Below are 57,671 nucleotides of genomic sequence, written 5' to 3' on the forward strand. Positions count from 1 at the left end.
TCCGGCACCAGCGTGCCCAAGGACCCGGTGGCGTTCGCGTTCCTGATCGCGCGCTTGGAGGCTCGCGCGCGCCCGCGATCTCCCGGGTTCAGGTTCCGCACCGGACGGCAATGGGAGTCCCTGCGCCTGGAGGCTCGTGCGGAGCGGCGTGGCGGCGGATCACGCGGTGGGGTCACGGGTGCGTCGACCGCGACATCCCCGTCAGCGCGGTTGTCGGCGCCGTCCGACCACGAGGTCGCGGAGGCGGTGACGCGGTACGCGCGCCGGGTCGTTGAGGAGTTCGGGGGGTTGGACCTGGAGGTGCTCACGCCCTTCGGTGACGAGCATCCCGCGGTTCGATTGCCGGAGGTGTTCGTTGCTCCGACGGTGCGGGCGGACCCGCCGCCGGTGGAACTGCCGCGGGAGTTGTCGAGGAGGTTGACGGAGTCCGGGGGCCTGCTCGCCGACGAGTTCCTGCCGCCGGGATTCGACGCCGGCGCTTCCGAGCGCATGTGGACCTCCTACGCGCAGCGGCCGCAGGAGTGTGTTCTGGAAGTGTTGGTTGGTGCGGCCGGCAGGCGCGTGGTGCTGCTGGGTGATCCCGGAGCGGGCAAGTCGACGTTGGTGCGCTATCTGGCCCTGTCTCTCACCTGTGGCGAACCGGATCGTGCCCTGAGCGGGTTGGCGGGTGTGGTCCCCATGGTCGTGGAACTGCGACGTTTCGTCGACGAGCGCGCGCGATACGGGGGCTATGAGGAGTTCCTCGACCGGCAGCACCACGACTTCGGGCTCTGCGTGCCTGCCGCCGTGCGGGAGCGGTTGCTGGTCGAGGGACGTGCGGTCGTGGCCTTCGACGGCTTGGACGAGGTGTTCGACCCCAGGGCGCGGGTGGAGGCCTGCCGGCGCGTCGCCGCGTTCGCCGCCCGCTGGCCGGCCGCGCGGATCCTGGTCACGTCGCGGTCCGTCGGCTACCAGTCCGCGCTGTTGGCCGGGGCGGGCTTCGCGCACTTCAAGGTGCAGGACCTGGACGAGGAGCGGATCAAGGAGTTCACGCGGTCGTGGTACCGCAGCACCTGCCCCAACGACCCGGGGTTGGTCGCGGAACTCGTCGACCGGCTCGATTCCGCGTTGGAGGGCTCGCGACCGCTGCAGGAGATGGCGGGCAATCCGCTCCTGTTGACGATCCTGGCGATCATCGGCCGTCGTCAACCTCTTCCGCGGAACCGGCGGGGCGTCTACGAGCACGCGGTCACCGTCCTGGTCGCGCGCTGGGACCAAGCCGCCAAAATGCTCAAGGCACCGCTGCCTGCGGCGGTCGCCGAAGCGCTGGATGTGCTGGGAGCGGAAGAACGGCTCGAGTTGCTGCGCGGATTGGCACGCACCATGCAGGAGGGCCTCGGCGGCATCGTCGGCAACCACATCCACGCGTCGGACCTCGAACGCGTCTTCTGTGAATACCTGCAGCAGTACGAACTGCCACCCGTGCATGCCAAGGCTGCGGCCCGGGCCATGATCGCGCAACTACACGAACGCAACTTCATCCTTTCCCGCTATGGCGGCGACGTCTACGGATTCGTCCACCGCGCGTTCCTCGAATACCTTGCCGCCGCCGACATCGTCCACCGGTTCAAGGAGGAACGGGAATGGACCCCCGAGGAGTTGATCGAACAGGTCGTCGTCCGCAGGGTCCCGGATCCCGCGTGGCACGAAATCCTGCTGCTGTTGATCGGACAGTTGAACGCACGTGACACGACTGCCGTCGTCGACCGCCTCATGGGCCTCCACGCCCGGCGTGTCGACTCGGACGACGCGGGCCACGCCGTGCTGGCGTTGCGCGCGCTGGCCGAGGTGGGGAAATCGGGCACGGTATCCATGCGAGGCGCGGGTGTCGTCGACGCCGTGACCACGATTTTGAACACCCGTGGTTCCAAAGGGGAATGGCTGTTGTCCGAAGCGTCGTCCGCGCTGGCCTCCTTCGACCGGCGTTGGGCAGGTCGCAAGCGCTATCTGCGCTGGTACCGCCTGAGCGGTCAATTCTCCTCGAGCGAGGAACCTTCCGCGGTGGTGGCCTGGTGCCTGCGGCCGGACGACGACGAATTGGCCGCCCTCGCCCAGGGAAGTTGTTTCGGCTCCGACCGACTTCTGTTTCTCGCCGAGTGGGGGGAGCGAAGGCCCGACGACGACAAGGTGCGCGAACTCGTCCTGCGGGAGACACGTCACGGCTCCCCTGGCGGAACGCATGCGCTGGCGTTGCACATCCTTGGGGAGGTCTGGGCCGGGTGCGCGGATGTTCGTGCGTTGCTGGTCACTCGCGCCGCATACGATTCGGGTTCCGGACCCGTCGATCTCGACGATTCCGACCGTGGCGTCCGTACGGCCGCGCTGGAGTCCCTGGTCACGGGGTGGCCGCACGACGACGACGTGCGGGACTTGGTCGCGCGCGCCGCAAGCGACGACGTCCATCCGTTCGTCCGCGACGACGCGCTGAGGCTTCTCGCTCGGGGATGGTCCGACGACGAGGACGTCCGCGCGTTTCTCATCCGACGCGCTCGAGAGGACGAGGACGACGACGTCCGTGGCAGGGCGCTTCGCACGCTCGCGCTCCACGGATCCGACCACGAGGACACCCTCGCCTTTCTCGCCGGCGCCGTCGCCGACGACACCGATCCGGTCCTGTGCACGGCCGCCATCGCGGACCTCCGAGAGTCGGCGTGGGGCGGAGACGACATCCGGGACCTCTTGGTCCGGCGTGCCGCTGGATCGGCGCACGAGGAGGTGCGCCAGACCGCCCTGCAGTTGTTGGGGGCGCGATGGCCAAGGCATGCCGGCGTCCGAGAGGCACTGGTCCATGGCGCAACCGGCAACGGCTCAGCGGCAGTTCGCTCGGAGGCCCTTCGAACGTTGGCAACCCACTGGCCTCGGCAGGACGGCGTCCGAGACGTCATCGTCCGGCGTGTGGAGGAAGACGCGGAGGACACGGTCCGCCGCACCGCCGTCGACATGATCGCGGCGTGCTGTCCCGGTCACGACGACGTCCGCGACGTGTTGATCCGCGCGGCTGACGACGAGTCGTACCGATCCGCCCGGGACAGGGCCCGGGAGGCATTGGCCGAGCACTGGGCCGACCAACCGGAAGTCCGTGATCTCCTCATATCGGCCTGCGGCGATCAGTCCGACGGATACGCCCGCGCCGCGGTGCTGCGGCATCTGCTCAAGCACTGGCCCGATCACCACGATATCCACGAGTTGCTCGTGGCCTCCCTCGACCACCCCGGCCGCTACACGGGTTCGACCACACTCGACGGACTCCAGAACCACTGGCCCGACAGCGACACCTTTCGCGCCGTACTCATGCGAGCGGCCGCAGACGACTCCCGATACGCCGGCGACACCGCGGTCAAAGTGCTGGCAAGACGGTGGGCGGATCGCGACGATGTCGGAAGGCTCGTCATGGGCATCGCCTCGGATCCCCAGCACCTGCGTCGGGACTCGGCCCTGCGTGCGTTGAGCGAGTACTGGGCGCACCGCGAGGACGTCCGCGACGTGCTCGTGCGCGCGCTCGCCGACCCGGCCGGCGAATACACACGCATCGAGATCGTGAAAGCGCTGGGCCTGCGCTGGAACAATCACACCCACGTCCACAAGGCGTTCCGTCGAAGCGCCGTCGGCGACCCGAAACCCGACCTGCGGTTCTCGACGTTGCGCTGGTGGGTGCTCGCAGCCGGAGACGACGAGGGACGGGTACTGGTCTGTGACCGGGCCTTGCAAGAGCCCGACCCGGACACCCGCCGCAAGGTGCTCCACATGCTGGCACTGGGCTGGCCGTCACACCCGCGAACGGCTGTTGTCCTGCGGGACCGTGCCCGGCGCGACGAAGACGGGCACGTGAAAGCCACCGCCGAAGAACTCCTCGGCATGGTGACCACGTATTCCGGCCGATGGTGAACCCCTCGCGCCGGCGCCGCACGAGCGTAAGGCGAAGCGGAATTCGCGGTCGGGATCACCCAGGAGATCGTCAGATCACACCGGAGGGTTCGGCGCCGGGAACGGCCCCATTCCATTCCGTTTCCGCGATTTGATCAACCGGGGTACCCGATCGCGCGGAAACGGACCGACTCTCGTTGACGAGGGGCCGCTGTGGCCGTCGCCTGCGAGGGGCCAGCGCCGGGTTCCCCCGTCGGCGGGCGGCAACGGCTCCGGGACGCGCGTGCTGGAGCCGCCCCTCTCCCCGGGTTCGTCGCGTGCCGGCCGGGAAATGGGTCAACAACCAACGCACCAGACGCTTTGGTCCGGAGTCCACGAGCCGCGGGGCAGGATCCGCAAGGTCGCCCTGCGGTGCCTGAACCGCCCCCAGGGCAGGTGCCGCCGTGTCCTGGAGATCCCGATAGTGGACATCCCCGAACGACGTGCGTCCTCGACCGACGGTCCCGAGCTGACGGCGGAGACCTTGGCGATCGTCTCGACGTTGGCGGGCCTGCCCCTGCAGGAGGGGATCGCCCTGGCCCTGAAGACGGACGGGTTCACCTCGGCCGAGACGGGAGCGATCCTTGGCGTGGGCAACCAACGGGCCAGGGACCTGCGCAAGCAGGCTCGAAGACGCCTGCGCTGGCTCCGTAGCCAGGTGACTTGCGTGGCCACGAGGCCCGGTAAAGATGCGCAACAGTCTCACGGACGCGATCGCGATCGGGCGTGAAGCGAACCCGACGACCTTGACTGCGCCCGTCCGGGCGCAGCGGCAGGCCGGGGCGGCCGCGCGAGTCGAACACGCGCCCGTGTGCCACGCGAAACACGTCAAGATCTCGAACTCGGAGGCGGGACGCACCGGATCGGACTCGGCGTCGCGCTCGCCGACACCGGACAAGACACGCCACCTGCCCACCCGAACGGCTCGGCGCCCGCACCGACATCACCAAAGACGGGTTGCGCGATGACTCAGTCGGTGGTGTCCCAGGTCTTGAGGACCGCCGCGACGCTCGCCGCGGTGGAGGAGGCGCGGGTCAACTCGTCGGCGAACGCGGTGACACCGGCCTGGGTGAGCTTGACCGACACGCCGCACGCCGAGAGATAGCCGTGGGCCACCGCGACGGCCACCCGCCTGGGCAGAACGGCCCGAACGGCGCTGGGAGATGTAGGCCATCCAGGCGGGCGAACCACGACAGTGACAGGGGGACCGCCGCTGCGCAGCGGCGAGTGGACACTGCGTTCGCGTGGGCGCGGGTCCGTCGTCGAGTTCCCGTTCGCATGCGGTGATCTGTTGGTCGATCCCGCGGTCACTTGCGGCGATCCGGGCCGGCCGGTCTCAACGGCGTTGCCCGACGGTTCCTCCGTGTGCCGTTGCTCCACTCGGCGAAGGCGCTGGAGTTCGTCGGCTGGAGTTCGTCGTACGCAACGGCCATGATGTCGTGACAGAAGGAGGGGGCCAGGGTCCACAGCCGTTCTACGTTCAACCGGGACAGGTCCGACTCTGTCCGGCATGCCCAGCGGGCGGCCGCCCGCACGACGTGGGGGCCCAGCGAGGTCGTGGTCGGGGCCTACCAGGCCGGGCGGGGATCGCGGAGTTCCTCCGGGGTCTGCTCGGGCAGGTCCGCGCCCAGGTCGGTCCGCAGCAGCATTCTTGGGGCGGGCTCGAACCGCTCGTCGGGCGGTGCGGGTCGGTGGAACCGCTCCGTGCGCTCGATGGCGACCTCCACGAGCCTGCCGTCCCGGAACATCCACAACCCGAAACAGTCGTCGTCCTGGTCGCGGAGCAGCACCTGCACCGTTCCCGGATACGGCCACGGCAGCGACTCCAGATGCTCGAGCAGGCCGCGGCGGGCCCGGACCTTGTCGAACTCCAGGGCCCACCCGAAGTCGAAGCCCCACTGGCCCGAGATCGGCACGAAATGGCCACGCCAGGTACGTTCCGTGTCCTGCCGGGTCAGCGGCTCCATGACCTCGTCCGCATGACGGGCCAGGACGATGACCTCGGCGTCTCTACTCATGCAGGAGTATCACCGCATCCGCCCGACCCGCCGCAACCACATTCACCAGCCGGAGAAGACACCGAGGCGGCCCGTGACCGGCGCAGGAATCAATGGGCGGATTGAAGGCGAGCTCCCAGGGGCTCGGCGTGGTTGCGATGGGCGAGGTTGTGGGCGGCTGCGGTGCGGCGGCGAGCGTGGGGGGCGAGGAGGCAGCCGTGGTCGCGTGGGGTCGGGGCGCGTGTGCCGCACCAGCGGCCGTACAAGCGCCGTTCCGATTCCGGGGGCGAGCGTGGTGTCGAGGTCGTCGAGGAGCCTGCGGACGGCGGTGTCCTCACCGTGCCGAGTCACGGGGCGGGACACCGCTGCCCCCACCCGCCACCGATGGAACGTGATCCCCGCGTCCGCCGCCGACACCGCCTCCGGGCGGAACACGTACGCGCGCGATGATGTCGGCATGCTCCCTCCGAGACTGCTGTGGCGTGACCCGCGACCGATCCCCCGCCTGGACCCGCAGGACATCGTGATCGAGGTGGTGCGGGACCCGTCGTTCCATGAGCCGTCCGAGACCGATCCGTGTGTGTCCTTCGGGTACGTGTGCCTCACCCACGACCGCGCCTACTTCAGGGGTGGTTGCGGCGAGGGAGAGCATCTCGTCGCCTTGGAGTGCTCCGTGCACGGCTTGGAGAACATCGGAGCCCACCCGCTCGTGCACCGATTCCCCACCGGATTCACCCCCGCCCTCACTCCGGATCAATACGCCGAACTCGAGAACGACCTGTACTCCGAGGGCTACACACGCCCGGCCGGACGCCGCGACGGGATCCCGGGCCGATCCGACGAACGGATCACCGCGCGGCGGCGGGCGGATCGAGCGCGGACCCCGTCGGGTCGCGGGGCGATGGTGTGCTCGAACTCGCGTGCCGCGCGGGGTTGTCGCCCCGTGCCCGCAGCCGCCCCGAGGGCAGGCGCGGATCGGCCGCGCGGCCGGGAATCCCCCGCTGCACGAGCATCGCAGGTCTACGTGGGAGCGGGCGTATGAACCACGGTGGAGGAATCACAGTGCCCGACGCCACGAACCCCGCCCGGACGGCCGGCGAGTTGCGGGCCGCGGCGCGGGGCGTGGTCCGGGTGCTGTGGCCTTCCCCGGCTCGTTGCGGCAGCATGTCGGCATGTCGTCCACCGCACCGCCGTTCGAGTTGCGTCTTCGCTGGACCCGGAACAACACGCAGGTGATCGCGTTGGCGATCGGCGTGTCCGCGTGCATGTTCGTGCCCGGCGTTCCGCTCGGTCTGGCGATCCCGGCCTGGGGGTTCCTCGGACTGTTCGGCTTGTTCGCGACGGTTCTACCCCTGATGGGGCCGGTGGTCCTGCGCATGGACGCCGAGGGTGTCGCCCTGCCGCAGGGGCCGCGGCGCAGGCCGCGGGTGGTGGCCTGGGCGGACGTGGAGGCGGTGGTCTCGTGGCGGGTGCGTGGCGGCAGCCACTGGGTCGGCGTCGTCCCCACTGCGGAGTACCGCCGCCGGACCGGCCTGGACACCCGGCGCGGCCTCCGGTGGATGGACAACGCCATCGGCCTGCCGGTCGCCCGGACCACTACGAATTGGGACGGGCCGCCCCACGAACTCAAGGCCATGGTCGCCGCGTTGTGGCGCATCGCCCCCCAGACGCCGTGGATCGACGCCGCACACCACACCCCCACCGCGCGTGACTGAACACCGGCGTCCCCGGCACCTGCGGCTGTCCGTCCCGCCGCTGCGCTCGGATCGATCGAAGGGAACACGACCGGGCGGGCGATCTGCTCGCCCGGGGGCACGGGGTTTCACTCTGTCGGATGCCGGGAGTGGTCTTCGGCACGAGTGGCCGGTGAGGTGACGCGGGATGGTGGAGCGCTCGGAATACAGGAGGGTGCTCGACGCCGTTCGGCGCGGGATGCTCGACGGTTCAAGCCTGGACGAGGTGGTGGAGGAGTTCCGGCGCAATGGATTCCACCAGGTCGAAAGCATTCGCGCTCTCATCGAGCTCGGCCTGTGCGAGCCACACCAAGCGAAGAGGACCGTTCACTTCAGCACGGCATGGAGTTCGACACGGGCGGCGAACGAGGATCTTCACTCGAGACTGGATGCCGCACTGATCGAATCCCCGAAGGAGAACGAACAACACACCACGGTGCCCGCATCGCCCAACGCCACAGCGACCTCGGGCGGTTCACCCACACCGGACTCCCCCACCGCCGGCACGTCCGGGTCGTCGACGACGAGCGGTGTTGAGGCTCACCGGTTTTCCCCATACCTGCTCGATCTTGTTCCCCGGTTGGCCGGTCGTAGGACGACCGGGGCCGCCCGCCTCTTGAGGGTGGGAGCCTGTCCGCTCCGTCAAGGGCGCCTCCGGCGGCGCGAAGCGCTGAGCTGCGCTCACTTTTGACCGACCGGCCATGCTCCTGGCTCGGCGGGTTGTCGGGCGGCCTCTCCCGAGTGGCGACGGGTGGGGAATCGACGCGAGCAGGTCTGGTGCGAAAGGCGAGTACGGGGTGGCCAGATTCAAAGAGTCTCATCAGCGGCGGGTAAGGCCTCGACGGCACCCCGGTGGGGTGGCGCTCTCCGCTGGAGCAGAAAGCCGCGTACCTGCACCCGCTCAACCCGGTCGCGGCGCAGGAGGCCCTGGCCGGCGCCTTGAAGGAGAACGGGTTCGTGGTTCGTCCTCTGTCGGGGGTGCGGCCCGCGTCGATCAAGGCTGTCCCGGAACCACCGGGGTGCAGGACAGGCTCGAGGTGGGGCGGCCGTCGGTGTCCGGGAGACCCGATGCTTCGAGTCGCACACCCCCGGCCGGCTTCGGGAGTAGGAGAACGTGAGGCATCGTCCGCGGCGAAGACGTCGACAGGCCCGCGGGAAACGGGACCCGGGGTCTCAAAAGGGCGGGTCGTCGGCGAACCCCTTGGGGCCTCCCCACGAATCGGGGAACGTAGGGCGTTGGACGGGGTCCAACGTGTGGTTCAGGGTGTGCGCCAGTCCGGCGCCGAAGTAGGGATCGACCTGTTGCAGCCAGGGCACCTGGGCCATCAGGAGGCCGAGTTCGTCCGTGACCAGCTCGTCCAGGACGGCACGCAGGTCCTCGGGTGCCGGGTCCTCGACCAGGCACAGCCATCCCAGCGCGGCGGCGACCCTGACCTCGGGTGGGCGTGCGGGGTCGGACCAGCACGCGCGGGTGAAGCCGGTGGCGAAACGCGCAGGCTCCACGAGTCCCACATCGCCCGTTCCCAGACACCACAGTCGATATGGAACGGATCCATGGCCCGAGCCGGCGCCGCGTCCGGATCGGCGCGCGCCTCCGGCGGCAGGCACACCGTCAAAATCAGGCCTGCCATGCCGAATCTCCTCCCGGGCCCGCGTGAACCGCCAACCTACCGGGCCCGGCAACTGCGCCCACGGGGGCGGGGGATCCGAACCGTGTACCGAGAGCCGCAGCAGAATCGGAGGGAATGTGTGGGCGGGGAACCGGGTGGCGACGGCGTCGCAACCGGCTGACGGATCGCGGCCGGGTCGGACTGCAAACCGCCCGGGCACAGCGTCCGAGCGTCCGTAGGCGAGCACGTGAGTGAGGACCAAGCGGAACGAGGCGAGATCTTCGACCGGTACTTCGATGACGGCCTCGATCCCGCTGTCGCTCAACCGCAGGTCTTCCGGCGCCTCAGGGTCGAGCAGGACACGGAGGGTGTCGACGGAGGATGTTGTCCGCATCCGGAAGCTAGCATTTGCTAGCATTCTCGTATGGCGAAGACACAACTCAACGTGCGCCTGGACGAGGACATCGCGAACGCCGCCCGCCAGGCCGCCGAAACCCGGCACATGACCCTGCAGCAGTACATCGAGCACCTCGTGCGCAGCGACACCGATCCGCTGCGGGCGGCGTTCGTGGGGTCCGCGCGCGAGGTGATCGAGGAGTACGGCGATCTCATCGAGGAGCGCGCGCGTGCACCTCGCGGTTGACCTGACCTGGATCCTGGGGATCGCCCGCCTGGCGGGCGAACAGGACCCCTCCCCCGACGACTTCGGCGTGCCCCTGGCCGCGGTCGAGCGCCACAAGGCGGTGCTGTTCGATCGCGACGTGTACGACGGCGTCCACGCCCGCGCGGCCGCCCTCGCGCACACCCTGGGCCGGCTGAACTGGCTCGAGCGCTCGAACATGACGGTCGCGGTCGCCGTCGCCGTCGCCTACCTCCAGGCGTCCGGCAGGCCGGTCAAACCCGGGGCCGAAGGCATCACCCGGCTCGTCGACGAGCTGCGCCGCGAGGACTGCAGCGCCCACTCCGTGGCCGCCCTCCTGCGCACCTGGCCCACCTGACCACCCCGACGAACGGGGCTTCCGGCCCCACCGACACTCGCGAACGCCCTCGCTCCCGGAGACGAAGATGCGGAACCCCTCCCCCACGTCGACCCCCCGGCGGGCCCGCCACACCGCTCCCACGCTGCGACCCCACCAACGCGACGCCCTCGCCGCGATCGTCCGCGAACCGGAGAACCCGGACCCCACAGCAGTGGGCAGCGCCCGGTACAGCGGACGCCGCGCCACCGCGGTCATGGCCTGCGGCACCGGCAAGACCTGGGTCGCCGACGCAGCGGCGGCCACCCTCGCCGCGCACGACCGCGTCCTGGTCCTGGTACCCACCCTCGACCTCCTCGTCCAGACCGTCCGGGCGTGGCAGCGGGCCGGGCGGGTGGGCGGGACGCAGGTGGCGGTGTGTTCCCTCGGCGGCGACGCGGCGTTGGGCGGCGCCGGGGTGCGAGCGACCACCAGCGCCCCGCAACTCGCCCCGTGGGCAGCCGTCGACGGGCCGTTGACGGTGTACGCCACCTACCAAGTCGCTGGGCACGATCCTGAACGCCCACACGGGCGTATACGGGCTGCGTTTGAAACCGTGGCGGCTCGTGTGTGTCGACGAGGGACACCGCACCGGCCGCGGCTCCTGGACACCCGCGGCCTGCCCGAACTCGCCCACACACATCGGGCCAGCCCTGCGCAACTCGCGGATCAGGCAGCGGTGTTCGGTGAGCGGGACGTTCAGCGGAACGGTGATCCCGAAGCGGGCCTGATCCATGCGTGCTCCTTCACGTACTCCCGAGACGGTCGTGGTGGTCGATCAGGACTAGCGCAGCGCGGCCGTGCGCACGACGCGCCGCTCAGGCTTCGCGCGCGTCGGCGGCCGAGCGGTCGGGCGGGAGGCGGACGAACAGCGTGCCGATGCCCGCGCTCGCGAACAGGGCGGCCAGTACGCCCCATGCGCCGCCGCCCACTGTCTGGAGCAGTGCGGTGATCAGGACCGGGCCGAGGACGTGGCGTCCGACCGAGCGACCCATGCCGAACGCGGCCAGGTATTCGGCCCGGCGGTCGTCCGGCGCGACGGCGTAGGACAACGTCCAGGCGGCCGACACCGCGATCACCTCGCCGCAGGACAGCAGCACCACGCCGATCGGGAACACCACGGCGGCGGGGGCCTGTTCGGCCGACCACAGCAGTACGCACGCCGCCGCGAGCAGCGCGCCGGCCGCCACCTGGCAGCGCCGCGCGGCCCGCACCGACACCGCGAGCCGCGCGGCCGGCATCTGGCACACCACGCCGAAGACGGTGTTGACCGCGTACAGCGCACCGAGCCAGGCCGCGGACAACCCGCCGCGCGTGGTCAGCCACAGCGGGATGCCCAGGTTGAGCACCGGCAGCCAGAGTTGGAGCAGCGTGTCGATCGAGGCCAACCCCCACACCCGCCGATCGCGCAGCGCGCCCCATCCGGACACTCGCGTCGCCGCGCCCCGGGCCGGCGGCACCGGGATCGTCGCGAGCAGCCCGGCCACCAGCACGAACGCCGCGGCGTTGACGAGCACGACCGTGCGGAACGCGGCCGCGTCGTCCAGGCCGACGGCCAGGCCGCCGAGCGGGGCGCCGAGGCTGATCCCCAGGTTGGCCACCGTGCGGTAGGCGGCCAGGGTGCGCACCCGGTCGGCGCCGTCGGCGAGTTCGGCCACGAATGCCTGGGTGAGCGCGGACACGCTCTGGTCGGCCGTGGTGACCGCGGTGACCGCGACGAGGAAGCCCCACCACTCGCCGACGGCCGCGTAGCCGGCGGTGCCGGCCGCGCGGGCCAGGTGCAGGGCGACCAGGGTGTTGCGTACCCCCACGAGGTCGGCAAGCCGGCCGACCGGCACCGCCGTGCCGAGGGCGATCAGTCCGGCCAGCCCGAGACCCAGGCCCACGCCGCCGGTGGACAGGCCGACGATCCGGGTGAAGTAGACGGCGGAGAACGCGACGAACAACCCCACGCCCAGGTAGTCGACCAACCCCACCCCGAGCAACCGCCACACCCGACGCCGCCCCCGGACGTCGGCGTGGCCTCCGCCGATCTCGACCTCGGTCGCGTCCTGCCCGGCTCCCCGCCCGTAACCATTATTCTGTGTCATGGACACAGTATTTTGGACCTTGAGGACATAATCACGCCATGACCGATCCCGCCGAAGCCGTCGGCCACACCCTCGCCGCCAATCTGCGCGCCGCCCGGCAGGCCCGGGGCTGGCGGCTGGACGAACTCGCCGGACGCTCCGGGGTGAGCCGCAACATGCTCCAGCAGATCGAGACCTGCCGAACCAACCCGAGCATCGCCACCCTGGCCCGGATCTCGGCCACTCTCGGCATCCCGATCGGTCGGCTGGTCGAGCCGCCCGAGGAACTGGGCCACGTGGCCCGCCACAACGACGCGCCGACCCGGCCCGGCGGCCGGGAGAGCGTGTTCCGCCTGCTGATCAACGACACCACCGCGCCGTTCACCGAGCTGTGGGAACTGCGCCTCGCAGCCCACGACGAGGTGTCCGCCGGCGCGCACCCAACCGGTACGCGCGAACTTCTGCACGTGCACGAGGGCACGGTCACCGTCGAGGTGGGCGGCGCGACGTTCGCCGTCGGCCCCGGCGACGCGCTGCGGATGCGCGGCGATCGGCCACACGTGTACCGCAACACCCGCGCCGAGCCGGCCCGGCTGACCATGACCGTGGTCTACGCGGGTTTGTCCGACCCCCGCTACCGGGAGATCGGCGCCGCCGCGTCCCAGGGCAGCACCGTGGCCTGGTAGCCCGCGAACAGCGTCGCGCTGCGCGAGGTGCTCAGCGCGCTCGATCCGGCGAACGCACAGCGCACCTGCGCCCCGGTCCTGCCGGTCCCGGGCAGCTAACCCGCGGACGCGCCCGACGCGGCGCCCCGCCGTCCCGGCCGGGACGGCGGGGCGCCGCGTCACATGACGGCGCGCGTCAGGCCCGCACTACCGGGGATCCACCGCCGTCAGCCCCCGCTCGTCGAGGTTCAGCCACCGCGTGATGCCGAGGCCGCGCAGGAACGACACGTCGTGGCTCGCCACGATCAGCGCACCCCGGTACGACTCCAGCGCGGTCGTCAACTGCCGCACGCTCGCCATGTCGAGGTTGTTCGTCGGCTCGTCGAGCATCAGCAACTGCGGCGCGGGCTCGGCCAGCAGCAGCGCCGCCAGCGTGGCCCGGAACCGCTCGCCGCCCGACAACGAGTCCGCCCGCTGGTCGGCCCGGCGTCCCCGGAAGAGGAACCGGGCCAGCCGCGCGCGGATCTCGTTGTCGGTCGCACCCGGCGCGAAACGGCCGACGTTCTCCACCACGGTCAGGTCGTCGAACAACAGGTCCAGGCGCTGCGGCAGGCAGCGCATGGGCACCTCCCGCCGCACCTCGCCGGTGCGCGGCTCGGTCAGCCCGGCGATGGTCCGCAGCAGCGTCGTCTTGCCCGAACCGTTGCGGCCGAGCAGCGCGATGCGCTCGGGCCCGCGTACGTCGAGCTTCACGCGCGGCCCGAACCGAAGCCCGACGCCCGGCAGCGCCACGACCTGGCGGCCCTCCGGCACCTCGGTCAGCGGCAGGTCGACGCGGATCACGTCGTCGTCGCGTACCGCCCGCTCCGCCTCGGTCAGACGCTCGCGCGCGTCGGCCAGGCGCTCGCCGTGCATCGTGCGGTGCTTGCCCGCCGCGACCTGCGCCGAACGCTTGCGCTGGGCCATGACGACCTTCGGCTCGTGCTTGTTGTCCCACATCTTCTGGCCGTAGCGCTTGCGGCGGGCCAGCTTGTCGTGCGCCTCGGTCAGCTCGCGCTTTTGGCGGCGTACGTCGGACTCCGCAACCCGCACCATGCGCTCGGCGGCCTCCTGCTCCGCCTCCAGCGAGTTCCGGTACGCGGTGAACGTGCCGCCGTACCAGCGCACTTCGCCGTCCCGGAGATCGGCCACCCGGTCCACCAGCTCCAGCAGTCCGCGGTCGTGGCTGACCACGACCAGGACGCCTGGCCACGCCTCGACCGCGTCGTACAGGCGTTCGCGCGCCACGAGGTCGAGGTTGTTGGTCGGCTCGTCGAGCAGCAGCACGTCCGGGCGGCGCAGCAACCGGCCCGCGAGAGCCAGCATGACGGACTCCCCGCCGGAGAGTTCGCCCGTGGTGCGGTCCAGGTCGAGGTGCGCGAGGCCCAGGCGGTCGAGCGTCGCGATCGCGCGCTCCTCGACGTCCCAGTCGTCGCCGATCGCCGCGAAGTGCGCCTCGTCGAGCTCACCCGCCTCCACCGCGTGCAGGGCCGCCCGTTGCGCCGCGATGCCGAGCACCGAGTCCACCCGGGCGGTCGTGTCGAGCGTGAGGTCCTGTGGCAGGTAGCCGAGTTCACCGGTGACCCGCACCGAGCCGCGGGTGGGCGCGAGTTCGCCCGCCATCAGGCGCAGCAGCGTGGACTTCCCGGCGCCGTTCAGACCCACGAGGCCGGTACGGCCCGGGCCCACGGCCATCTGGAAGTCGTCGAAGAGGGTGCCGCCGTCCGGCCACGCGAAACCGAGGTCGGTGCAGACGATGGACACGGTGAACGTTGACATGGTTGATGCCTCCAGGGCGCTCGCGGACACGGCGGCGTCTGGAGACCCGCGGGCGCGCGGTGCATCGACCGGTGGAGGGGAGGGCGGCAACGCCTGGGATCAGGCGGTCCCGAGAATCGGGGAGGCGGCTCCGTGCCGAGGTCGAGATCGCGCGCCTGCGCACCACGGTTGCCCGGGTGCGGTGCGGGTCTCCTGCCTCAGACGAGCAACGGCCTTCTCCTTCGGGTCCCGCCGGATCATGTGCGGCCCGAGCGACTCGGGGCACTGCGAACCTAGGCGAGCCTCAGGCGTCCGGCAACGCATTTTCCGCTTCGTACGCCTTCACGAGCCGCTTCGGTGCGGTCAACCGCCGAGCCTCGGCGACGAGTTCGGCCGGTTCGTCGCACGAGAACGCCGGCAACGTCACCCTCGACGCCTCCGGCTCCTTCCCGGCGAAGCTGCGGGGATCGCGCTGGACCCGCGACCCCGACCCCACGGCCAGTCCGATGCGGCTGTACCGCAACGGCGAGCCGCTGTCCGAGGGAGCCACCACCGCGCAGGACACCGGCACCTGGGGCGACCCCCAACTCAGCCTGGGCGCACGCCTGGACGCCGGCAAGCCCACCGAGCTGCTCGCCGGAACCCTGGAGGAGGTGCGGATCTGGCGCACCGTCCGCACCCGGGAGCAGATCTCCGACAACCTGTTCACCCGCCTGCACGGGGGCAAGCAGGACCTGCTCGGCTACTGGCCCTTCGACCGGGACTCCACCACACCCGGCACCACCACGGTGCGCGACGAGGGCCTGCGCGGCAACAACCTGGGCTTCTCCGCCACGCGGCCGCGCATCCTGCTCTCCACCGCGCCGGTGTCCACCGACACCGCCCAGGTGCGCTCGGCCCTCGCCGACGTCCGCATCCCCTTCCACGACACCATCGCCGGCGCACCCGGCGCCACCGAGTACGCGGACCTCCAGTTCGACGCCAAGGGCGAAGCCCTCGGCGTCCTCAAACGCTGCTACGGCGTCGTCCGGGGCGGCCGCCGGCACCTGGTCACCGGCTACAAGGTGGGCGACCTGACCACCGAGTGGGTCGGCCAGGCCCAGTTCGGCCCGCAGCTCATGGGCTACGTCGAGGGCGCCCCGCCGGTGCCCTCGGAGAACCTCACCGACAAGGGGGACGGCTACGCCGGCGCCTCCGCGGTGGAGTTCACCAAGGCCGACCAGGTGGTGCAGAGCCTGTCCTCCAGCAAGACCCGCAGCGTGAACGCCGCATTCAACTTCGCCCTGGGCATCGAGACCGACGGGAGCGAAGGATGAACGGGCACGGCTCCGGCTGCGGCAACGCGCGGCCGGAGCCGGTCCTGTTCGTGGCGCGGACGGCCGGCGGAAGGAAGAACGGGCGCCCGTGGACGAGTCACCCGGTGTCGCCGCGCCGGATCCGGCCTGCGACTGTCTCGATCCACAGTCTGACCGGCACCCCCGAAGAAGCCCACGCCGATGCCCCGGCACTCGGTCCTGCAGGACCACACCGACCAACCACGCCACCGTCCACGGCAGTTGTTCGCCGAGCGTGGCCACAAATTCGACGAGTACCGCCGCCTGCTGTGGAAACACGGGATCAAGCCGGTCACCACCGGCGCTGCGTCCCGCACGGATCAGGGTTCGGCATCGTTCACCGGATGGTCGAGAGCGTACGAATGCCTGGGTCCGGGGCTTTCGGCGCCGGCACATCCGCGGCGGATGGCCTCCACGCACACACACCGAGGGTTGCCGCTCGCCGGAAGGCGACGCAGAGCCGTATCCACTGCTCGCTGTCGGTCGGTCGATCGCAACTTCTTTGACTGATGATCGCGCGCGGCCGCTGTGGTCGGGTTGAGGTCGAGCGAGACAAGAAGGAGGCTGCGATGACACAGCGTTGGACCGTGATCCGGAATGGCCGGATCGTCACCATGGACGACAGTCTCGGTACTCTCGAGGGGGCCGACATCCTCATCGAGGATGGCGTGATCACGGCAATCGGCTTTGGCCTCGACGCGGGCGACGCAGAGGTGATCGACGCGACGGGCAGGATTGTTGCCCCCGGTTTCATCGACACCCACCGTCACACGTGGCAGAGCCAGATACGCGGCATCTGTGCGGACTGGACCCTGGGTGACTATGTCTCCGGTGTTCGATTCATCGTTTCTCCGGCCTACACACCCGATGATGTCTACCTGGGGAACTATGCGGGTGCGCTCGAGGCTCTGGACGCGGGCGTCACGACACTGCTCGACTTCTCGCACTGCAACAACACGCCCGACCACAGCGACGCCGCCCTCCGCGGACTCCGCGACGCGGGCATCAGGGGCGTGTTCGGCTACGGGTTCTTCGATTCCAGCCCGCAGACGCCTCGGCACTTCACCTCTCACCAAGAGCGTATCGCCGACTTCCATCGGATCGCCGACACCGTCGGCGACAACGACCTGATCCGCGTCGGCGCCGCACTCGCCGAAATGGCATCGTTGGCGACGACGCGTGCGGAAATCGAAGCCGCTCGTTCACGAAATGCTCTGATCGTGACGCACACCGGGTGTATCTGGGCCTTCCCCACCGGCGTGGCCGAACTCGAGGAAAGCGGCCTCATCGACGGGAATCAGGTGCACGTTCACTGCAACACGCTGTCCGACGACGATTGGGCCGCACTCGCGCGCCACGGTGCGAAGATCTCCATCTCGCCGGAGACGGAACTCAACATGGGGATGGGGCTACCCGCGTTCGAGCAGGCGAAGCGGCACGGGATGAAGCCGACGTTGTCGGCGGATGTCGTCTCCTTCAACTCCGGTGACCTGTTCCATCAGTTGCGCCTGGGCATCGCCGTCGCGCGCTGGTCCGGCACGAAGGCTCTCAACGCTGCCGGCATCGACCCGGTTCGGCTCACCGTCACCGCTCACGAGGCGCTGACCTGGGTCACGGTGAACGCGGCGGAAGCCATGGGCCTGAGCGAGTCGGTCGGCAGTATCACCGTCGGAAAGCGCGCCGACCTCATCCTCGTGGGGGGTTCCGGGCGCTCGCAACATCCCGCGTCGCACCCCGAATCGACCCTCGTGTTCCAGACGTCGCCCGGCGACGTCGAGACCGTGATGGTCGATGGAAACGTGGTGAAACGGGACGGCCGCCTGGTCGGGATCGATCGCGCATCGCTCGACGAGCGGCTGGAGCGTTCCGCCGAGGAGATCCTCGTCCGCATCTCCCGAGGTGGACGCCGGCTGCCGGGAACGCCACCTGGCGGGTTGTTCCAAGCGGTTCTCGCCGGTTCCATCGAGAGCAACAAGGAGTCTGCACATGTCGCTCGGTGAGCTTCACGAGGTCGCGCACGAAGTGTGGGCATGGATCCAGCCGGACGGCACCTGGTGGCTCAACAACGCCGGACTCGTTGCGACGCCGAACGGCGACGTCCTGATCGACACGTGTGCCAACGAAGAACGAACCAGCGCGTTGCTCGAGGCCGTCTCCCGGGTCAGGCCGAATTCGCGGCTGCGGTGGGCGGTGAACACCCACGCGCACGGGGATCACACCTTCGGCAACAGCTTGCTGCCTCGCGATGTCGCCTTGATAGGTCACGAGAACATGCGACGCGACCTCGAGCGGGACATCCTCCTCGACAACTGTCCCCCGTTCTGGACGCCCACGCCGGACTGGGGGAACGTCACGAAGCGACTGCCCAATCTCATCGTGCACGAGCGCCTGGACATCGTCGGCGACGATTCCAGGGTCGAGGTGCGCTCGCCCGGGTATCCGGCGCACACCACGGGCGATCTGGTGACCTGGGTACCCCACCGCTCGGTCCTTTTCGCCGGGGACCTGATCTTCGCCGGCCTGACCCCGCTCCTGCTCATGGGGTCCGTCGCCGGTGCCCGGCGTTCCCTGGAGTGGATCGAGGGATTCGGCGCCGAGGTCATCGTCCCGGGTCATGGGCCGGTGCTCACGGGTGACGAGATCGCGGTGCACCTCGACGCCCATCGCCGGTACTACGACTTCGTCGAAGCATCCGGCCGCGCGGCGTTGAACGCCGGCGCCACGCCCCTCGAGGCAGCCGAATCGCTCGACCTCGGCGAGTTCGCGAATTGGCCGGATGCCGAGCGCATCGTCCTCAACCTGCACCGATGGTGCGCGGATGCCGAGGATCGCGAGGCCGACTACGGCCAAGCATTCGGCGATGCCATCGCCTACAACGACGGCCCGATGCACACGTCGATCTAGAGGAGACGAAATGAGGTTCGTCACGATCGAGCACGAGAGCGTCGAACGGGTGGGGATTCTCGACGGCGAGACCATTCGGGTACTGGAAGCGGGCGTCTCGCTTCTGGGCCTCCTGGGAGGCGACGGTTCCCGGCTGGGCGATGCCGGCGAGCGTGCGTTGCGGAGCCCGGACCTGGTGGTCCCGATCGCCGATGCGCACCTGCGGGCCCCGGTGCCCCGGCCCCCCAGCGTGCGCGACTACATGACGTTCGAGCAGCACTTCGAGGGCGTTGCCCGCACGGCGGGACCGAAGGCCGCGGTGCCCCCCTTCTGGTACACCGCGCCCTCGTTCTACTTCGCCAACCCGAACTCGATCCACGGCCCGTACGACGACGTGGCCGTCCCACCCGGATGCACGGCGTTCGACTTGGAACTCGAGGTCGCCGTCGTACTCGGTTCAGGAGGCCGTGATCTCACGCCCGCCGAAGCAGAGCGGCGTATCGCCGGATTCATGCTCATGAACGACTGGTCCGCCCGCGACCTGCAGGCCGCCGAGTTCGCGCTGCCGCTGGGCCCGGGCAAGGGCAAGGACAGCGCGATCAGCCTCGGCCCGTGGTTCGTCACACCCGACGAACTCGCGCCGATGCGCCGTGGCGACTCCTACGACATCGCGCTCACCGCCCGAATCAACGATGAGGTCATCGGGGCGGACACGGTGAGCAGCATGTCCTTCAGCTTCGGCCAGATGATTGCGTACGCGTCCCGCGGTACGGATGTCCGTGCCGGCGATGTCTTCGCATCGGGCACGTGCGGCGGCGGTTGCCTCGCCGAACTGTGGGGGAGGCACGGACCGGACATCAGGCGTCCGCTCTCCCCCGGGGACGTGGTCTCGATCGAGGCACAGGGGTTGGGGCGCCAGACCTCGCGTGTCGTCGTCGGTGCCCCCGGCATCGACTTCGAGGCCTTCGCCGCCGGCCGCCGATAAGGGGCTCGTCGGCCGCCGCCGGCAGCTCGGTGCCGTACCGGGAGCCAGGAGATCGGGCCCCTTGACGGCGCTGCGGGGCAACCGTGCAGGGCCACCAAGGTTCTGCACGGTGTCCGCGAGGCGGCAGGAGGCAGGCAGCGGGTGGCGGGTGGCGGACAGCGGGCGGCGGGTTCAATCGCGATTCGCGGCGGCGGCCCGTGCGGCCTTTCGGATCGAGACGACCGGTTGACGTTCGTCACCCGTGCGGGTTGCGAGCACAATGCTGACGGTACCTGTGGTCGGAATGACCGCAACTCCCGGATGGGCGTAGAACCTTCGCGCAAGGATGCTGTGCAACGACAGTCGCCCGGTGGTCGCGACCGCCATCGGTATGGATGCGGGATTCGCAATCCGCGGTGCGGAGAGAATGCGCTCGCCGAGTTGACCGGCCAACGTCTCGTCGTCGCCCAACCCATCCAGTCTCAACAAGTCGTGTTCGGCCACCTCGGCCAGGGACAGAAACTCGCGGCGGGCGAGCCGCGAGCCGGCCGGGACCAGCACGGCGAGCGGGGATTCGAAAAGCAGGTCGTGAGTGACGCCGCGGACGGGTTCCAGCGCGCCGATGATCGCAGCGTCGACGACGCCGTCTTGAAGCATGGAGTGCTGCGTGGTGAAATCGAGTTCGCTGTACTCGATACCCAATTCGGGGTTGTCGGCCGTGAATTGGGACCGCATCGCCTCCCAGAGTCCGGCGGCACCGAACCCGAGCACCCCGAGCCGGAACACCGAGCGTCCCGACGCACGCTCGGCACGGGCGGAAAGGCCGTCGACCGAGGCGAGCAGGCGTCGGGCGTCGGCGATCAGAAGCGCGCCCGCGGGGGTCAGCGCGACGCGTCGGCTGGTGCGGTCGAAGACACGCACCCCTATTTCCTCCTCGAGATGCCGGATACGTCTGCCGAATGGTTGCTCCGAGATGAAGTGACGGCGCGCGGCGCGGCCGAAATGCAACTCTTCCGCGAGTGTCACCGCGTACTGCAGAGAACGGAGATCCAAGTTGCGTCTCCTCGATGCTCCTCACCGCCGGACCGACCGGCCGGCGCATTTCGTCACGGTATGCGCGAGGAGACACACGGTCAAGCACGTCAATCGCAAGCTTTTCGACCGATGTGACTTCCCTTGATGGTCGGTTGTTCGCCTCTGCGAAGTCACCCGGCGACCGAACACGACCAGGGACGGCGGCGGCCCGACCTAGAGGAACCGCCGGCGGAAGAGGCTGCTGCGCGATGACGCGGTCATCCAAAGCGGAACCTGGCGCTAAGGGCTTGCAGATGATTAACACGCCGGTTTGATCTTCATTCGGGTTGGCAGCCCTGCGCGAGTACGCGTGCGTGGAGGTGGGCCAGTTCTGCGGGTGGGGCTGTCGCGGATGGGATGGCGGTCCCGTGTTGGTCGAGCAATCTCCTGATCTTGTGGAAGGTGCGGTGCACGGCAGCCCGACTGCTGCCGAACAGCACGGCGAGGGGTTCCGCGGGAAGGCCGAGCCGCACGTGGAGCACGGCGGCCAGGACCTGGTCGGAGAAGGGGAGTTTGGGCGGGCGGCCCATCCCGGCGCCGGGCTGCATGTCGCGAAGTGCGGCCAGTTCGGCGGTCAAAATGTCCAGTTGACGCCGGGGTATTCCGGTCAGTGCGGGATCAGACAAGGTCTTCCGGTCCCATTCCGCAGCCGGGATTTCATCGCCGGCCGGGGTGGTGGCACCGGACAGTCGGGGGTGGAGGGTGTAGTTCCAGTCCCCGTGGAAGGAGTGTCGGGTCAGGGGCAGTGCGGCCATGTCTGCGTCGCCGATCTTGACGCCGGTCGGATATGTGCCGGTGTCGAGTTCGGCGTGGACGGTGAGGCCACTGCGGCCCGTGGTCGCGGCGATGGTCCGCACGACGACATCGTGGCTGGTCAGCGGCCGGCCGCGCCAGTTCATGGTGATGTGAGAGAACAGCCGGTGCTCGATCTTGTTCCACTTCGAAGTTCCGGGCCAATGCCGTTGCTTGAGTTAGTGAAGTATCGCTGGTTGCAGGGTGACGACCTTGAGTGCGACGCGCCGTGTCGGCTGCCGGTCCTGGGTGTTGATCCGGTAGAAGAGCTTGGAGGAGTACTTTGAGTCCGGCCGCTTGAGGTGTCGGTCTGCCTCGCGCAGGCGCCTGGCGCCGTTGTCGAGTTTCCGGTGCACCTTTGCCGCCAGTACGGCCAGGAATTTCTTGATCTTCTTGGGTGTGTCCGCGCATTGACGCACCACGCTGCGCCGGGCTTGAGGACTTTGACGAACGAGACCCGGTCGGGATCGATACCGTTGTCGTCGGCCGGCGACACGATGACCCTCGTGAGGCAGTGGTGCACGACCAGGTGCGCCCAGATCTCCTGCCGCACCAGTTCCGGGTCTGCCGAGCGCAGGACTTCGGCGGGTCCGCGCTGGAAGGTCTTGATCTGCCGGAATGCCGACTCCGCCTCCCATCCGGCGTGGTACAGCCGGGCCGGCTCCGCCGCCGGATACGCAGTCGGGTCCAGAAGATCGGTCAGCGGCCGGATCACCTCGCCGCCGTCGACGCGGTACTCGATCACCCGCACGGTCACTCCGCCCGGATGCGAGGCCCGTTGGCCGGCCAGGCTCATCCTCGCCAGACAGGTGCCGTCCGGCAGGTGCTCTACCGGACGTGCCGCGACGCTCGAACGGGCCCGGATCAGAAGGTGCGCCCCGGCCCCGGTGTAGGCCTTCCACAGCGCCACCCCGGGAAAGCCGCGGTCCATGGATGACCAGCAGCCGAGTCCGCCGTCTTGATCGCCGGCTCAGGCTCACCGCCGCTGAAGCCGCCCACCGCCGCGTCGATCTGCGCGTGCGTGCCGCACTCGGTCAGTGTCACCACCCTCACCTGAGGGAACCCCGCCGGCAGGCCGTTCCTGGTCGGCCCGCCGAACGCCGCCCGGTTCGCCTTCGTGTCCGGCGCGTCCAGCACGAACCCGTCCACCGCGGCCAGCCGCATCCCGCGATGGAAGGAGCCCTCCAGGCCGACCGAGGCCAAGGGGCCGGCCGGCTCGCGGAACAGGGACTCCAAAGCCCCTGGTCCCAGGCGCCTGCGTGCCCGCGCGAACGACGACTTGGGGTGCCAGGTGGAAAGTGCAGGACGGTGATGGTCAGCCCGCACTCGTCGGCGAGAGCGGGCAGGTCCTTCTTGAACAGGTGGGAGTCGGCGGAGTTCGCCCCGCCGGAGTCGGCGGTGATCAGCAGCCGGGTCACGCCCGAGTAGGCCTGCCGGCCCTGCTGGTTCCACCAGCGGCGGATGGATTCCACCGCGAAGGCCGCTGTATTGCGGTCGGTTCCCACGTTCACCCAGCCGGTGTCCTGTCCCAGGTCGTAGACGCCGTAGGGGATCGCGATCTGGGTGTCGGGGTCTGTGAAGTCGTGGTCCGGGGCGATGATCGGCGCCCCTTTGGGGCGGTAGGTGCGGCCCGCTCGGGCGAAGTCGCCGATCGGCTCCTTCTTCTTCGCGTCCACGCTCACCACCGGCAGGCATTGGGTCAGGAACCGTTCGACCGTGGCGTTGATGTGCCGGAACTGGGCGTCGCGGTCGGGGACATGGCTTCCGGCGCGGGTCTTGGCCATGCCTTGGAGACTGAAGCCCATCGAGCGCAGCAGTTTGCCCACGGCCGGGGCGCTGATCGGATGGCCCGTGGCGGTCAACTCCCTGGCCAGGTCCCGCAACGAGGCCGTGGTCCAGCGCAGCGGGGAGATCGGATCGCCGACTTTCCGCGGCTCGATCAGGGCCTCGAGCGCCGGCACCAGGCCAGGGTCGCGCTCGGCGGCCGGTCTGCGTCCGCCGCCGGGGCGGCGCACCCGTCCCAGGACCGGGGCACCGCTTGCGAGTTCGTCGCGCCCCCGCGTGATGGTCGACTCCGACACCTCCGCCGGCCTGGCAATCGCCGCGGTCCCGCCGTGCCCGAGGGCATCGGCTTCCAGGGCCAGGTACAGGCGGCGCTGCCGCTCATCCAGATGCGGCAGCATCGACGCGAACTTCACGTCCAGCACGGCCAGGACGGCCAGGACGGCTTCCGTGATTCCCACGGATCCCCTCTATCACGTCACAGACCGCACGTGCCCAGAATCGCGCAGTAGTTGGTTGACGGCTCCTGAACCGCTTCCGGTTCGTCGCCGACCACCAACGCCGGTTCGGCGTGAAGCGGCTGTGCCGGGTCCTGGAACTGTCCAGGTCGGCTTCTACCGATGGGCGAACTCGGTCTCGACCCGCGCCGCGAGGGCGGAGGCCGACGCGCGTCTCGCCGCCCGGATCCGACGGATCCACGCCGACTCCGACAAGACCTACGGCTCCCCGCGGGTGACCGCCGAACTGCGGGAAGAAGGATTCCGGATCAACCACAAGCGAGTCGAACGGGTCATGCGCGCGCACCGCATCGTCGGACTGAATCACAATCGGCGTCGCCCCCTCTCGTGGGGGCGACGCCGATCGAGTCTCAGCCGCGGCGGATCACGCCGAGCGCGGACGGCTCACTCCGTGCGCAGTCCGTCCGGCCGCATCATCCGCCACAGCGGCGGCAGGCTCAGCGCCGTGACCAGCAGCACCACGCCCGCGCCGATCCCGGTCATCGACGCCATGCTCGTCCAGTCCAGGGCAACCGGACGGCCCACCATCTTGAGCAGGACCGCGCCGAGCCCCACTCCCGTGCACACCGCGAGGACCAGGCCCAACACGACGGGCACCGCGGTCTGCCACAGGATCGACCAACTCAGCGTGGTGCGCTTGGTGCCGAACGCGACGAGCACCGACAACAACTTCCGGCGCTCGCGCAGTTGCTCCAACGTCGACACCAACAGACTCACCCCGATCAGCAGCAGCACGGCGGTCGTCCCGATGAGCAGGCCGTTGCGCACGTTGGCGAACCGCTTGTTCACCTCGGTCTCGCTCAGGTCGAAGACGTCCAACAGCGGATCGATCCGACCCGCGGTGTTGCGCACCCGGTCGCGCGCGTCCGAAACGGCGGGGTCCAGGCGCACGTCCACCGAATACGACACGCTCCCGGCCGCCCCGGCCGGCAGCGTGCTCGGCGTCGTCAGCACACCGTGGTATTTCCGCCCCGCAGCGTCCCCGCGCGGGGTCGCCGGCTTGACGCCGGCCGGGATCTGCCACGGCGTGGCCTTGCCGTTCTCGTTGTGCATGCCGTGCTTCGGGTCGATGAACACCTTGCTGCCGGGTCGGACGAGCGAGTTGCTCTCCGGGTCCGGCCCGGCCAGCACGAAGGTGTCACCCTCCGCGCACCTCTCGATTCCGGCCAGTTCGCGCAGCGCCTCGCACGTCCCGATGGTCAGCGAAGCGCTGAACCGGGCGTTCTCGGGGGCGTCGGCCATCGAGGTGGTCGCGTAGGCGGTGGCGCCGCGCACGCCCTTGGTCTCCTTGAGACCCTGGGTGATCGCCTCGATCCGATCGCTACCGATCTTGGTTTGTGCCATGACCGACATCTGCGCCCGGTCGGGATTCTGACCGGTCGAGATGACGTAGTCGCCCTCGACGCCGCCGAACAGCATCTGAAGCGCGATGGCACCGGCCACCGCGACCGCGATGCCGTTGACCGAACGAGCCGCTGCACCGCTGCCCACCTGGAGCCGGCGCACCGCGAGTTGCCACGGCAGCCCACCCCCGCCGAGGCGCCCGACGACGGCTTCGACCAGCCACGGCAGCATCGCCGTGACACCGACCAGCAGCAGCACGGTGCCGCCGACCACCTGGACCTCGTTGAAGTCCCCATGGTCCGTGCCCCGGCGCATCATCGGGGCCAGCACCGCGACACCGGCGAGCGGCACGAGCAGACGCCACCAGAGCCGGCGCCGGACGGGCGTCGCCGTGCGCACCACGCCCAGCGGCTCGATCACCACGCCGCGCAGGGGGAGCATGGTCACCGCGACGGAGGCGGCCGGCACCACGAGGAGCACAAGCGCCAACAGCGGCAGGCTCGGGTCCAGGTCGGCGGGGAAGACGCTCAGGTCGAACATCGAGCCCAGGGGCGCCAGTTGCCGTCCGCCCAGGAAGAAGAGGGCGCCGAGGAGCAGCCCGACCAGCGATCCCGCGAGCGCCTCGCCGGCGGCGATCCGGCGCACCGTGCGGGCGTCGGCGCCGACCAGGCGCAACGCCGCGAGCCGGCGGTCGCGCCGTTCGCCGCCGAATCGCACGGCGGTGGCGATGAAGACGGCGACCGGCGTCAGCAGGGCGACGAACATGAAGATGACGAGCAGGAGCAGCCGCGGACCGTACGGATCACTGACGCGGTCGTTGCCGAACCGCGAGATCCGCTCCACGTTCAGCGAATCCGGCGCCAGGCTGTTACTGCCCGCGTAGTAGGCCAGCTCGTCCGGTCCGAGCAGACCGGCGTCGCCGATCCTGCCGACGGTGCGGTACGGGAACCGTTCCTTGAGCAGTCGCCCCTCGCCGGAGGCGAGCAGGTCGGCCAGTGCGGGCGAGACCACGATCTCGCCGGGTGCGGGTATTTTCGTCAACCCCGGCGGCACCGGGGCCTGCGGCCCCTCGGCCCGGAGGAGCCGGCCGCGGATCTTGGTCTGCTTGTACTGGGAGTCGGCGCGGCCGACGAGCAGGGTGTTCGCAGCGGCCGGTGGCTTCGTCGACGACATCGAGGCGTCGTCGCGACCCCGATCGCGCTTCTCCCGGGCCGAGAGGGCGTCGGGGATCGCGGTGGTCAGGAGCAGCAGCGCCACGCCGAGCCCGACGCCGACCGCGGTCAGCAGCGTACGGGTCCAGCCCTCGCGACCTCCGGTGACCGCGAAGCCGAAGCCCATCCTGAGCTCACGGAACCACGTCATGCGGCACGCGCCATGTCACGCGACTTCCCGTCGCGGACGACGATCTCCCGGTCGGAGTAGGCGGCGACGCGTACCTCGTGGGTGACCAGCACGACGGCGGCGTCGGTGGACCGGGCGGCCTGAGTCAGCAGCTTCATCACGCGCTCGCCGTTGATGGAGTCCAGGGCACCGGTGGGTTCGTCCGCGAAGACCACCCGCGGACCGGTGACCAGGGCGCGGGCCACGGCCACGCGTTGTCCCTGGCCGCCCGACACCTCGCCGGGGCGCTTGTTCGCGATCTCGGAGACCTCCAGGCGGTCCATCCATTCGACCGCGCGCGTCTCGGCGGCGGCACGCTTGACGCCGTTCAGGCGCAGCGGCAGGGCGACGTTCTCGACGCAGGTCAGTTCGGGGACGAGTTGCCCGAACTGGAAGACGAAGCCGAAGTCGCTGCGGCGCAGCGCGCTGCGACCGGCGTCCGACATGGTGGACAGTTCGCGGCCGGCGTAGCGGATCGAACCGGAGTCGGGGCGCACGATGCCGGCCAGGCAGTGCAGCAGGGTCGACTTGCCCGAGCCGGACGGGCCCATGACCGCGACGACCTCGCCGGCCCGGATGGCGAACTCGGCGCCGTCGAGGGCGGCGGTGGTGCCGTAGGTCTTGTGCAGATCCTGCGCGAACAGTAGGGCGTCGGTCACTTCCGTACCTCCAGGGAGAGTTCGCCGAGACGGGCGGTGGTGAGTTCGAGCCACCGGATGTCGGCTTCGAGGTGGAAGAGTGCGTGGTCGCAGATCAGCCGGTCGCTCAGGTCGCCGTTGAGCTTGCGGGTGGTGAGTTCCCGCATCAGCCGCAGGTGCTCGGAGCGTTGGACGTCGAGCAGGTCCGCCGCGTCGCGACCGCTGAGGAGGGCGAGGACGACCTTGGTGTAGAGGGTCGACTGGAGATAGGGCTCGGGCTTCTCGGGCTGGGCGAGCCACTGCTCGACGTCGGTGACGCCGGCGTCGGTGATGGCGTAGCGCTTGCGCTCGGGGCCACCGCTCGTCTCGATGCCGTCTATCGCGACGAGGCCGTTCTTCAGCAGGCGCGACATGGTCGAGTAGACCTGACCGTAGGCCAGGGGGCGGTCGTGCCCGAACCGCTCGTCGAACTCGCGCTTGAGGTCGTAGCCGTGACAGGGACCGGACTCCAGGAGCCCGAGAAGGGTGTGACCGATGGACATGCAGAGCACTATACACACTATGTATACCCATGATGTATAGCTCTCTGCTGCTCCGCACGTGGACCGGGCATGACGGCGCAAGGCCCGCCTGAACCGGCCCCACCCGAGCTACCCGACCGCCACGTCGGCCACGTCCGACCCGACTCCGTCTCCGCCGCCTCAACCCCGCCGGCTGCGCGTGTCGGCGTACTGAGGAATGTGCTCAGCCAAGTACGGACGCGGTCGCGCACGTGTTGGTGGAACGCGCCACGCAACTGGTCTTCGTCGACGACGTGCATCTGCTCGACACCCGTACCCGGTCGGGCGCGGAGACGTCGGACCAGATGAAATATCTCGGCGAGCGCATCCCGGCGACGTTCGTCTACGCCGGTGTCGATGTCGACGGCTCCGCATTGTTGACCGGGGCCCGCGGCCGGCAGATCGCGGGGCGTTTCAAGCTGTTGCGCCACACTCCCCTGCCGTATGGGACGCACGTGCGCAGGGACACCTGGGTGGACCTGGTCGGCGACATGGAGGGCGCGCTGCGGCTGCGCCGACATCGGGCGGGCACCCTGGAGCGACACGCGGGATACCTGCACCGGCGCACGGGCGGGGCGATGGGAAGCCTGTCCCATCTGATCCGCGAAGCGGCGCTGACATCGATCGAGGACGGAACCGAAAGGATCACCAAGGCCTTGTTGGACGGTGTCGGGTTGGACGTGCGCGCGGAACACCGGTCGCGGCCCGCACGCGAAACGGGTGAGGGAAGCGGGAAGGGCTTTTGACGCCCGTTCGGTGCCATCCCCGCCTACCCGCCCCCGGCCCCCGGCCCGCCCGGGCCGCGTTGAGTGGTTCGGGCCCGTCACGGAAAGTCGTTCACGCGATGCGTTCTTTCGTCCGACCCTCGCGCGGCTTGGCGCGTGTGGCGCCACTGCCCCGTGAGACCACGGCCTCGTTCGTCGCCCGCCTGGCGGCGCGCAACCACGTGAGCGAGGCCGTCCTGTTCGACCACGTCGGGATACCGCGGCCGGGGGTGACCGACACGAGGTCCAAGGGCGCCAACGTGTTCTACGAGGTGGAGGAGTTGTACTTCAACGCGCCGGCCCGGCGTGCGATCGCGTGGGTGGCGGGCGTGCCGGAGGAACACCTGCGGCGGGCGTTGCCCCAGTGGGAGCCGGGTCTGGCATCCCGTGGTGCGACCGGGCGCCCCGTGCCCGATATCGGTTGTCGGGGCTGCCGTCGGTGGGGGGATGCCCGGGGTGTGTGGCTCGGCGTACGGGTCGTGTGGGGTCGGTGCGTCAGTACCTCGGGGATCATCAACTGGTCTGTGTGGAACACCGGTTGTGGCTGTTGCATCGTCACACTCTCGAGGGTGAGGACTTCCCGGTCCTGCGTGTCGATCTGTCCCGGGTGCCCGAGGTCCTCGCGGCTCGTCGTGGGCATCTGCGTCTTCTGCGGGGCGACGACGGTCACGGCGTTCACGCGTTCCGCCGTGCGGTGTCGGTGACCCAGGGATGGCGTCGTGATCGTGTGGGCGAGGAACGCATCCGGCCCGCTCGTGCCGAGCGGATCGGGCGGGGGAAAGACGTCGAGTTGTGGTATGTCCTGACTCGGGAGGCTTTGGTATATCCCGAGGCGGTGTTGTTGGCCGGAGTCCTCAACGAGGTGCGGTGGGGGTGGCATCCCCACACATCCGAGACCGGCCGGGGACGGGCCACCCGCCGAAGGCGGCCGTGACGTGGGTCGCGAGTCCTTCCCGGGCCTCGCCCACGGATGAACCCCGGGGAGGGCGCCACCCCGGGCGGATCACCGGATCCGAACACCACCCGATGAAACAGAGCAACCCACCCGGAACCGCAACACACCCCGGCGGGAAACCGCAGGACGACACGACACCGGGGTGCAGGCCGGCCGGCCCCGGCACGCGCAAAGACCGACCACGAAACCCTCTCGATCCGCGTCAATCAACATGCGAACCCGCAGGCCACCACACCCGACACCACCCACAAAACCCGAGCGGCGACAACAACCCTATTGGGTCCCTGTCCGGAACCTTCGTGGCACCTCACACCGTGCGGCGCCCTCGCGCCAGCCTTCGCGGACAACGGCCGCGGCCCCGTAGGAACGGGGCCGCGGCTTTTGCACCTGGCTGTGGTGGACGTCGGCGGCCTTCAAGCGTGCTGTGGTCGCTGCCCCCGGTCTACCGGTCGGTCACCTCTGGACGCGGGCGGTCGGTGCCGCCGGGGTGAACTTCCATAGCTGGTTGGCGTTGTCGGAGTTCTTGCAGGTCCACTGGACGACCTTGGTGGGATCCGGTGCGTTGATACCGTGCGCGTCCATGCACAGCGAACTGTTGACGTTGGTGAGGGTGTACACGCCCGGTTCGGCGCCGGCCCCGGGCCTGGCCGTCCAGTGCTGATTGCGGCCGGAGTTGCAGCTGTACTGGACAAGTTGGGTATCGGGCGCGGTGGATCGCCCCGGGACCTCGAGACACTTGTCGCCGATCGCGGACTTGATGGTGTACGAGCCGTCGCCGACCGGGTCGACCCGCCATTTCTGCTCGGTGCCCGAACCGGGAGACTGCTGGATGATCGGCGCCAAGTCCGTGGACGAAGCGTCCTGCACCGTCACATTCATGCCGCTGTGCGCCGTCAGCGTGTACAGGCCCGGTTCGACGGTCGGCGCGGTGGTTTCGTCGAAGTGCACGGCGTCCAGGTCGAAGGTTGCGTCACTCCTCGTCTTGAACACCAGGTAGAGCTTGTGCGTGCCTGCGAGCGGAGCGAGAGGTCCACCCTGGACCGTTCGGTACGCGTCCCATCCGCCGGTGGCGGGGACGAGGGTGGTGCTCACCAGCGGTCCGCTCGGACTGTCCGCGTGTACCTCGATGGTTCCGCCACCCGTGGGTGAGGACAGTCGGTATCCGATGGCGGCGGTGTTGTGGAGGTTGGCCGGGTCGAACATGATCCAGTCGTTGTCGCTGATGTCGCCCAGTCGTTTGCCGTTTTCGGCGCCCGACTGTTCGACGACGCGCACCCCCGACTGTGCGGTGAAGAATTCGGCCTGCTTGTGGCGGGGGTGAAGGATGGCGCGGGTGTGTGAGGTCAGCGGGGGTGCGCCGGTGGCGCCCTTGTCGGTGTACTTGGCACTGACGATGTAGTAGAGGTTGGCGCCTTCGGGGTGCCCGCCCAGGTCGCCGGTGTCGATGGTGCCTTCGCAGCCGGGGATGTCGGTGGTGTGGTGTGCGTGGTCGTCGTGTCCCAGAGCGGGGTTGACGACGACCTTGGTGCAGTCGATCGTTCCGTCCTCGGGATCGGTGACCGTGACCTTGTAGGGGACGCGGTCGCCGAACTCGATGAAGCCGCCGTCGGCCGGGAGGTCCAGTTTGATCGTGGGCGCGGTGTTGCCCACGGTGACGGACACGTTGGCGAAGCCGGTGTCACCGGTCGTGTTGGTGACCTTCAGTTGTGCGTTGAAGGCGCCGACGGTGGTGTAGACGTGGGTGGGGTTCGGCTCGGTGGAGTCGATGGTGCCGTCGCTCTCGAAGTCCCACGCGTAGGTGATCGGGATGTTGTTGGGATCGTGCGTACCGTTGCCGGAGAACGCGACCGTCAGTGGTGCCGGGCCGTTGGTCGGCGTTCCGTTCGCCACGGCGACGGGTTGGCGCCGGCCCTGCGTGTAGTCGATGCGGTAGAGGCCGGAGTCGTTGTTGCCGCCGCCGAAGTCCCGGCCCCAGTCGAGCACGTACATCGAGCCGTCGGGGCCGAAGGTCATGTCCATCGGCTTGGCGAGCTGCGCCGTCGGCAGGAAGTCGTTGATCTTGTGGAGCTTGTTCGACGCGTCGAAGCGGATCTCCCGCATGAAGCCGCGCGCCCACTCGTAGAAGAAGCCGGCGCCGTCGTAGTAGGCGGGGAACTTCGTGGTCGAGGGGTTGTTCGGGTCGTAGCGGTAGACGGGGCCGGCCATCGGAGCGCTGCCGCCGCTGCCCATCTCGGGGAACTCGGGGGAGGCGCCGTAGCCGTACCAGATCTGCGGCATCTGCACGGCCGGGAGCCGGGTCAGGCCGGTGTTGTTGGGCGAGGGGTTCGTCGGGGCGGCGCAGTCGAACTTCGCCCCCACGGCCCCGTTGTCGGGGTTGTAGGGCGCGTAGGGCTGGTTGTTGCCGTGGCAGAACGGCCAGCCGAAGTTGCCGGGCTGCGCGACGACGTTGTACTCGACCAGTCCCTCGGGGCCCCGGTCGGTGGTGGGCAGGCCGCGGTCGGGCCCGTAGTCGGCCACGTGCAGCCGGCCGGTGCCCTGGTCGACGCGGAAGCGGAAGGGGTTGCGGAAGCCCATCGCGTAGACCTCGGGGCGGGTCTTGTCCGTGCCCGGGGCGAACAGGTTCCCGGTCGGGATGTCGTATCCGCCGTCGGCCTTGGGCCTGATCCGCAGAATCTTGCCGCGCAGGTCGTTGGTGTTCCCCGCGGTGCGGGCCGCGTCGAGCATGGACCTGCCCGGTCGCCAGTCGAGCGGCGCGTAGCCCTGCCACGCCGGATCGAGGTTGGGCGGGGTGTCGTCGCCGGTGCCCAGGTAGAGGCTGCCGTCGGGGCCGAAGTCGAGGGCGCCGCCGGTGTGTCCGGGCTCGGGGAAGGTCCGGTCGCGGTACGCGGGCACCTCGATGACGGTCTTCTCGCTCGCGGGGTCGATCGTGTCGCCCGTGACGGTGAACCGGGACAGTCGGTTGACATCGGTGGCGGCGTTCCTGGGTGCGTGGTAGAGGTAGATCCACTTGTTCTGCGCGAAGCCGGGATCGAGAACCATGCCGACGAGGCCGTCCTCGCCGCCCGTGTACACGTCGAGCCTGGCCGCGGTGACCGTGCTGTGCGTGTCCGGCTTGTAGACCTTCACCTCGCCGGCGCGCTGGATGTAGAACACCCGCCCGTCGGGAGCGACGGAGAGCTGCATGGGGTCGACGGTGTTCTCGTCGAGGGCGACCTTCTCGAAACTGCTCCACACCGTCGGCCCGCAGTCGCCGGGGACGTTGCCCGCCGCCCACTTGAGGCCGCCGATGATGTGCTTGCGCAAATCGGGTTCCGCGTAGGAGGAGGCGGTGTGGCCCATGGCGGTGGCCCAGACCCGGCCGCCCTCGGCGTTGCGACACCACGAGATCGGGTGGTCGGCGCCCATCCTGGACGGGCCCGGGTCGTAGGTGCTCTCGTCCGCCGTCACCAGGACGTGCACGTTGCCCCGGGGATTGCGGTCGAAGGTGTACCACTCCTCGTCCCGGACCCAACGCTCCGGCAGATCCTTGGTCGAAGGATGCACACGGTCGGCGACCTTGGTGGTGCCCTGGTGGATGCCAGGAGGGTGCCCCGGCATGTGGGCGCCGCCGTTGATGAGGTTGTCCCACCAGGGGTATTGGTCCTCGATACCCATGTCCAACGCGGCGTGCAGGGCCACGACTCCCTTGCCGGAGCGCACGAACCGTTCGAGGGCTTCGCGCTGAGCCCGGGTCTCCCAGACCATGCCCGAGTTCTGGAGCATCACGAGCGCGTCGAACCCGGCCAGATTCGCGTCTTCGAAGACGACCGGGTCGGCGGACTGGACGACCTCGTAGTGGTTCGCCTCGGCCTCCTCCTGGAACATCGCGACGCCGGCGGGGATCGAGTCGTGCGCGAAGCCCGCGGTCCCGGTGAACAGGAGGACCCGGAACTCGCCGTGTGCCAGCGCCGGTTGCATCGGGCTCAGGGTTAACACGGCCAGCACCAGAGCGATGACGCCACCTATCGAGCGGAGGATGCGTCGGGTGACGGGCGGATCTGTCGTGCGCATGGATTCTCCCTATGAGCGCAGGGGTGTGCCGTCCGCGCCGCGCGGATCGCGGGCGGGCGAGTCGATACGAGGATTGCTGCGTGGGTGCGGGTGGTTGGTGGCCATTGGTGCGACCGGGCCGAGCGCCCGGCCGTACCAAGGCCGACACACCACGCCTGGTCGGACGAAGGCGCGCCTCGAACGCGGCCGGCGACGCGAGGGCTGTCGATGGACCGCGATGCGGTTGTCGAGCGTGTATGAGGACCCGACCGAGGAGGTGCGCCACGACGAGCGCGAGACCTATGTGGGGCCGAGTTTCCGGGCGGGCTCTACGATGCCTGCGCGTGGGCGGGCGCCCGTGCGTTCACACGGAGCTGCCCCTGGCGGCGCGACCTGCCGTGGCGAGCAGGTGTCCGTCTCGGACGGACAGCCACCCGCCGCCGGGCTCCGACGCGCAGGGTCATGCGGGCTTGGTGACCGAACCGGGACGGTCGCCGAGGCTTCCCTCCGCGATCAGGTCGCAAGCGGGCGCAACGATCGGCAGGGGCACCATCGTCGGGATCCTCCCCCGGGACTGACACAACCTCGCGTTGCGTTGTGTCTCAGAGCATGTCCGACCGTGAACGAGTCGCCGGTCACGCCGACTGTGAGCGCCGAATGGTCGAAGTTGCTGAGCAAAGACGGCCTCCCCTCGCTGGCCTGCATGGCCGGCGTCCGCCAAAAATCTAGTATCTTTCGTCTTCGATCAAAAGACTTTTCACACAAAGATTCATACTTCTTCCAGCTGAAGTACAAACCTCCTCGATCGAAGGACGAGGCGGGCCCCCGCCCTGGTCCGTGGGCGTGGGCCCATCCGGCTTCCGGCCCGGGTGTCAACGCGGGGGAATCTCAGGACAGCTGAACCACTCGGCCCTCGCGGGCACTGCTCAGGGCGGCGTCCAGGACGGTGGCGGTGGCCACGGCGTCCCAGGGGTCGACGGGCACGGGGCCCGTCCCGCGGACGGCGGCGGCGAAACCGGCGTAGAACAGATCCCATCTGCCGCGCTCGGGGGAAGCGGGCTCGACGACGTCCCCGCGCCGTACGTGGCCCCGGTGTTGCTCGGGCTCTCGACCCCAGTGGTCCCCTTCGGATTCGGGAGTCGCGCCCGCGAGCAGTGCCTGCTCCTGGCCGTCGACGCGGTCGACGACGAAGGTGCCCGTGGTTCCGGTGGCGCGCATCCTGGGGCCCGGGGAGCCCTGTCGCCAACTGCCCCAGAGGTGGGACCGCACCCCGTTGCGGTGGGTGAGGGCCACGAAGACGTCGTCGTCGAGCCCTGCGGTGTCGTCGCGCCGATGCATCTCCGCGTACACGCTCGCGACCGGCCCGGAGAGCACCAGAGCCTGGTCGACGAGGTGGCTGCCGAAGTCCACGAGCGTGCCACCGCCCGCGAGGGGAACCGCCTGCCCGGGGGCGAAGCGCTCGAAGCGGGACTCGTACCGCACCAACGAGCCGAGCCGACCGCCCTCGAGGAGTGCGCGCAGGGTGAGGAAGTCGGAGTCCCATCGCCGATTCTGATACACCGTCAGCGGACGGCCGAGTTCTTCCGCGAGTTCGACCGTGGCGCGCGCGGAGGCCGCGTCGAGGGCGAACGGCTTGTCACAGACCACCGCCAATCCCAGTTCCAACGCCCGCCGCACGAGCGGGACATGGGTGGCCGCGGGAGTGGAGACGGCGACCGCCTCGGCGCCCGCCCGCACCAGGTGCTCCAGCGAATCGTAGGTCGGCCGGTCCCAGTGCTCGGCCACTTGGGCACGGCGCTCGGGCGAAGTGGTGACCACTCCCACGAAGTCGCAGGCCTGCTCGGCGGCGATCAGCGGGGCATGGAAGAAGCGACCACCGAACCCGTAGCCGACGAGTCCGATACGTATGGGTGACTGCATGAAAGAGCGCCTTTGCGTAGTCAGGAGCGTTGCGGTGAGTCGATCTGGGCATCCACGCCCGAGTGCCCCGCCCGTCTGCGGCGGCATGACCGAATCCTCATCCAACATATTCCATCATGATGCCACCCCAGAACCCTGTATTCACACATTTATCAACAATCGAGTGCGGCAACAGCCATGGGAGGAGGCGCACCTGGCGGAGTCGGCCTGCTGAACGAGGGCCCGTCGTCGGCGGAGTCGCCCGTGACGCCGACTGCCTTCCCGCTGTGTGCGCTGATCAGGATCGGCGCACCTGCAGAGCTTCGAAGACGTCCATGGTCAGGCCGTGGCGAAGCCGCCCGGGCGAGCCGGGCGTCCCGCTCCCAGGACCCGCACCGGACGGTGTTGGCGGTCACGGGGCACTGTGCAGGGTGAGCGTGGTGACGCCACCGGCCGTCCGGGCGAAGACCACGGTGAACGTGCCCCGTCCCCGCGGCGGGACGCCGATGGGGCTCCTCGACGCCACCGAGACCTACTTCGACACCGGCGTCGAGACCATCCGGGCCGGCACCTCGCGCGGATGGGCCCGCGCAGTGGGGAGCACGGGAGGTCGCGGATTCGAGGACGGTGTCCTGGCCACGGTCTCCGCCGGCACCGAGGCGGTACTGGTGTACTGCGACTGCAATCCCGTGGCGTACCTTGTCCACGCCGAGGACGGCGAGGTCGTGTGCGGTTTCGAGGAAGACGCTCCCGAGGATCGCTTCGGCACGGACCCCGACCGGCTCCTCGCGCACATGATCACCGCCGGGCTCCTCGCCCCGGACGGCACACCCCCCGACGACGACGCCCAGGCGCGCCGATGCGAACTGCGCGTGGCCGAGACCGTGTTCGGCCTCGACCTCCCCCACGACACGGTCGTCCACGGCCCACTCCTCGCGGCCGGACTGCGCGAAGGACTCTCCGCACCCCTACCCGTCGACACCTCACCGCCACGGCCGATCCCCGACATCGGACCCATCACCGCGACGGCCGGCGCCGTCGCCGAACCACCCGGCGAGTAGACGACGGCAAGGCATCCCGATCCCTTCCCCGCCTCCCGCAATGCCGAGACACCGACGCGGACCGCCCCCGAAGCACCCGATCGCCGCGGCCACCACCGAGCCGTCAAAAGGGCGGGTCGTCGGTGCATCCCTCGGCCTCCGCCCAGGGGCCGCCGTCGGCCACCGAGCGTCGGAACGGGTCCGGGTCGAGCAACTGCCGCAGGATGTGGGTCGATCCGGCGCCGTCGCGGTCGACTCGGCGCAGCCAGGGCACCGAGGCCATCGCACGGTCGAGTTCGGGGGTGGCGCACGCGTCGAGGACGGCACGCAGGTCGTCGGGCACAAGGTCCTCGACCAGACACAACCACCCCAGGGCGGCGCCCACCCGGACCTCGGCGGGGCGCGCGGGGTCCGACCACAGGGCGCGGGTGAAGGCGGCGGCGTCCTCGTGTCGGTGTTCCCGGGCCGACTGCGCGATCGCCAGGACCAGGCCAGGGCGTACGCACGTGTGGTTCTCGATCCGGAAGCGGTCGTGCAGGGCTGCGGAAATCTCCCCGGCCCGACCCGAGGCCGCAGCCAGGGCGTACGCGGCCGCCTCCCGGACATCGGGGTCCGGGTCGTCCAGGAGCACGATCGCAAGATGCGCGTCCGCGGCGATCGCGCCGCGCGCCGCCTCCACGGTCCGGTTCCGGAAGTAGCCGCCCACATCGAAGTGCCCGTGGTCGCCGTCGGAATCGGCCACCCGCAACAGATCCGCGCGGGAATCCACCTGACAATCACAGCGCGCCACCATCGCAACCAGGAACAGCGCGCCCACCCGGGGACGCGCGCGGCGATCCGCGGCGATCCGCAACAGGAACGGCACCGCCGGCGGCGCCACCGAACCCCGCGAGCCCTGATGACAGATCGAGCCCCACAACGACCCCAGGCCCTCCCGCGCCGTCACGGCGTCGGCGGAACGCATCCTCTCCAGCAGGTCGGGAACGTCCACGCCCGAACCGTACGCGTGGGCGAACCGGCCCCACGGAACCCGGCCGTAGGCGAAACCGTCCCGCACCCCGACCGGCATCCGCGCCACCACCACGCGCACGTCCCGGTCGGTCCCCTCCCACCACTCCGACCAGTGCTCATCCACCCGCTCCGCAGCGTCCCACGTCTCCCGCAACGACTCGCTCCACGCCTCGTGCAGCGCCTTCGCGTCGACACCCTCGTCCATCCCCACCTGCGCGACCTCGACCCTCAACGCGCCGTCAGCTCCCCCGCCCTGCCCGGGCCGGCGGATGCGCGGCGTAACCGACGCCACCGACACCCGGCATCGGACCACGAGGGGCGAAACACGGGAATCCGTCACCGGTCGCGAGGAGGTCCGGGCACGGCCGGGCACATGAATCAATGGCCGGTGAACAAGTACAACCGCTCTACGAGGAGCGGAGCGCCCTGAGCATGCTCAGGAAACCAACGCACGTGCGTGGCCCGCGCCTGAAGTTCTGTCCCTCGGCCTGTCACGGAAACCGATGCGTGACAGCCGCCATGGCGGCGTGGCGTCATCGCGACTGGTCCATGCTGAACCGCCGCTTTGCGGAGGCGACTTCGCACCCGAAAGCGCTGGCATTGACGCAGGCCACACGACAAGCGTCTCGCCCTTCGAGACGGCCGGGCGCAGAGTGGGCCGTAAGGGCGCGTCGAATCCCTGTCGAGGGTTGTCGGCCTGCAGTTGGGACGCGAAGAGGACATATCGCCCCCGAGTTGGTCCAGACAATAACCAAGTGGGCGTTTGGCCACGGTTCTCGATGCCCACAAGTGACGTTCCGCACGGTCGACAATGGGCGGCCTCAGTCGCACTGAGGTCGCGGCCCGGGGCGATCGGCGCCGACCGCGCGTACCAGCAGCTCGTAAAGCGCTGCGCGTTCCTCGGGGCTGAGCGCATGGAAAATCGTGTCCTCGACTCTCGCGAGTCGCACCTGAGCCGCCTTCAGCACCGTCTCGCCGCCTGGGGAGAGTTCGACGATGTGCCGTCGACGGTCGGCCGGATCGCGACGGCGGATCGTCAGCCCGCACTCCTCGAGTTCGTTGAGGAGCCCGACGACGTTGCTCGGATCCAGGCCGAGCGACTCTCCGAGTGCCTGCTGGCTCATGGCCCCGCGTTCGCTGAGCAGGTTGAGCGCGATGACCTGGCGGTGACGAAGACCGCCGGGCTCGGTCGACGCATCCACGGCGCGTCGTCCCAGGCGCGCGAGGTGGGCGATCAGCGGCATGGACAGGCGCTCGAAGGTCGTCCGCGTGCTTTCCATCCCACAAGCGTATCCCGGCCGCAATGATTTGTGATCCTCAATGATTTATTATCCGCAATGATTGGCAATCTGAAATGATTGCCTTACGCTCATGATCTGTTGATCACAACAACGGAGGTGTCATGTCCAAGCTGAAGATCATCCTGGGAACCACTCGCCCGACCAGAGCGGCGGATCAGGTGGCCCCCTGGGTGGCGTCCGTCGCTGCCGCCCGCGAAAGCTTCGAGGTCGAGGTGCTGGACCTGCGGGACTGGCCGCTGCCGTTCTTCTCCGAGCACTTCGGCACCATCGGCGACATCAACGACCCGACGTACTCCGAGCCGGTCGTGAAGGCGTGGAACCGGAAGATCAAGGACGCAGATGCCTACATCGTCGTGACGAGCGAGTACAACCACAGCCTCCCGGGTGTCCTGAAGAACGCCATCGACTCGGTCTGGACGTCCAGCGCGTTCCGCAACAAGCCGGTCGCCGTCGTCGGTTACAGCGCCGGCATCGGCGGCGGGATACGGGCGATCGAGCACCTCGCCCAGATCATGGTGGAGACAGAGGCCGTGCCGCTTCGCAACACGGTCGTGATCCCGTTCGTCAACGACGCGTTCGATGACGCCGGCCGGCCGACGAGCCCCCTGACGAACGTGGGACTCGATGTCGTACTCGACGATCTGGCGTGGTGGTCGGCAGCGCTGGAACAAGCCCGCGCAGCCGGTGAGCTGCCGCCGGGCCGGGTCCGGCTGCGCGCCGCGATGCTCAACGCGCAAGCCGCCAAGGAGTCGACGGCGTGACTTCGCCACCAGCGAACGTCACACCCTCACCTACCGGCAGCCAGTGCCGGTCCAGCCGGCGAAAGTGGGAACCCGTGTCCGATGACCCCTCCGCCGTCCCTGAAGCGGTCGAGGCCGCAGATCGCAATCAGGCGCCGCCCCCGAAGGAGCACCCGGGACCCATCCTCTTCCTCGTGCGACTGCAGGCCCGGCCGGACATGAGCGACGCAGCCGAGCGGGCACTGGAAAAGATCGCCGACCCGACCCGCGCCAACCCGGACTGCCTGGAATTCCGCATCTTCCGGGATCGAGACAACCCGCACCTCTTCACCCTCCTCGAGCACTGGGTCAGCGTCCAGGCCGTCATGGCCCACGGTCAGCGCAACTACATGGCGGAATACGTGGCCACGAAGGACTTGATCTTCGAGGACATCTCCGGCGAGCACGTCCAGGAGAACCACCCGCTGAGCGTAGAGCCCTGAGCCCAGCGACTACGCCGGCGCGACCTCTGCCGGCACGCCCAGGCGGAACATCCCGACACGCGACAGAAGCCCCGTGCACACACGACGGCAGTATCACGCTTTGGGACGTCGGATACCCCGAACAGCCCCTGCGCCTCACGGACTTCCCGGTGCAAGGAAGTGCAGAAATCGGACTCGCGTTCTCCCCCGACGGCCGTACCCTCGCCGTCACCAGCAACGGGTTCATCGAATTCCGGAACACCGCCGATCCCCACAAGCCCACGCTGCGCACGACCAACGGGTCGACGGCGAAGGGAGCCCTGTCCTTCTCCCCGGACGGCCGCCCCCTCGTCGCGGTGGGCGGACTCCAGGGGTTGCGGACATGGGACGTCTCCGACCCTGACCGCCCCACTCCTCGTGCCCCCATCGGGACGGCGCCGAAATCGCCGCCGCCTTCTCGCCCGACGGTCGCACGCTCGCCGTCTCGACACTCGACTCGCAAATCGATGTCGTGTCATGGGACATCGCCGATCCCACCCGAGACCACGACCTATCACCCTCGACGATGACGTCGCCTTCGCCGTGACATTCGGATCGGACGGCAAGACCCTGGTGACCGCCGGTTCCCGCTCCACGCAACTGTGGGACACGTCGGACCCCGACCACCCCGAACCACGCCCGAACGCCCTGGACAGCAAAGGAGATTGGGTCGACTCCCTCTGCCTGACGAACGATGGAGGCACCCTCGCCACGTCGGGCGATTCCGCCACCGCCCGGCGGTGGAACCTCACCGACCCGGACCACCCCGCACCCCACACGACACCCATCGGCACATCCGCGTACAAAGCCTGTCGACCTCTCACCCGACGGCCGCGCCCTGGCCGTCATCGAGGAGACCGACGCAGTATCCCTTCGACTCCTACGACCCCAGGACGCCATCCGGCGCATCTGCGCGACCACCGCGGGCAGCTTCGAACAAGCAGGCCAGGAACTCCGACACCCACTCGCCCCCGTGCCCGACTCCTCCGAACGCCTGAGCCCACCACCGACCCGGCGAACGACAGCTTGTCGCAGGAGATGACCGAGCACGGCCGATGCCACCGCGACCGCCATCACGGCTCCGCGCCGATGACGTGAACCTCGAGTCCGCCGTGACCGTCGAGCCCAACAACCCGCACCGACCATGCCGGGCATCGGGCCGCGGTTCGCTCACGCCGTCGGATCGGCGCGCTGCTTTTCACCATCGGCAGACAAGGCAAAGGTGCGGCTCGGACGCCACGCGGCCGTTCGGCTTTGGTCGTGCGGTGGTCGATACTTCCCGGTCCGGACACCGCGCGGACCTCGCGGTGGTGTGCCCGAACCCGCGTGCCGCGCGGACTGTCGCCCCGTGTCCGTAGTGGTCACTCGACCAGTTCGGCAGGCATACAGGGGTCGAGGTGAATGTCGCCCACGCTCTTCACGGTGGTGTACCAGCGCCGGAGGAAACGCCCGACGCCGGCCGACGTGATCGACAGGAGTTCATCCATGACGCCCGAGTATCGCCGGCATCGCCACCGTTGTCCCGACACCGCCCGACCAGGCGGGCGTCGAGGGTGTAGAAACGCGCCCGGGAGACGGCGGCATCGATGTCGGTGTCCGCGCCGGCGGGCTCGGGTGCCCGGTGCGCGCCCTGGGGCAGCCGGCCCAGATGCGCGGAGCGCGGACGGGCGGCACCCCGCAGACGGCCCGGCGCCCGCCGGGGAATCTCTCCCGCAGAGCCGATCTCCTCGGCGCTCGGGCCCTGCCCGTGGGACGGCGGCGACTAGAGTGGGGTCGGTCGGATCGTCGTGAGGGAGGGGTGTGGGGTGACCGCCGAGCCCGAGTATTCGACTCCGGTGATCGCGCGGCCGGAGCGCACGATCGAGGGTGTGCGTGCGGCGATCGCCTTGTTGGCACCGCACTGGCTTCCCGAGATGGACCGGTCCCAGCGCGAGGCGACCGCGAAGGCGTTGGAGGTCAACCGGCTCGACCCGTTGCGGGGCTGGTTGCGACACTGGGCGGCGATCGCGGAGATCGAGCGTCACCCGGACCTGGCGTTTCGCTACCACCACGCCGAGCAGGTCGACACCGTCAGCGACGACCCCCGGGTGCGGGCCCGCGGTGTTCGGGTCTCCGGCGAGTTGTTGCGGGCCGCCTATGCCGCGGTGGGCGTGTGAGCTGGGGCTGGGAGTACGAACCCGACCAGGCGAGCGTGGTGGGCGGAGCCCCGGAGGCGTTCGTCGCCCTGGTCGAGACCGCGATCGCGGAGATCGTCCGCGCGGCCGAGGTCCTGTATCTCGACGGGACCCTGTACGAGGGCCCCAATCCCCGCGCGGCAACCGCCTACATCGACGACGGCATGTTCGTGTACCTGATCGTGGTACGCAGCGAACGCGTCTACGTCCTGCAGACGACATACCTCCCCGCCCACTGACACCTTTACGTCCGCATCCGCAACACCTTGGGCGGCTTGTGTGTGGCCGGGCAGGGCGGCGAACAGCATCCGATCCACGCAGCGGTTGAGGTTCTCGATGCTGCCCTTCAGGTGGGGGCTGTAGGGCGGGAGCACGGTGATGTTCGCGTCCAGGGCGGCGAGCGTGGTGGTTACGGTGCGGGAGAGGAAGTCTGGCCGCGGTCGAAGCGCACGTGTTCGGGCAGGCCGCCGAAGGGCCCGTAGGGATCGGTGCGCACGATCGCGGAGCGCAACGCGGCCAGGACCGAGGCCCGCGTGGGGTGGCCGGGGGTGACGGCGACACCGGTGATCGCCCTGGTCGCGCAGTCGATGAGCCACGTGATGTAGGGGTGGACAAGATCGCCGCCGGCGGTCACACGCAGGGAGGCTTGGACGTGGTCGGCTTCCCAGGTGTGGTTGCGCCAGGTCCGGGGGCGCTTGGCGAACACGTCCAACGCACGGGCGGCTTCGGGGCCTTTGCGGTGGCCGATCCGCTCCCCCGCGGTCGGGTCCCGGCGGAGTGCGCGCAGGAACGGGCGTTCTCGGTGGTGCGGGTTGGGGAGCGAAGAGGAGCGGGGAGGCGGGACGTCGGGTCGTCGGGCGCCGGGTGCCGTCGATCCCGTGTGGGTGGGATCGGTCGAACGGCGATACCGGGCGCGGGAGCGTATCGGCCGGGCGGCCCGCGTCGGAGCGGCGTTTCGTGCGGGGTTTCCTCGGGTGGCCGGGTGGTCCGGTTGTCGACCGCGCGATCGGACCGGTCCCCCGGGCTGCTTCGGCGGCCGGGACCGGCGGCGCGGGCCGGCCCTGTTCGTCCACCGTCCCCGACAGGGCCAGGTCGGCCAACGCGCGGTCGTAGCCGTCCGCGGGCGACCCGTGGATCGGACACGCGATCTGAAGCACACGTCCCGAGCGAAGGTCACGACGTACCGCGTGATAGAGCGTCGCCGGCGACACCGGCGGCGTTCCCGGCTCGACCTCGGCGAGGGCCGCAGCCCGATCGCTCGTCCAGCGGTGCAGGACTCTCACCTCCCCACCCAGGTCCGCGAGGCACGACCAGAGCGTGTCATCGAGAGTGAAACGGTCACGTCCCGGCGGGTCCACACGGCCCGACCCGCGCGCTGCCGCCAACCACCGCCACACCGTGCGCTCCGACACCCCACCGCCTCGGCAGCGACCGCCACGTGCGCGCGGGTGACACCAGCGGCCGCATCACCACGGCCGCGCTCGGAGAACCGGCAGCAGGATGTACCGATACGCAAGACCGACTCCTCGCCACACCGGCAAGCACACCCGCACCCCGGAACCCCGAACACGGGAATGGGCAACTCCGTGACGGAACAACCCACTTGTGTCAGACACCCGACGTCAGTCGATGGTCACCCGTGTGACAGTCCAAACGACCACACACGTCCACACCCCGACCGGCACGGAAACACCCACACCACACCCCGACTCCACCGACGTGGATGATCCGCCGGGCCACGGCAGAGCAAAAGCGGCAGGGCGGGGTACGACCGAAGCAGCCGCGCCGAGCCATGGCCGTCGCCCAGGCGCCGATTCCACGGCCACGAGTACCGAACCGCGCAAACAGCGAGACGGCGAGACGGCGAGACGGCGAGACCCAGCCGACCGGGACGCTGATCACCGTGTCGTCGTCACCCTTTCCGACCGCGCCGAGCGATGACAGCCCACTGGCTGTCTGCCGCGGCCGGACCGGCTCGGTCCTGGACCGGGCTCAGTTCGACGGCGGCGGACCGCCGAGGTGCACCAGCTGACCGTCCTCGGTGTCGATCACCCTCGGCGCGTTCGGGTCGTCGACCGGCACGCAGGGAGCGACCGTCCCCCTCGCAAGATCACTGTTGCCCACCGCCGTTCGCTGCTCCGACCCTTTGGGGCCGTCGAAGATCGTCTCGGTCAGCACCAGCGTTGTTCCCGGCGGGATCCGTTCCGGCCGGATCTCCTGCCATGCCTGGCGGAAGTACGCGCTCTCCTCGTCGGTCATCAACCGGTCCATCGGCGGCTTCACATAGTGGATCGCGGCCTCGACCGTGTCCCGGGGCAGCGTCCCTCCCGGGAACCGACCTGCCGCGCAGCCCTTTCCGGCAGGAAGGTAGTCGACCTTCGCCGGTACGCCCAGCCGGCGCAGCCGAGTCTCCAGGCCTTCGGGATCGCGGAACTCGTCGATCGCGAACCTGATCGTCCCGTCCGGCTGCCGGACGACCGTGAACGGCGCCGCTTGGGCGCTCTTCCCGCCCAGGACCAGCGGACCCACGACGGCGACCACCGCCGCCGCGGCACCCGAGACCACCAGCCCATACGCTCGACGGCGCCGACGACGGGCGCCGTGGGAGTCGAGCAACGGGACCGTTGTGGCCGCTTGGGCGACCGTCTCTCCCTCGACCAATGCGGTGAGTTCGCCCAGCAGGTCGTTCTCGAAGGCGAGCGGTGTGTTCTCGTTGCGCATCAGTGCACCTCCGCGTGCGACGTGGAGTCGGTTCGGGCTTGCGTGACGGGGTGGAGACGGTCCTGTGCGTTCCCGGGTCCGTCGTGGGCGGCAAGGCGGCGTACGAGGCGGCGACGGGCGCGGTGTAGCCGTACGCGTGCCGCGACCGTGCCGACGTCCAGCACCCGAGCTGCTTCGGACACGCTCAAGCCGTCGACGACGACAAGCTCGAGGACGGCCCGGTCGGCATCGGGGAGGGTTCGTATCGCGCGGTAGGCCTTGCGGGCTTGCTGTTCGGCGTCCAGGCGTTCTTCGAGGCGCTGGATGTCGTCGGGGTCGGTGAGGCGGCGTCCGGCGGCCCGGCGTCGCGCGTCGGCTTCCCGGGCGGCCCTGTGGCGGTCACTCGCCATGACGTTGCGGGCGACGCCGAACAACCACGCGCGTCCGCCGCCGGGGCCCCCGCGGTACGTGTGCGCCGAGCCGAGTGCCGCCACGAACACGTCGGAAGTCAAGTCGGCCGCGCTGTGCGGATCGTCGACACGCCGTGCCACGAATGCCAGCACGGTATCGAAGTGCTCACGATAGAACGCCTCGAGCGCCGCCCGGTCGCGGGCAATCGCGCGGACGTCGTGATGGTCGGGTGGTGCCAAGGTGCGGTCTCCTCCAGACGAAGCGATCGGGTCATGGGTAAGTGCTTCGGAGAGGAGCCGGCGTTACACCAAATCACCGAGCGGCCTCGGCGCGCATCGGGGCCACGCGATATCGCGTCTCCGCGACCATCATCGTCCCCGTCTTCCTCGCACCCGGGGAACGACCCGACGACATGCTCGTCTCCGACCGCCTCGACCACCGCGGCGACCCGGGACGGTGGCGTGCCGGGCGCGCGTCGGGGGTGTACAACCGTGCTCGGGAGAGCGCGGCGGGAACGGCGGCGTCGGGGGCTGTGTCCGCGGACACGAGCGCGGAGGCCTGATCGTCGAAGAGGTCCTCCACACACAGATCGGCCGGTGCGCGGTCGTAGCTCGCCGATCGCATGTCCTTTCCGGATCGACGGGAGACCTCCAGGGCCCGGCCCGCGCGCACGTCACGGCGGATGACCCTCTGCAACGTGCTCAGCGACGGCACCGAGGATGTGCCCCATTCGGCGAGCGTGCCAACGGCATTTCGTCCCCGGCATCGTCCGGCGCAGGGCGGAGACGTTCCCACCCGGACGGGCGAGTTCGGCCCACGCCGGGTCCGAGAGCGTGAAGCCGTTCTTCCGGGAACGGGCTTCGAGACGCCCCCCGCGTGCCTCACGCAGCCACCGCCACATCGTGCGCTCGAACACCCCGGCCGCCTCGACGATGATCCGCACGTGCGTACTGGTCACCGTCCCGGAGGCGTCGATGTCGAGCAGACGCCGTACCGCCCACGGACGCGGCACCACGACGGCCCCGGGTATCACGGCCGACCGATCCCGGCGCTGACCTGCCATGACGCACAGACCACCACCCAGGCCCGGCCCCGGACACAGGAATGGTCAATCAGCCGACACACCCGCACGGGCGTGGTGGAAGCGCCATAACACTCCCCTGGTCAACACATGGCAGCCGGCACCAACCCCACCACCATGCTCGAAATGCCCATTGAACAGCCCGGACCCCCTACCGGGCGATGCCGACCAACACACCGCCACCACACCACCCACTCACAACGACAACGGCGGGGCGGGCCTGTCGGCGGCGCAGCGGGAGGCGTGGCCGGGGTGGGTGTCGAGGTGGCCGAGGTTGCGGTGCGGCGCGCGGTTGCCCGGACGGGAATCGTGTCGGAGGTCTGCGCTAGGTTTGGCCTGTGAATCACGGCAGTTCCAGGGCCGGGGCGCCCCGCGAGCTTGACTTGCCGCCCTACCGGGTAGTCCTGGCGGAGACTGATTGGGGTTCGCTCCAGACGGCTTTCGGGAACGGTGAATGCCTTCCCGAAGTCCTGGCACGGTTGCTGGAGCCTGATCCCAAGGTGCAGGTCACCGCTTTGTCGGAATTGACGGAGCTGGTCGGCCACCAGAACAGCGTCTACGAAGCCACCGCCCCCGTCGCCATGTATGTCGCCGGTATCCTCGCCCACCCGGCGGCCATGACCCTCCGGCCGTATCGCAACGTCCCCTTCCGCGCGACATTGTTGAACTGGTTGGTTTCCACGGCCTGCGACGCCTCCGACGAGATTGTCGACCGCACCGAGCAGTACTTCCCTGGCTTCCTCACCCACGACACCACACTGGCAGCCTTCCGGGACCTGCGCCCGATGCTTTATCGAGCCGTCGTGCCCTTCCTGCAGGACGGTCACGAGGACGTGCGCGAAGCCGCCGGCCTCGCCGCGCTCGTCCTCGCCGAACACCCCGCGCTTGCCCATCACCGCGATCATCTCGCCGTGCACGCGCGCCGCATCCTGGACACCGGCAGCGACGACCCCAACCGGCGCATTGCCTGGAAGGCCCTCGAAAGATGGGGCCACGACGTCACCGGCATCGAACCTTTCCAGGAGGAGCCCTGGGACTGCGGGCCACACAGCGATGGCCGCGGCGATCTCGAACCTCCCTTCTGACTGGTTGGGAGTTCTCGGGCGGCACTTCTGGTACTCGAGCACGGGAAGACCCGCGGCGATCACGCCCCGTTGTTGCCCGACGCCCACCGCGCGGCTGCTGCGACGCATCCGCGTTCCGAAGGGCCCTGCCCGACGCCATCCAGGTCGGTGACCGCCGGCACCTCCGGCGCGCTTCGGACGGGGGCGGGAGGGGCACCGCGGATCAGGCCCTAACCTGTGCCTCGTGTCTGCCCGAAACCGCCGGCGTGGCCACCTCGGGACCGCTTCGGCGGCCGGGGCGCGCTGCTGCGGGGGTTTCGGGGTGGGGCCGGATTCCGAGGGGAAACGTGGTTCGTTCGAAGTCGCCGCGCGCGTGGGGCCTGAGGTATCTGTGTATCTGGCTCGGGTCGTTGTTGGTTCTCGAAGTGTTCGTCTGGCTTTGGTACGCCGTGGCCGTCGGCATCGACCATGTCGGGCTCGACTCGAACGCCATGCCTCCATTGACCGGGCCGTTCATGGGGCCCTCCACGGTTCACGGCTACGGCGTCGCGTCCGAGGGCCGCGACTTCTCGACGCTGGTCGCCCTGATCATGGCCGGGATCGACTTCCACGCCGTGTTCGGCCTCGTCGTCCGCTCGGCCGCCCTGCGATCGCGCGCGTTCACGGCGACGGCGGTGGGTCACGCGTTGCTTCTGCTCTGGGCGCTCTTCCTCGTCGGCATCGGCGCCTGGCACTGGGCGGCGACCCTCTGGTACGCGCTCATCGTCGCCTTCTGCTTCGCGATTCGACGGGTCGGTCCGGTGACGAGCCGGAGCCGGGTCAGGTTTCCGGGAGGGTCGGGTCGGCGGCGGTTCGGGTGATGTGTGTGGTCAGGACCTCGGCCGCGGTGTCGGCGTCGCGGGCCAGGGCCGCCTCCTCCAGTGGGCGGTGTTCGTCGATGCCGTCGCGGTCTGGGTCGCGGTGGGCCGACCAGCGGCCGGCCGACTCGCTTGCGGTCCACATGCGGTCGAACGTCTCCGGCAGGACCGGATTGCCGCAACCCTCCAGCAGCGTGCGGTGAAAGACCCGGTGTGCCTGGGCCCGGGCGCTGCTGTAGTACTCGCCCTCCTCGGTGTCGTACGGCACCGTACGGGCCGGCCGGTGGTGCGCCGCCCGTACGCGTGCCTCCCAGTCGACGTCGCCGCGCTCGACGGACATGCGCAGCACGACCGGCTCCACGACCCGGCGCCTCGGCGATCTCCTGCGGACGCGTCCCGTCACGCCGGGCAGGGCATTCCCACCGTGTGGCCGGCCGATCCCGGGCGTCGTCCCACTCACCCGGCCGGGACCAGATCACCAACTCCCCCACGAACAAAGACAGATCCCGGTTTCGCACCCACGCCCCATCGACAGTCCGATGAGAAACCACCGGACGACAACACGAGACCCACCAACCCGGGTCCGCTCCGCAGCCCTACCGCCGCACCCAACGGGCCGACCCGGCACCGACCTCCAGGCGCAGCGAACAGGCCCTCCACCGTCGTCGCGAGCCCCGCCTTCGGACCACCAGGACGCCCCGGCAAGAAGTGTCGGACGCCCCCTGCGACCCTCACGCTCCGATTCCGCCACAGCCCACGGCCGAGCCCGAACAACGCCGCAGGACGGCGCTGGGCGACGCCGGCGAACCCACACCCCTCACCGAATGTCGTAAGGAAAACCACACAGAGACCCCACCACGGAAACCAGACACCAAAACGACAGGGCCTCCCACCGCGACCACACACGGCGCAGCGGACGACGCCGTCGGGGCCGGGCCGACACGGGGCCGCACGACCGCGCAGCGAGGACCGCGAACGACACGGGCGGCGTCCCGGGCTCGTGCCGGAGAGTCGGGCCGGCGCTCGAGTGGTCGGCGCCGTCGTGGTCGGGATGCGGATGGCCGGGCCGTCGGGGTGCGGCCGGGTCGAACGGTCGACAACCGACGCGCCCGGCGTGGTTCGCTGTCGGGCGAGCGGAAACCGCTGCCGACGGCGGCTCGGCATGCGCCGGTGAGGCCGTGTCGGTCCGAGGGCTTCGCGTGCGGTGGGGTGTGAGGTTCGCGGTGGGGTGGGGATGGGCTTTGGTACCGGTGGGGGTGTTTCGGGTTGCCCCGTTGAGCGGTGAGACGACGTGGTCGTTCGTGAGCCGGGTCGCCGGGTGCTACGGGCTGGACGCCGATGCCCTGGCAGGTCGTTGGCGGTGGGTCAACCACCGCCCCCGGCACGGGAGCGGGGCGCGACGGGCGGACGCGGAGACGGTCCTCGACACGGCGGGGCGACAGACGTCGGCGCAGGTGTGCCGACATCTGTCGGGGGACCTCTCCCGGGGTGTCGAATTCCTCGATCGGGCTTTGTGGCGGACCGCTGTCGCGGCGTTGAAGCCGATGCTGTCATACGTGGCGTATGATTTTGAATATGACAAATAGGGAACGGGTCACGGTGACGATTCCGGCGGACCTGTTGGCCAGTGCCAAGGCCGCGTCGGCGGGGAATCTGTCGGCGTATGTCGAGCGTGCTTTGCGGGCCGAGGCGTTGCGTGAGGCGGGCGAGGCGATCGAGGCGTGGCGTGGTCGGCACGGCGAGGACGCGGAGGAACTCGCGGACGTGTTCGGCGAGGACGTCGCGTGAACCTCGCTCGCGGGCAGGTCTGGGAGGTGTCCCTGGCCACCAAGGTCAGGGCTGTGATGATCGTCGAATCGGACGCGGCCATCCGCGCGCTGCCGGGGACGTTGGTGTGCGCGATGATCGACCGCACCGGGGGCGCGCCGGACACGGTGGTGACAGTGCCGATCGCCGAGCCGGTCGCGGGAGCGGTCGTCGCGGTCGACCTGGTCGCCCTCACCGACAAACGCATCCGCTCCGGCACGTTCCTGGGGACCGTCGACCCGGCGGTGATGACACGCGTGTCCGCCGCGCTGCGCGTCGTCCTCGAACTCACCGACTGAACCCGGATCCCGCCGGCCCGGACGCGCCGGCGATCGGGCTCGGCGGTCGCTTCGAAGTCCTGCCGGAGTACCGGACAGGCACCGCCCGCTCCCGCACACACCGTGACATGAGTGCGGGGCTCGGCCGAATGAGATGGCCGGGCGGCCGGATCCGTCCTCAGTCGCCCGCCTCGACGGCACGGCGCAGGTCGCCGACGTACGTTTCGGGCCGTTCCCAGGCCGCGAAGTGGCCGCCGGAGTCGTGCTCCACGTACTCGCGGATGTTCAAGAACGCCTCGGCGTAGCTTCGCGGTTCCGGTTTGAGGTCGTGCGCGAACACGGAGAGCACGGTCGGGGTGTCGATTCGGTCGGGGAGGGTGACCGGTTCGGCGTAGGTGGCGAATGAGGTGCCGATCGTGCCGGTGGCCCAGTAGGCGGTGACCCAGGTGAGAAGCTCGTCCGGGGTGAAGGCCGAATCGTCGGACCAGGACTCCAGTTTCTCGACGATCCACGCCGCGAGGCCCGCCGGCGAGTCGCCGAGTGCGACGGCGAGCGTGTTCGGCCGCGTCGACTGCTCGGCGATGTACCCGCCCTCGGTCCGGAACCACCGCGCCGTCCGGCGGAGGTAGTCGGCCGCGTCGGGCGCAAGCTGCGCCGGATCCGCGGTGAGCGCGCGCTGTGGGGCGATGTTCGTGATGTGCAAGGCGGCCACCCGGTCCGGGTGTTCGGCCGCCAGGAGTTCGGCGATGGTGCCGCCCACGTCGCCGCCGGACACCGTGTAGCGCGTGTGGCCGAGTTCGTCGAGCGCGTCCGCGACGATCCCTGCGATCCGGTCGGCCGACATGCCGGGCGTGGTGAGCGGCGCCGCGAACGGGAAGCCCGGCAGCGCGGGAACCACCACGTGCATGTCCGCGAGCAGTGGCAGGACGCGCTCGAACCGCAACACCGAGTCCGGCCAGCCGTGCAGCAACACGACAACCGGAGCGCCGGGGTCCGCGGACCGCTGGTGGATCACCCGCAGGTCGGTGTCACCGGTTCGCACCGTCACCCACGGGAACTCGTTGATTCGACGCTCGTGCACATCCCAGTCGTATCCGTTCGCCCAGCGCTCCAGCAGTGCGTCGAGGCGGGTTCCGCAGACGCCGCGCGTCCGGTCGTCGTGCCACGGCGTCGCCACGCGCCGCGTCCGGCGGATTCGCTCTCGCAGTTCATCCATCATGTGTACGAGCATACACATGATGTGTATGCTCATACACATGATCTCTCGTGATGCGGCCGCAACCGGGCGGCGGATCCTCGAACACGCACAACGCCAGTTCGCCCGGCACGGGTACACGGCGGTCACCGTCAAGGGCGTGGCCGACGCCGCCGGCGTGTCGCCCAACCTGATCACGCGCTATTTCGGGGGCAAGGACGGCCTTTTCCTGGCGGCGACCCGAGTCGAACTGCCGGTCGAGAACTCCGTCGACGGCGACCTCTCCACGCTCGGTTCGCGGCTGGCGGAACGCATCGTCCAACGCTGGTTCGCCACATCCGGAGAGGATCCGCTACTCGTCCTCCAGCGCGCGTCCGGCGAACGCCCGGAGGCGGCGGAGGCATTGGCCGCCTTCCTCGACGAGAACTCCCTGGAACCACTGCGCCGCTATCTCCGCGACACCGGCATGAACGACGCGGAAGCCCACGACCGAGCCGCGGCCATCGACGCCCTCGTACTCGGCGTCTCCGCCCGCCGCCGAGTCCTGCGCGCCGACCTCGGCGACCCGATCACCCTCCAAGCCTGGCTGGCCACCACCATCCAACACCTCGCCGACGGGTGACCCCGCCGCCGAGCAGGTGGCCGCGGACACCTCGCTCCCCGTCGTGACCACCGCACCGATCATCGAGCGGCGAGGCTTCTTCTTCCCCATGCTCTCCATGATGGACATCCTCCCCAGAGGGGCCAAAGCCCCTCAAGCCGGACCGCCACCCGGACCGGTTGGGCCAAGTCCATCGAGCGTTGGTCGGCTGAACGCGGGAAACCCGCCGCCCCGGCGGCGACGACAGGAAGCGGGGAGCCGATCACCGCGGCTCCCCGTCCCCGTGCCGTCACATCGCGGCCCCCGCTCCGGTGTCGTCAGCCGCCGATGAGTCGCCTCTTGGCCCGGATGAACTCGTCGTCCGTCAGCGCGCCGTGACGGTGCAGGACGGCGAGACGGGCGAGTTCGTCGAGCATCGACGTGGTGTCCGGCCGCCGCTGGGCGGCCGGCTCGTCGGCGTCCTGCTGCGTGTTCGCGGCTGCGGCGACGGCATCGCGCAACGTGCCGACGAACGTGTCCGCCTGGACGACGTTCTCCCAACCGTACGCACCGCCGACGGCGACGATCCCGCGTCACGGTGTTCGCCCGGTCCATCCGGTCGAGCGCCAACTCTGCGAGGTCACCCCGGTCCATGACCTTCACCATCCGTTCTCGCATCGAATTCCTGTACACATCGGATGAGTTCACGAACCACCAGGGCGTGGCTCCGGCCGCGTGGACGGCGCGGCCGGAGCCGGCGGCTGCGTGCCTAGTCGGTGCGCAGCGCCGTGAGGACGTCGAGCTTGGCCGCGCGCCGGGCCGGCCACGCCGCCGCCAGGACGCCGACGATCGCGGCGAGGACCAGGAAAAGCAGCACCCTGTCCCACGGGATCACCACGGTCAGGTCCTTCGTGGAGCGGGCCATGCCCTTCACTCCGCCCACCCCGGCGATCACGCCGAGTACCACGCCCAGGAGCCCGCCGAAGAGCGAGATGATCAGGGACTCCAGGCGGATCACCCGTCGGGTGCGCCGCCGGTCCAGCCCGATGGCGCGCATCATGCCGATCTCGCGGGTCCGTTCGAAGACGGACATGGCCAGCGTGTTGACCACGCCGAGCACCGCGATGACGATCGCCATCGACAACAACCCGTAGACGATGTTGAGCATGACGTCGAAGAGCTTGTTGAAGTCCTTGCGCACCTCCTTCGCCGTCTGCACGTTGATCGCCGGGCTGTTGCCGACCGCCTTGCGCAGCGTGTCCCGCATCGTGTCCTTGTGCTGCGGCGCGACCTTGGCGAGGACGAAGTCGTCGCCGACGACGTCGATGTGCGGCGTCAGCGTCTGCAGCGACACGGTGAGGCTGCCGAGCAGCGGTGCCTCGTCGTAGATTCCGCCGATGGGCAGGCGGGCCTGCTGCCCGTCGGGGAAGGTGATGGGAACGGGCGTCCCGACGCGCCACTTGCGGTCGTCGGCGGTCTGCTTGGACACCAGCAGCCCGGTCGGCAGCGACTGCGGGCCGCCCTGGGTGAACTTGGTCGCGAGCACCGAGAACGCGCTCGCGGGGTCGACGGCGGTGAGTTTGTGCTCCTTTCCGTCGACGGTCACCTGTGCCTCGCGCACGGGGCTGACGGCGGTGACGCCGGGCACCTTGGCGACCGTGGCGGCGATCTCCGGGGTCAGCGTCTGCCCCTCGGAGGACGAACTAAGCACGAACTCGGCGGTGATGCCCTTCGACAGGGTGCGGTCCACGAGTTGCTTGAGCGACGTGCTGAAGATGGTCAGCGAGGTGACCAGCACCATGCCGATCATCAGGGCCGCTGCGGTGGCGGCGGTGCGGCGCGGGTTGCGGGCCGCGTTCTGGTACGCGAGCCGGCCCTCGACGGGGTACACGCGCCGCAGCAGTTCGCCGAACAGGCGCACGGCCGGCGTGGCGATGAGCGGGGTGAGCACGATGACGCCGACCAGGACGATGCCCGCGCCGCTCATCACGGTGAACACCTTGGCGTTGCCGGTCGCCGAGCCCTTGATGCCGGCGACCAGCACGATCCCGCCGAGTGCGACGGTCAGCACACCGGCGATGTTGCGCCGGCGCAGGCTCGAGGTGCTGGGCGGCAGGCTCGTGCGCAGCGCCGCGACGGGCGGGATCTTGGCGGCTCGGCGTACCGGCAGCCATGCGGCGAGCAGGGTGACGCCGATGCCGACGGCCAGGCTCCACAGGGCGGTTGCGCCGGTGACGACGGTCGGCCCCGGGGTGAGGTCGGCGCCGATGTTGTTGAGGATGCCGCGCAGGCCGGCCGCGAGGCCGATGCCGATGACGAACCCGGCGAGTCCGGCGACGATGCCGACCGCGAGGGCCTCGAACATCACCGAGCGGGTCACCTGCTTGCGGGTGGCGCCGATGGCGCGCAACAACGCGAGTTCGCGGGTGCGTTGGGCGACGAGCATGGCGAAGGTGTTGGCGATGATGAAGCTGCCGACGAACAGGGCGATGCCGGCGAAGACCAGGAGCAGCGTGCGCAGGGACGCGATCTCCTTGTTCACCTTGTCGCGGTCGTCCTGGCGCAGTTTGTCGCCGGTGAGGGCTTCGGCACCCTTGGGGATCAACGGGGCGGTCGCGGCCCGCAGTTGCTCCTGTGACGTGCCCGGTTTCGCGTTCAGGCGCAGTTCGCCGTAGACGCCGGGTTCGAGGTAGAGCTCCTGCGCGGTGGCGGTGTCGAGGAGGGTGAGCGAGCCGCCGGCCTCGACGGCGGCGCTGTCGGTGGTGAAGACGCCGACGACGCTCTGCTCCAGCACGGGTCCGCGGGCGACGATCCGGATGCGGTCGCCGACCTTGTATCCGGCGGCCTTGGCGGTCTCGGTGTCGAGCGCCACTTCGCCCGCCTTGGCGGGCAGGCGGCCGGCGGTCAGCGTGTACCGGGGGTCCTTGCCGTCGCGGCCGGGCACCGCGTTGGCGCCGGTCGCGTTCGCCTTCTTGCGAACGAGTCTGCCCTCGCGGTCGACGACGGCGGTGAAGCCGGTGACGTGGCCGGTGACCGACGCGGTGCCGGGCAGCGCGCGCAGCTTGGCGACGAGGGGTTCGTCCAGGGGCGGGGTCTGCAGGTGTTCGAGGGCGTACTTGGTGCCGCGGACGTCGACCGCGATGCCGCGGTGGTCGCGCAGCGCGGCCTCGGTCATGGCCTGCTTGAGGGTGTCGCCGAAGACCAGGACGGCCGCCACGAACGCGACGCCGAAGACGACCGCGAGCGCGGTGAGGGCGAGGCGCACCTTGTAGGCGACGAGGTTGCGTAGGGAAGTGCGAAGCACGGTCGCGTCCTTCAGAGGGGGAGGGCGGAGACGGCGGCAGCGGCGGGTTCGCCCGGTTTCCGGTTGAACGCGCGCATGCGCTCCAACACCCGGTCGGAGGTGGGCGCGGCCATGTCGTCGACGATGCGCCCGTCGGCGAGGAACAGGACCCGATCGGCATAGGAGGCGGCGACGGCGTCGTGGGTGACCATCACGATGGTCTGTCCGGCCTCGGTGACCGAGGCGCGCAGGAAGTTGAGGACCTCGGTGCCCGAGTGCGAGTCGAGGTTGCCGGTGGGTTCGTCCGCGAAGATGATCTCGGGTCGGCCGGCCAGGGCGCGGGCGCACGCGACGCGCTGCTGCTGGCCGCCGGACAACTGTGCGGGCCGGTGGTCGAGGCGGTGGCCCAGGCCGACGGTGTCGATGACCTTGTCCAGCCACTCGAGGTCGGCGCGCCGTCCGGCGATGTCCAGCGGCAGGGTGATGTTCTCCAGGGCGGTCAGCGTCGGCAGCAGGTTGAACGCCTGGAAGATGAAGCCGAGTCGGTCGCGCCGCAGGTGGGTCAGCCCGGTGTCGTCGAGCGAGGCCAGTTCGACGTCGCCCAGCCGTACAGAACCGCCGGAGATCTTGTCCAGGCCCGCCATGCAGTGCATCAGCGTCGACTTGCCGGAGCCGGAGGGGCCCATGATCGCGGTGAACTCGCCGCTGCGGAAGCCGACGGACACGTCGTCGAGGGCACGGACCTCCGTCTCTCCCTCGCCGTAGACCTTGCGAAGGCCCGTGGCCACGGCGGCGTACGACGGGCCGTGAGCGGAGGGCGGGCGCGGTCCGGAGACGCTGCGGGTGTGGCGGGGTGTGCTCATTGGGTTCTCCATCGGTGGAGCCCGCGCCTCGATCGAGGCGCGGGCGGGCCCGCCCCGAAGAGCGAGCCGAATAATAGATCGACTAGTCGGTCTAAGTTATCGACAGGGTTCGCGGCCGACGTCAGTCACGCGGGCTATAAACGGATCAGCCCCAAGGTGGACGGGACACCGCCGCACCGTACGCCGCAAGGCGGGCCCGGATCGGCCGGCCACGACCGTGCGGGCATCCCGCCGCGCCGACTGCCGTCGTCCACCGCATCGCGGCCGGCTCCGCCGCACCGCGGTCCACCTCATGTCGCCAGGGCACGCGCATGCACCTTTTCGACCGCCTTGCGCGCCGACACCATCGAACCGTGCTGCCAGCCCAGCATGTTGCTGAGCCAGTCGCCGGCGTAGAACACCCGTCCGGTCGGCTCGGTGAGCGGCCGGAATCGCGGCGTGTTGACCACGCCGTTGTTCTGCGTGTCGGCCGGCTGCCAGCCGCCCTCGACGAACGGTTCGAGGCCCCACATGACCGACAGCGAACTCGCCAGCTCCGTACGGGCCTTCGAACCGTGAACCCGGACGTTGCGGTTCACCGCCTCGGCCGACCGTTGGGCGGGCGGCAGCGACTCGATCGTGGTCTCCGCGCGCTCGAAGTAGGCCACCATCACCCCGCGTTCGCCGCGGTAGTCCGACGAGGGGTACCACAACGACCCGTCCTCACCGTAGGAGGTGATGCCGCCGTGGATCGCGAAGTCGTCCTCCCACCACCGACTGCGGTACTCCAGGCCGATCTTGCCGGGAAACTCCGCCAGGAAGCCCCCCAGCAGAGCGGTCGCCTCGGCGGGCAGTCCGGCGATGCGCGCGGCCACCCGCGGAGGCGTGGTCACGATGCAGTACTCGACGTCGAGCACGCCGCTCGCGGACCCGCGATACGACAGTCGCATCCCGTTCGGGCCGTCGGTGATCGAGGTGACCTCGATGCCGCAGCGAATGCGCCCGCGACCGATGTGGTCGGCCAGGGCCTCGACGATGCGGTCCATGCCGCCGACCGGCTGGA

At 69.8% G+C, this 57,671-nt stretch carries 48 protein-coding genes and 5 pseudogenes (2 of these 53 running past the window's edge); 25 read left to right on the forward strand and 28 right to left on the reverse strand.

Annotated elements, in window-relative coordinates:
• Positions 1–3,924 carry the 3' portion of an NACHT domain-containing protein gene (locus OG948_RS01225; RefSeq protein WP_406293026.1) on the forward strand. 36 nt of this gene lie to the left of the window's left edge, so only the last 3,924 of its 3,960 coding nucleotides appear in the window; the start codon falls outside the window, past its left edge; its stop codon occupies positions 3,922–3,924.
• Between the two features lie 442 nt (positions 3,925–4,366).
• On the forward strand, positions 4,367–4,672 hold the full coding sequence (locus tag OG948_RS01230; RefSeq protein ID WP_406293028.1) for a hypothetical protein: 306 nt from the start codon (positions 4,367–4,369) through the stop codon (positions 4,670–4,672).
• A 239-nt stretch (positions 4,673–4,911) separates the two neighbouring features.
• Here the strand turns inward: OG948_RS01230 and OG948_RS01235 are convergent, their stop codons facing one another.
• On the reverse strand, positions 4,912–5,070 hold the full coding sequence (locus OG948_RS01235; RefSeq protein WP_406293030.1) for a hypothetical protein: 159 nt from the start codon (positions 5,068–5,070) through the stop codon (positions 4,912–4,914).
• A gap of 440 nt (positions 5,071–5,510) precedes the next feature.
• Complete coding sequence (locus OG948_RS01240; RefSeq protein WP_406293031.1) at positions 5,511–5,960, reverse strand: hypothetical protein; 450 nt, start codon at positions 5,958–5,960, stop codon at positions 5,511–5,513.
• A 436-nt stretch (positions 5,961–6,396) separates the two neighbouring features.
• Here OG948_RS01240 and OG948_RS01245 point away from each other — a divergent pair, with 436 nt between their 5' ends.
• The 3 genes from OG948_RS01245 to OG948_RS01255 all read left to right on the forward strand — a co-directional run bounded on the left by OG948_RS01245 (position 6,397) and on the right by OG948_RS01255 (position 8,363).
• On the forward strand, positions 6,397–6,981 hold the full coding sequence (locus OG948_RS01245; protein WP_406293033.1) for a hypothetical protein: 585 nt from the start codon (positions 6,397–6,399) through the stop codon (positions 6,979–6,981).
• A gap of 130 nt (positions 6,982–7,111) precedes the next feature.
• On the forward strand, positions 7,112–7,654 hold the full coding sequence (locus OG948_RS01250; protein WP_406293035.1) for a hypothetical protein: 543 nt from the start codon (positions 7,112–7,114) through the stop codon (positions 7,652–7,654).
• A gap of 166 nt (positions 7,655–7,820) precedes the next feature.
• Positions 7,821–8,363: a hypothetical protein gene (locus OG948_RS01255; RefSeq protein WP_406293036.1), complete on the forward strand. Its 543-nt coding sequence runs from the start codon at positions 7,821–7,823 to the stop codon at positions 8,361–8,363.
• A gap of 482 nt (positions 8,364–8,845) precedes the next feature.
• On the opposite strand, the gene OG948_RS01260 is transcribed toward OG948_RS01255, so the two are convergent.
• Entirely contained in the window at positions 8,846–9,175 is a 330-nt protein-coding gene (locus OG948_RS01260) for a hypothetical protein (protein ID WP_406293038.1), read from the reverse strand.
• Positions 9,176–9,706: 531 nt separating this feature from the next.
• On the opposite strand from OG948_RS01260, the gene OG948_RS01265 reads away from it, so the two are divergent.
• The 3 genes and pseudogenes from OG948_RS01265 to OG948_RS01275 form a co-directional block, all read left to right on the forward strand.
• Positions 9,707–9,925 (forward strand): hypothetical protein, encoded by a 219-nt coding sequence (locus OG948_RS01265; protein WP_406293040.1) that lies wholly within the window; start codon positions 9,707–9,709, stop codon positions 9,923–9,925.
• A complete protein-coding gene (locus OG948_RS01270) occupies positions 9,909–10,280 on the forward strand; it encodes a fic family toxin-antitoxin system, toxin component (protein ID WP_406293042.1) in 372 nt (123 codons plus the stop codon). The genes OG948_RS01265 and OG948_RS01270 overlap by 17 nt, the downstream gene beginning before the upstream one ends.
• Before the next feature lie 67 nt (positions 10,281–10,347).
• Positions 10,348–10,686, forward strand: a pseudogene (locus tag OG948_RS01275) (DEAD/DEAH box helicase family protein); the annotation flags it as partial.
• A gap of 430 nt (positions 10,687–11,116) precedes the next feature.
• Here OG948_RS01275 and OG948_RS01280 read toward each other — a convergent pair.
• Complete coding sequence (locus OG948_RS01280; RefSeq protein WP_406293044.1) at positions 11,117–12,388, reverse strand: MFS transporter; 1,272 nt, start codon at positions 12,386–12,388, stop codon at positions 11,117–11,119.
• A 38-nt stretch (positions 12,389–12,426) separates the two neighbouring features.
• On the opposite strand from OG948_RS01280, the gene OG948_RS01285 reads away from it, so the two are divergent.
• On the forward strand, positions 12,427–13,053 hold the full coding sequence (locus OG948_RS01285; protein WP_406293046.1) for a helix-turn-helix domain-containing protein: 627 nt from the start codon (positions 12,427–12,429) through the stop codon (positions 13,051–13,053).
• A 186-nt stretch (positions 13,054–13,239) separates the two neighbouring features.
• Here the strand turns inward: OG948_RS01285 and OG948_RS01290 are convergent, their stop codons facing one another.
• A complete protein-coding gene (locus OG948_RS01290; RefSeq protein WP_406293048.1) occupies positions 13,240–14,850 on the reverse strand; it encodes an ABC-F family ATP-binding cassette domain-containing protein in 1,611 nt (536 codons plus the stop codon).
• Positions 14,851–15,133: 283 nt separating this feature from the next.
• Positions 15,134–15,256 (reverse strand): hypothetical protein, encoded by a 123-nt coding sequence (locus OG948_RS01295; RefSeq protein WP_406293050.1) that lies wholly within the window; start codon positions 15,254–15,256, stop codon positions 15,134–15,136.
• A 79-nt stretch (positions 15,257–15,335) separates the two neighbouring features.
• On the opposite strand from OG948_RS01295, the gene OG948_RS01300 reads away from it, so the two are divergent.
• From OG948_RS01300 to OG948_RS01315, 4 genes are all read left to right on the forward strand, one after another.
• Positions 15,336–16,145: a hypothetical protein gene (locus tag OG948_RS01300; RefSeq protein WP_406293052.1), complete on the forward strand. Its 810-nt coding sequence runs from the start codon at positions 15,336–15,338 to the stop codon at positions 16,143–16,145.
• Between the two features lie 587 nt (positions 16,146–16,732).
• Positions 16,733–18,163, forward strand: a complete 1,431-nt coding sequence (locus OG948_RS01305) for an amidohydrolase family protein (RefSeq protein ID WP_406293054.1) — start codon at positions 16,733–16,735, stop codon at positions 18,161–18,163.
• Positions 18,150–19,067 carry an MBL fold metallo-hydrolase gene (locus OG948_RS01310; RefSeq protein ID WP_406293056.1) on the forward strand — a complete coding sequence of 306 codons (918 nt, stop codon included), beginning with the start codon at positions 18,150–18,152 and terminating at the stop codon, positions 19,065–19,067. Before OG948_RS01305 ends, OG948_RS01310 begins: the two co-directional genes overlap by 14 nt.
• Before the next feature lie 10 nt (positions 19,068–19,077).
• The gene (locus tag OG948_RS01315) at positions 19,078–20,031 is read left to right on the forward strand and encodes a fumarylacetoacetate hydrolase family protein (RefSeq protein ID WP_406293058.1); all 954 of its coding nucleotides are present in this window, start codon (positions 19,078–19,080) and stop codon (positions 20,029–20,031) included.
• Between the two features lie 171 nt (positions 20,032–20,202).
• Here the strand turns inward: OG948_RS01315 and OG948_RS01320 are convergent, their stop codons facing one another.
• The 4 genes and pseudogenes from OG948_RS01320 to OG948_RS01335 form a co-directional block, all read right to left on the reverse strand.
• A complete protein-coding gene (locus tag OG948_RS01320) occupies positions 20,203–21,063 on the reverse strand; it encodes a LysR family transcriptional regulator (protein WP_406293059.1) in 861 nt (286 codons plus the stop codon).
• A gap of 279 nt (positions 21,064–21,342) precedes the next feature.
• A pseudogene (locus OG948_RS01325) lies at positions 21,343–22,037 on the reverse strand (ISAzo13-like element transposase-related protein); the annotation flags it as partial.
• Between the two features lie 18 nt (positions 22,038–22,055).
• Positions 22,056–22,298, reverse strand: a complete 243-nt coding sequence (locus OG948_RS01330; RefSeq protein ID WP_406293060.1) for a hypothetical protein — start codon at positions 22,296–22,298, stop codon at positions 22,056–22,058.
• Positions 22,299–23,159: 861 nt separating this feature from the next.
• Positions 23,160–24,059 (reverse strand): annotated as a pseudogene (locus OG948_RS01335) (ISAzo13 family transposase); the annotation flags it as partial.
• A gap of 122 nt (positions 24,060–24,181) precedes the next feature.
• Between OG948_RS01335 and OG948_RS01340 the strand changes: the two are divergent.
• A pseudogene (locus OG948_RS01340) lies at positions 24,182–24,480 on the forward strand (IS3 family transposase); the annotation flags it as partial.
• Between the two features lie 80 nt (positions 24,481–24,560).
• Here the strand turns inward: OG948_RS01340 and OG948_RS01345 are convergent.
• Genes OG948_RS01345 through OG948_RS01355 form a run of 3 tightly spaced genes read right to left on the reverse strand, consistent with a single transcriptional unit; the run spans position 24,561 to position 28,080 of the window.
• Entirely contained in the window at positions 24,561–26,882 is a 2,322-nt protein-coding gene (locus OG948_RS01345; protein WP_406293062.1) for an FtsX-like permease family protein, read from the reverse strand.
• Entirely contained in the window at positions 26,879–27,559 is a 681-nt protein-coding gene (locus OG948_RS01350; RefSeq protein WP_406293063.1) for an ABC transporter ATP-binding protein, read from the reverse strand. Before OG948_RS01350 ends, OG948_RS01345 begins: the two co-directional genes overlap by 4 nt.
• The gene (locus OG948_RS01355; protein WP_406293065.1) at positions 27,556–28,080 is read right to left on the reverse strand and encodes a PadR family transcriptional regulator; all 525 of its coding nucleotides are present in this window, start codon (positions 28,078–28,080) and stop codon (positions 27,556–27,558) included. The genes OG948_RS01350 and OG948_RS01355 overlap by 4 nt, the downstream gene beginning before the upstream one ends.
• Positions 28,081–28,310: 230 nt before the next feature.
• Here OG948_RS01355 and OG948_RS01360 point away from each other — a divergent pair, with 230 nt between their 5' ends.
• The gene (locus OG948_RS01360; RefSeq protein ID WP_406293066.1) at positions 28,311–28,844 is read left to right on the forward strand and encodes a hypothetical protein; all 534 of its coding nucleotides are present in this window, start codon (positions 28,311–28,313) and stop codon (positions 28,842–28,844) included.
• 1,426 nt (positions 28,845–30,270) lie between these two features.
• Here OG948_RS01360 and OG948_RS01365 read toward each other — a convergent pair.
• Positions 30,271–33,867, reverse strand: a complete 3,597-nt coding sequence (locus OG948_RS01365) for a ThuA domain-containing protein (RefSeq protein ID WP_406293068.1) — start codon at positions 33,865–33,867, stop codon at positions 30,271–30,273.
• A gap of 867 nt (positions 33,868–34,734) precedes the next feature.
• On the reverse strand, positions 34,735–35,766 hold the full coding sequence (locus OG948_RS01370) for a Gfo/Idh/MocA family protein (RefSeq protein ID WP_406293070.1): 1,032 nt from the start codon (positions 35,764–35,766) through the stop codon (positions 34,735–34,737).
• A 419-nt stretch (positions 35,767–36,185) separates the two neighbouring features.
• On the opposite strand from OG948_RS01370, the gene OG948_RS01375 reads away from it, so the two are divergent.
• Positions 36,186–36,806 carry a DUF6461 domain-containing protein gene (locus OG948_RS01375; RefSeq protein ID WP_406293072.1) on the forward strand — a complete coding sequence of 207 codons (621 nt, stop codon included), beginning with the start codon at positions 36,186–36,188 and terminating at the stop codon, positions 36,804–36,806.
• Between the two features lie 103 nt (positions 36,807–36,909).
• Here the strand turns inward: OG948_RS01375 and OG948_RS01380 are convergent, their stop codons facing one another.
• Together OG948_RS01380 and OG948_RS01385 are read right to left on the reverse strand one after the other, a co-directional pair.
• The gene (locus tag OG948_RS01380; RefSeq protein ID WP_406293074.1) at positions 36,910–38,028 is read right to left on the reverse strand and encodes a hypothetical protein; all 1,119 of its coding nucleotides are present in this window, start codon (positions 38,026–38,028) and stop codon (positions 36,910–36,912) included.
• Between the two features lie 589 nt (positions 38,029–38,617).
• Positions 38,618–39,076 (reverse strand): MarR family winged helix-turn-helix transcriptional regulator, encoded by a 459-nt coding sequence (locus OG948_RS01385; protein ID WP_406293075.1) that lies wholly within the window; start codon positions 39,074–39,076, stop codon positions 38,618–38,620.
• A gap of 122 nt (positions 39,077–39,198) precedes the next feature.
• Between OG948_RS01385 and OG948_RS01390 the strand changes: the two genes are divergently transcribed.
• Together OG948_RS01390 and OG948_RS01395 are read left to right on the forward strand one after the other, a co-directional pair.
• On the forward strand, positions 39,199–39,858 hold the full coding sequence (locus OG948_RS01390; RefSeq protein ID WP_406293077.1) for an NADPH-dependent FMN reductase: 660 nt from the start codon (positions 39,199–39,201) through the stop codon (positions 39,856–39,858).
• Positions 39,859–40,031: 173 nt separating this feature from the next.
• Positions 40,032–40,319 carry a putative quinol monooxygenase gene (locus OG948_RS01395; RefSeq protein ID WP_406293078.1) on the forward strand — a complete coding sequence of 96 codons (288 nt, stop codon included), beginning with the start codon at positions 40,032–40,034 and terminating at the stop codon, positions 40,317–40,319.
• Between the two features lie 1,379 nt (positions 40,320–41,698).
• Here the strand turns inward: OG948_RS01395 and OG948_RS01400 are convergent.
• Positions 41,699–41,824: a hypothetical protein gene (locus OG948_RS01400; RefSeq protein ID WP_406293079.1), complete on the reverse strand. Its 126-nt coding sequence runs from the start codon at positions 41,822–41,824 to the stop codon at positions 41,699–41,701.
• Positions 41,825–42,142: 318 nt separating this feature from the next.
• On the opposite strand from OG948_RS01400, the gene OG948_RS01405 reads away from it, so the two are divergent.
• Positions 42,143–42,493 (forward strand): hypothetical protein, encoded by a 351-nt coding sequence (locus OG948_RS01405; protein WP_406293081.1) that lies wholly within the window; start codon positions 42,143–42,145, stop codon positions 42,491–42,493.
• Positions 42,490–42,750, forward strand: a complete 261-nt coding sequence (locus tag OG948_RS01410; protein ID WP_406293083.1) for a hypothetical protein — start codon at positions 42,490–42,492, stop codon at positions 42,748–42,750. Before OG948_RS01405 ends, OG948_RS01410 begins: the two co-directional genes overlap by 4 nt.
• A 170-nt stretch (positions 42,751–42,920) precedes the next feature.
• Here the strand turns inward: OG948_RS01410 and OG948_RS01415 are convergent, their stop codons facing one another.
• From OG948_RS01415 to OG948_RS01430, 4 genes are all read right to left on the reverse strand, one after another.
• On the reverse strand, positions 42,921–43,217 hold the full coding sequence (locus tag OG948_RS01415) for a hypothetical protein (RefSeq protein ID WP_406293085.1): 297 nt from the start codon (positions 43,215–43,217) through the stop codon (positions 42,921–42,923).
• 1,286 nt (positions 43,218–44,503) lie between these two features.
• Positions 44,504–45,232, reverse strand: coding sequence for a hypothetical protein (locus OG948_RS01420; protein ID WP_406293087.1), 729 nt, complete (start codon positions 45,230–45,232; stop codon positions 44,504–44,506).
• Complete coding sequence (locus OG948_RS01425) at positions 45,232–45,861, reverse strand: RNA polymerase sigma factor (protein ID WP_406293088.1); 630 nt, start codon at positions 45,859–45,861, stop codon at positions 45,232–45,234. Before OG948_RS01425 ends, OG948_RS01420 begins: the two co-directional genes overlap by 1 nt.
• Before the next feature lie 434 nt (positions 45,862–46,295).
• Positions 46,296–46,655 carry a hypothetical protein gene (locus tag OG948_RS01430; protein WP_406293089.1) on the reverse strand — a complete coding sequence of 120 codons (360 nt, stop codon included), beginning with the start codon at positions 46,653–46,655 and terminating at the stop codon, positions 46,296–46,298.
• A 386-nt stretch (positions 46,656–47,041) separates the two neighbouring features.
• Between OG948_RS01430 and OG948_RS01435 the strand changes: the two genes are divergently transcribed.
• Entirely contained in the window at positions 47,042–47,788 is a 747-nt protein-coding gene (locus tag OG948_RS01435) for a hypothetical protein (protein ID WP_406293091.1), read from the forward strand.
• A gap of 326 nt (positions 47,789–48,114) precedes the next feature.
• The gene (locus OG948_RS01440) at positions 48,115–48,627 is read left to right on the forward strand and encodes a hypothetical protein (protein WP_406293093.1); all 513 of its coding nucleotides are present in this window, start codon (positions 48,115–48,117) and stop codon (positions 48,625–48,627) included.
• Here OG948_RS01440 and OG948_RS01445 read toward each other — a convergent pair.
• Positions 48,587–49,054 (reverse strand): annotated as a pseudogene (locus OG948_RS01445) (FCD domain-containing protein); the annotation flags it as partial. The gene OG948_RS01440 and the pseudogene OG948_RS01445 overlap by 41 nt on opposite strands.
• A gap of 1,145 nt (positions 49,055–50,199) precedes the next feature.
• Between OG948_RS01445 and OG948_RS01450 the strand changes: the two are divergent.
• Together OG948_RS01450 and OG948_RS01455 are read left to right on the forward strand one after the other, a co-directional pair.
• Positions 50,200–50,412, forward strand: coding sequence for a type II toxin-antitoxin system CcdA family antitoxin (locus OG948_RS01450; RefSeq protein ID WP_406293095.1), 213 nt, complete (start codon positions 50,200–50,202; stop codon positions 50,410–50,412).
• Positions 50,409–50,729, forward strand: a complete 321-nt coding sequence (locus OG948_RS01455) for a type II toxin-antitoxin system PemK/MazF family toxin (RefSeq protein ID WP_406293096.1) — start codon at positions 50,409–50,411, stop codon at positions 50,727–50,729. The genes OG948_RS01450 and OG948_RS01455 overlap by 4 nt, the downstream gene beginning before the upstream one ends.
• Before the next feature lie 157 nt (positions 50,730–50,886).
• On the opposite strand, the gene OG948_RS01460 is transcribed toward OG948_RS01455, so the two are convergent.
• Complete coding sequence (locus OG948_RS01460) at positions 50,887–51,927, reverse strand: epoxide hydrolase family protein (RefSeq protein WP_406293099.1); 1,041 nt, start codon at positions 51,925–51,927, stop codon at positions 50,887–50,889.
• Between the two features lie 37 nt (positions 51,928–51,964).
• Between OG948_RS01460 and OG948_RS01465 the strand changes: the two genes are divergently transcribed.
• Positions 51,965–52,525, forward strand: coding sequence for a TetR/AcrR family transcriptional regulator (locus OG948_RS01465; RefSeq protein ID WP_406293101.1), 561 nt, complete (start codon positions 51,965–51,967; stop codon positions 52,523–52,525).
• A 296-nt stretch (positions 52,526–52,821) separates the two neighbouring features.
• Here OG948_RS01465 and OG948_RS01470 read toward each other — a convergent pair whose 3' ends face one another.
• The 4 genes from OG948_RS01470 to OG948_RS01485 all read right to left on the reverse strand — a co-directional run.
• Positions 52,822–53,004 (reverse strand): SHOCT domain-containing protein, encoded by a 183-nt coding sequence (locus OG948_RS01470; protein ID WP_406293104.1) that lies wholly within the window; start codon positions 53,002–53,004, stop codon positions 52,822–52,824.
• Between the two features lie 248 nt (positions 53,005–53,252).
• Positions 53,253–55,787, reverse strand: coding sequence for an ABC transporter permease (locus OG948_RS01475; RefSeq protein WP_406293106.1), 2,535 nt, complete (start codon positions 55,785–55,787; stop codon positions 53,253–53,255).
• A gap of 11 nt (positions 55,788–55,798) precedes the next feature.
• On the reverse strand, positions 55,799–56,629 hold the full coding sequence (locus OG948_RS01480) for an ABC transporter ATP-binding protein (protein ID WP_406293108.1): 831 nt from the start codon (positions 56,627–56,629) through the stop codon (positions 55,799–55,801).
• Between the two features lie 290 nt (positions 56,630–56,919).
• Positions 56,920–57,671, reverse strand: the 3' end of a protein-coding gene (locus tag OG948_RS01485) for a flavin monoamine oxidase family protein (protein ID WP_406293110.1). Its footprint extends 850 nt past the window's final position; only the last 752 of its 1,602 coding nucleotides appear in the window; its start codon lies off the right edge, out of view; it ends in the stop codon at positions 56,920–56,922.

The sequence above is a fragment of the Embleya sp. NBC_00888 genome, assembly GCF_045207655.1.
Taxonomy (GTDB): Bacteria; Actinomycetota; Actinomycetes; order Streptomycetales; family Streptomycetaceae; genus Embleya.

Coding starts and splice junctions, on each gene's coding strand:
- OG948_RS01355 (WP_406293065.1), bottom strand. CDS start 28,080: ATGTCCATCGGTCACACCCTTCTCGGGCTCCTGGAGTCCGGTCCCTGT.
- OG948_RS01365 (WP_406293068.1), bottom strand. CDS start 33,867: ATGCGCACGACAGATCCGCCCGTCACCCGACGCATCCTCCGCTCGATA.
- OG948_RS01400 (WP_406293079.1), bottom strand. CDS start 41,824: ATGGATGAACTCCTGTCGATCACGTCGGCCGGCGTCGGGCGTTTCCTC.
- OG948_RS01385 (WP_406293075.1), bottom strand. CDS start 39,076: ATGGAAAGCACGCGGACGACCTTCGAGCGCCTGTCCATGCCGCTGATC.
- OG948_RS01255 (WP_406293036.1), top strand. CDS start 7,821: ATGGTGGAGCGCTCGGAATACAGGAGGGTGCTCGACGCCGTTCGGCGC.
- OG948_RS01265 (WP_406293040.1), top strand. CDS start 9,707: ATGGCGAAGACACAACTCAACGTGCGCCTGGACGAGGACATCGCGAAC.
- OG948_RS01370 (WP_406293070.1), bottom strand. CDS start 35,766: ATGCAGTCACCCATACGTATCGGACTCGTCGGCTACGGGTTCGGTGGT.
- OG948_RS01305 (WP_406293054.1), top strand. CDS start 16,733: ATGACACAGCGTTGGACCGTGATCCGGAATGGCCGGATCGTCACCATG.
- OG948_RS01480 (WP_406293108.1), bottom strand. CDS start 56,629: ATGAGCACACCCCGCCACACCCGCAGCGTCTCCGGACCGCGCCCGCCC.
- OG948_RS01280 (WP_406293044.1), bottom strand. CDS start 12,388: ATGACACAGAATAATGGTTACGGGCGGGGAGCCGGGCAGGACGCGACC.
- OG948_RS01250 (WP_406293035.1), top strand. CDS start 7,112: ATGTCGTCCACCGCACCGCCGTTCGAGTTGCGTCTTCGCTGGACCCGG.
- OG948_RS01420 (WP_406293087.1), bottom strand. CDS start 45,232: ATGCGCAACGAGAACACACCGCTCGCCTTCGAGAACGACCTGCTGGGC.
- OG948_RS01300 (WP_406293052.1), top strand. CDS start 15,336: ATGCGGCTGTACCGCAACGGCGAGCCGCTGTCCGAGGGAGCCACCACC.
- OG948_RS01310 (WP_406293056.1), top strand. CDS start 18,150: ATGTCGCTCGGTGAGCTTCACGAGGTCGCGCACGAAGTGTGGGCATGG.
- OG948_RS01465 (WP_406293101.1), top strand. CDS start 51,965: ATGATCTCTCGTGATGCGGCCGCAACCGGGCGGCGGATCCTCGAACAC.
- OG948_RS01345 (WP_406293062.1), bottom strand. CDS start 26,882: ATGACGTGGTTCCGTGAGCTCAGGATGGGCTTCGGCTTCGCGGTCACC.
- OG948_RS01390 (WP_406293077.1), top strand. CDS start 39,199: ATGTCCAAGCTGAAGATCATCCTGGGAACCACTCGCCCGACCAGAGCG.
- OG948_RS01285 (WP_406293046.1), top strand. CDS start 12,427: ATGACCGATCCCGCCGAAGCCGTCGGCCACACCCTCGCCGCCAATCTG.
- OG948_RS01290 (WP_406293048.1), bottom strand. CDS start 14,850: ATGTCAACGTTCACCGTGTCCATCGTCTGCACCGACCTCGGTTTCGCG.
- OG948_RS01460 (WP_406293099.1), bottom strand. CDS start 51,927: ATGATGGATGAACTGCGAGAGCGAATCCGCCGGACGCGGCGCGTGGCG.
- OG948_RS01240 (WP_406293031.1), bottom strand. CDS start 5,960: ATGAGTAGAGACGCCGAGGTCATCGTCCTGGCCCGTCATGCGGACGAG.
- OG948_RS01315 (WP_406293058.1), top strand. CDS start 19,078: ATGAGGTTCGTCACGATCGAGCACGAGAGCGTCGAACGGGTGGGGATT.
- OG948_RS01245 (WP_406293033.1), top strand. CDS start 6,397: ATGCTCCCTCCGAGACTGCTGTGGCGTGACCCGCGACCGATCCCCCGC.
- OG948_RS01450 (WP_406293095.1), top strand. CDS start 50,200: ATGACAAATAGGGAACGGGTCACGGTGACGATTCCGGCGGACCTGTTG.